Genomic DNA, 57671 nt, shown 5'->3' with positions numbered 1-57671 from the left:
TGGTGAGCTTGTCGAATTGGCTGTTGGTTGCTTAAAACCTGGTGTATATCAACCGCGTAAGGATATTGCGCCGGAAGCGCTAGAAGAGCTGGCAGCATCAATCCAATCTCAAGGTATTATTCAACCAATCGTTGTACGGCCCTTGGCACTCGACCAGTTTGAGATTATTGCTGGCGAACGTCGTTGGAGAGCCGCTCGTCAAGCAGGCCTTAAGCAAGTGCCATGTCTAATTAAGAGAGTCGAAGACAAGGCCGCGATTGCGATGGCATTGATCGAGAACATTCAGCGTGAAGACTTGAATGCTATCGAAGAAGCACAAGCGTTAGAGCGCTTGCAGAACGAATTTGCGCTGACACATCAACAAGTTGCTGAAGTGATCGGTAAATCGAGAGCAACGGTTAGTAACTTATTACGTCTAAATCAGCTCGAAAATGAAGTAAAAGGTTTAGTTTCCAACAAACTCCTGGAAATGGGGCATGCTAGAGCATTGCTTGCGCTCGAAGGCGATACCCAGGTTGAGGCAGCAAACACTGCGGCAACCAAAAAAATGACCGTGCGTCAAACTGAGCAGCTTGTTAAAAAGTGCTTAAAGCCAGACGTTGAATCAGAATCAAAGCAAGAAGACACTGAAGCTATCGAACTCTCACGAAGACTCACGGAAAAATTGCAAGCAAACGTTTCAGTTACTCGTTCTGTTAGTGGGAAGTCAAAAGTGACAATTACTCTTGATGAGCCTCACAAATTAGATCAACTTATTGCTAAATTAGAGTACTAAGTGAGATAATTGATTTAGGTCAATTATGTAATGAACAAGTGATTTCGTACAAAAGTTGTCGTTTTGTATACAAAAATGTAAATGATTGCTGCATTCTTATTGCAATCAATTTGGCTGAACGTATAATTTTCGCCAATTTATCAGCACGCTTTTAAGCGAGTATCAAAGTAGGCTTAAAAGAGGAACGAATACATGGTAGCGGCGTTAGCAAGACCAGGACGAGTGCTTGCAAAGCAAATGTTATTGATCGAGCTTAGCGCGGTTATATTAGTGGCGATAGGGTTAGGTTTAGCTGTTAATCCTGATTGGGGTTTTGCTGCATTAATCGGTGGCGGTATTTTTGTCATCGCGAATGTAGTTTTTTGTGTGTGTGCTTTTCTATTTTGTGGAGCTCGCGCAACTAAGTTAGTTGCGGCGTCGTTCTATGCAGGTGAAGCGCTAAAAATCTTAATCACAGTTCTACTATTCTCTATCGTCTACATGTATATGCAGGTGGAATTAATTCCCCTCAAACTGACCTATTTACTGGTTCTAGGTATTAATATCTTTGCGCCAGTGCTTTTCATTAACAATAAAAAATAGGATGAGTTATGGCTGCGCCAACAGCATCCGGATACATTGAACACCATTTACAAAACCTTTCTTTAGCTAAGTTTGGTCTTGTAGAGGAGACAAGTTTCTGGAACGTACATATAGACAGTCTGTTTTTTTCGGTGTTGACAGGGATGTTATTCCTTTGGGTTTTTCGCTCAGTCGCTAAGAAAGCAACAGTAGGTGTACCTGGTAAGCTTCAGTGTTTTGTTGAAATGGTAGTGGAATTCGTTGGTGACAACGTTAAAGAAACTTTCCATGGCCGCAACCCTCTGATTGCCCCACTAGCACTGACTATATTCTGCTGGATTATCATTATGAACTTGATGGACTTAGTGCCTATCGATTTCTTACCATATCCTGCAGAGCATTGGCTAGGTATCCCTTACTTGAAAGTGGTTCCTACAGCTGATGTTAATATAACAATGGCAATGGCTTTAGGTGTTTTTGCTCTGATGATCTACTACAGCATCAAAGTGAAAGGTCTAGGCGGATTTGCTAAAGAATTGGCACTGCATCCATTTAATCACCCAATCATGATTCCATTTAACTTGGTACTTGAGGTAATTTCGTTATTAGCGAAGCCACTATCTCTAGGTATGCGTTTATTTGGTAATATGTTTGCGGGTGAGGTGGTGTTTATTCTTATCGCGGCAATGCTACCGTGGTACTTACAATGGGTAGGTGCACTACCTTGGGCTATCTTCCATATCTTGGTTATTTTGATTCAAGCGTTTGTTTTCATGATGTTGACAATCGTTTACTTATCAATGGCTCATGAAGATAGTGATCACTAAAAAATTTTTAAGCTTTATTCTAACTATTAATGTTAATCGGAGAACGTAAATGGAAACTGTACTAAGTTTTTCAGCAATCGCTGTTGCTATCATTGTTGGTCTTTGTGCCGTAGGTACTGCAATTGGTTTTGCTATTCTTGGTGGTAAATTCCTAGAAGGCGCTGCGCGTCAACCTGAAATGGCTCCAATGCTACAAGTTAAGATGTTCATCATCGCTGGTCTATTGGATGCTGTTCCAATGATCGGTATCGTAATCGCACTACTATTCACGTTTGCTAACCCATTTGTTGGTCAACTAGCAGGCTAATTAACTTCTAAATAGTTAATTAAATTTTTGTAGTTGATTCTTAACGAGGGGTAGCTGTTGTGAATATGAACGCAACTCTGCTAGGTCAAGCAATTGCTTTTTCACTGTTTGTTTGGTTCTGCATGAAATATGTATGGCCACCAATCATGCAAGCAATTGAAGAACGTCAGAAAAAAATTGCTGACGGTCTAGTAGCCGCTGAACGCGCTGCTAAAGACTTGAACCTGGCACAAGCCAACGCTTCTGAGCAAATGAAAGAAGCAAAGCGCACTGCAACTGAGGTTATTGATCAGGCAAATAAACGTAAAGCTCAAATTATTGATGAAGCACGCGAAGAGGCTCAGGCAGAACGCCAGAAGATCTTAGCGCAAGCTGAAGCAGAAATTGAAGCAGAGCGTACACGTGCCCGTGATGACCTGCGCAAACAAGTCGCAACTCTGGCTATAGCTGGTGCTGAGAAAATCCTTGAACGTACAATCGATAAAGATGTACACGATGATCTTCTTAACAACATTACTGCAAAACTTTAAAGCAAGGGGCTGTATATGTCTGATTTGACTACAATCGCACGCCCCTATGCTAAAGCAGCGTTTGACTTTGCGGTAGATAAAGGTGAGCTAGACCAATGGGGTCAAATGCTTACTTTTGCTGCCGAAGTGGCACAAAATGATGATGTTCACAATTTATTAAGCGGTTCTATGACTGCTGAAAAATTAGCTGAAGTATTCATTGTAATTTGTGGCGAACAATTTGATGAATTCGGTCAGAACTTAATTAAAGTGATGGCAGAGAATGGCCGCTTAATGGCTTTTCCTGATGTTTGTAAAGAGTTCTTTATACTCAAAAAAGAGTATGAGAAAGAGATCGACGTTGAAGTAACTTCAGCGGTAGAACTTTCTGAAGAACAACGTGCAGAGATCAGCAGCAAATTGGAACAGCGCTTAGCGCGCAAAGTTCAGCTGAATTGCAGTATAGATGAGACTCTACTTAGTGGAGTTATTATTCGAGCCGGAGACCTAGTCATCGATAACTCAGCGCGCAGTCGTTTAGACCGCCTGAGCGATGCATTGCAGTCTTAATGGGGATTGGAGCATGCAACTTAATTCCACTGAAATTAGCGATCTAATTAAACAACGTATTGAATCTTTCGACGTTGTTAGTGAAGCTCGCAATGAAGGTACTATCGTTTCTGTAAGCGATGGCATCCTTAGCATCCACGGCCTAGCGGACGTGATGCAAGGTGAAATGATCGAACTACCGGGTGGCCGTTACGCGCTAGCACTAAACTTGAACCGTGATTCGGTTGGTGCTGTTGTAATGGGCCCGTATGCTGACCTACAGGAAGGCATGAAAGTTACAGGTACTGGTCGTATTCTTGAAGTACCAGTAGGTCCTGAAATGCTTGGTCGTGTTGTAAACACGCTAGGTGAGCCAATTGATGGTAAAGGTCCTATCGAAGCGAAACTAACTTCGCCTGTAGAAATTATCGCACCAGGTGTAATCGACCGTAAATCGGTAGATCAACCTGTTCAAACTGGTTACAAGTCAGTTGACTCAATGATCCCTATCGGTCGTGGTCAACGTGAACTAGTAATCGGTGACCGTCAGACTGGTAAAACAGCAATGGCGATCGATGCGATTATCAACCAGAAAGATTCTGGTATTTTCTCTATCTACGTAGCTATCGGCCAAAAAGCGTCGACTATTGCTAACGTAGTTCGCAAACTAGAAGAGCACGGCGCACTAGCAAACACTGTTGTTGTTGTTGCATCTGCTTCTGAATCTGCAGCGCTGCAATACCTTGCACCGTATGCAGGTTGTGCGATGGGCGAATACTTCCGTGATCGCGGTGAAGATGCACTGATTGTTTATGATGATCTATCTAAGCAAGCTGTCGCTTACCGTCAAATATCGCTACTACTTAAGCGTCCACCAGGTCGTGAAGCGTTCCCAGGTGATGTTTTCTACCTTCACTCTCGTCTACTAGAGCGTGCAGCTCGTGTAAGCGAAGCATACGTAGAAAAATTCACTAACGGCGAAGTGACAGGCAAGACTGGTTCTTTAACAGCTCTTCCTATCATCGAAACGCAAGCTGGTGACGTATCTGCATTCGTACCAACGAACGTAATCTCGATTACTGATGGTCAGATCTTCCTACAAACTGAGCTATTCAACGCGGGCGTACGTCCAGCTGTTGACCCAGGTATCTCAGTTTCTCGTGTAGGTGGTTCGGCGCAGACTAAAATCATCAAGAAGCTATCTGGCGGTATCCGTACTGCTCTAGCTCAATACCGTGAACTTGCTGCATTTGCTCAGTTCTCTTCGGATCTTGATGAAGCGACTAAGAAGCAGCTAGACCACGGTCAAAAAGTTACAGAACTGATGAAGCAGAAGCAATACGCTCCTATGTCTGTATTTGACCAAGCTCTAGTAATCTTTGCTGCAGAGCGTGGATACCTTCAAGACGTTGAACTTTCTAAAGTTCTAGACTTTGAAGCTGCTTTACTGTCGTTTGCTCGTGGTCAATACGCTGATCTAGCAACACAGATCGACGCAACGGGTGCTTTCAACAAAGAAATCGAAGCTGAGCTGAAGAAGCTTGTTGACGATTTCAAGGCAACCCAGACCTGGTAATTGGTAGGTGGTCTTAGGGCCACCTCATACCATTAACGGAGAGTAACGATGGCCGGCGCAAAAGAGATACGTAATAAAATCGGTAGTGTTAAAAGCACACAGAAGATTACGAAAGCAATGGAAATGGTAGCAGCTTCAAAAATGCGTCGTTCTCAAGACGCAATGGAAGCTACTCGTCCATATGCAGAAACAATGCGTAAAGTGATCGGTCATTTGGCTAATGGTAGCCTCGAGTATAAGCATCCTTATCTTGAGGAACGTGAAGCCAAACGTGTTGGTTACATCATCGTTTCTACAGACCGTGGTCTTTGTGGTGGTTTGAACATTAACTTGTTCAAGAAAGCCATGAACGACATGAAAGATTGGTCTGAGAAAGGTGCTGACGTTGAGCTTGCAATTGTAGGTTCAAAAGCGACAGCATTTTTCAACAACAGCGGCGCGAAAGTAGCAGCTCAAGTTTCTGGTCTGGGCGATCGTCCAAGCCTTGAAGACTTGATTGGCTCTGTGAGCGTTATGCTGAAGAAATATGATGAAGGCGAGCTAGATCGCCTGTTCGTAGTGTTCAACAAGTTTGAAAACACTATGGTTCAAGAACCAACGATCGATCAATTACTTCCTTTGCCTAAATCAGACAGCGAAGAAATGAAACGCAGTCATTCTTGGGACTACATTTATGAGCCCGAGCCAAAACCACTACTAGATGCACTATTGGTTCGCTATGTCGAATCTCAAGTGTACCAAGGTGTGGTCGAGAACCTTGCTTGTGAGCAAGCGGCTCGAATGATTGCAATGAAATCAGCAACAGATAATGCTGGTGACATTATTGATGACTTAGAACTCGTGTATAACAAAGCCCGTCAATCGGCGATTACACAAGAACTTTCTGAGATCGTTTCAGGCGCAGCTGCGGTTTAAGCTTAGGTAAAACTAAATAGTTAGAGGATTAACGATGGCTACAGGTAAGATCGTACAGATCATCGGTGCGGTAGTCGACGTAGAGTTCCCACAGGGCAAAGTACCTCGTGTATACGATGCTCTGAATGTTAATGAAGTGAAAGAGCGTCTAGTTCTTGAAGTTCAGCAACAACTTGGCGGTGGCGTAGTTCGCGCAATCGTAATGGGTAGCTCTGATGGTTTACGTCGTGGTTTGACAGTTGAAAATACTGGCGCTCCAATCTCAGTACCAGTAGGTACTAAGACATTGGGTCGTATCATGAATGTCCTAGGTGACGCGATTGATGAGTGTGGCGAGATTGGTGCTGAAGAGCATTACGCCATTCACCGTGAAGCTCCAAGCTACGAAGAGCAGTCTAACGAGACAGCTCTTCTAGAAACTGGTGTTAAAGTAATCGACTTGATTTGTCCATTCGCTAAGGGTGGTAAAATCGGTCTATTCGGTGGTGCTGGTGTAGGTAAGACCGTTAACATGATGGAACTTATCAACAACATCGCACTTCAACACTCAGGCCTATCTGTATTTGCAGGTGTAGGTGAGCGTACTCGTGAAGGTAACGATTTCTACTTTGAGATGCAGGAAGCAGGTGTTGTAAACATCGAAAAACCTGAAGAATCAAAAGTAGCGATGGTTTACGGCCAGATGAACGAGCCACCAGGTAACCGTTTACGTGTTGCACTGACTGGTCTAACAATGGCAGAGCGCTTCCGTGACGAAGGTCGTGACGTTCTACTGTTCGTTGATAACATCTACCGTTACACGCTAGCAGGTACTGAAGTATCAGCACTTCTAGGTCGTATGCCTTCTGCGGTAGGTTACCAACCTACACTAGCTGAAGAAATGGGTGTTCTACAAGAGCGTATCACGTCAACTAAAGCTGGTTCTATCACGTCTGTACAGGCGGTATACGTACCTGCGGATGACTTGACTGACCCGTCTCCAGCAACAACGTTCGCTCACTTGGATGCAACGGTTGTACTTAACCGTAATATCGCATCTATGGGTCTATACCCAGCGATCGACCCACTAGATTCTACTTCACGTCAACTGGATCCATTGGTTGTTGGACAAGAGCACTACGACATCGCTCGTGGCGTTCAGTCTACTCTTCAGCGCTATAAAGAGCTGAAAGATATCATTGCTATCCTAGGTATGGACGAGCTATCTGAAGAAGATAAGCAAGTTGTATCTCGTGCTCGTAAGATTGAGAAGTTCCTAACTCAGCCTTACCACGTAGCGGAAGTATTTACAGGTGACCCAGGCGTTTACGTACCTCTTAAAGAGACTCTACGTGGCTTCCAAGGTCTTCTATCTGGTGAATACGATGACATTCCAGAGCAAGCGTTCATGTACTGTGGTGCAATTGACGAAGCTATCGAGAATGCTAAGAAGCTATAAGGCTAACTAGGAGGCGATATGGCAGCAATAACCTTTCACCTAGACGTTGTAAGTGCCGAGAAACAAATTTTCTCTGGTCTTGTTGAGACGTTTCAGGTGACCGGTAGTGAGGGTGAGCTTGGTATTTTCCATGGTCACACTCCACTGCTGACCGCTATCAAGCCTGGTATGGTGCGTATTGTTAAGCAGCATGGCCACGAAGAAATTATTTATGTTTCTGGTGGTATGGTAGAAGTTCAGCCTGGTACAGCGACTGTACTGGCTGATACAGCTATCCGTGGTGAAGAGCTAGACGCAGCAAAGGCGGAAGAAGCTAAACGCAAGGCTGTGGAGAATATCCAAAATCAGCATGGCGATATAGACTTCGCACAAGCGGCCGGTGAACTGGCTAAAGCCATTGCTCAGTTACGAGTTATCGAACTGACAAAGCAGCGTCGTTAATCTTTTTAAGATTATAGACTCTGAGATAAAGGCGACCTAAGGGTCGCCTTTTTGCATTTTTGATGTTCTCAAAAATGCTTCTTTTACCCAAAACGGTTACAATACAGACTTAACAAAAATAATGTTGGATAGGTTTACAATGAAGTTTAGCGCAGTAATTCTCGCGGCGGGCAAAGGCACTCGCATGTATTCAAACATGCCAAAGGTTCTGCACACGCTTGCGGGTAAGCCAATGGTGAAGCATGTTATCGATACATGTAATGGTTTAGGCGCTCAAAACATCAACCTGGTTTACGGCCACGGTGGTGATCAGATGAAGGCTACTCTAGCGGAAGAATCTGTAAATTGGGCACTGCAAGCTGAGCAGCTAGGTACTGGTCACGCTGTAGATCAAGCATCTGCACATTTCGCTGATGATGAAAAAGTATTGGTGCTATACGGTGATGTTCCACTAATCTCTCCTGAAACCATTGAAAACCTATTAGACGCTCAACCAAACGGTGGTATCGCGCTACTAACGGTCGTGTTAGACAACCCGATGGGCTACGGTCGTATCATTCGTCGCAATGGCCCGGTTGTCGCTATCGTTGAGCAAAAAGATGCAACCGATGAGCAGAAGCTTATCAAAGAGATTAATACTGGCGTTATGGTGGCTACTGGTGGCGATCTGAAGCGTTGGTTGTCTGGCTTAAGCAACGATAACGCACAAGGTGAATACTACCTGACAGACGTTATTGCAGCGGCTCACGATGAAGGTCGTGCGGTTGAGGCTGTGCATCCAGTAAGCCCAATTGAAGTGGAAGGCGTGAACGACCGCTCTCAACTGGCTCGTCTAGAGCGCGCTTACCAAGCTGAGCAAGCAGACAAGCTATTGAAGCAAGGCGTAATGTTACGCGATCCAAGCCGCTTTGATCTGCGTGGTGAATTGCAGTGTGGTATGGATGTTGAGATTGATACTAACGTTATCATCGAAGGCAGTGTAAGCATCGGCGACAACGTGGTTATCGGCACCGGTTGTGTATTGAAAGACTGTGAGATTGATGACAATACTATCGTTCGCCCATACAGTGTAATCGAAGGTGCGACAATTGGTGAAGACTGTACGATTGGTCCTTTCACTCGCTTACGTCCTGGAGCTGACATGCGTAACAATTCGCATGTAGGTAATTTTGTTGAAGTGAAGAACACTCGTCTTGGTGAAGGTTCGAAAGCGAACCATCTGACTTACCTAGGTGATGCTGAGATTGGTCAGCGTGTAAATGTGGGTGCGGGTGCTATCACTTGTAACTACGATGGCGCGAACAAGTTTAAGACCATCATTGGTGATGACGTATTTGTTGGCTCAGACAGCCAATTAATCGCACCTGTTACGATTGGTAATGGTGCGACTGTTGGTGCGGGCTCTACAGTAACGCGCGATGTTGCTGAAAATGAGTTAGTTATCAGCCGAGCTAAAGAGCGCAAGATTGCCAACTGGCAGCGCCCCGCTAAGAAAAAATAATATCGTAATAAACAAGATGATTTAGATAGACCAGTAGCAATGCTACTGACTTCTTTCTAAATAATTCTAGATATAAAAAGAGCGAGTAATTTCGCTCTTTTTTTGTTTTCTTAAGCTAGAAGCTAGAAGCTAGAAGCTAGAAACTAGTCTTGTTTCTCGTCTGCTACCACTCGAGAGTTGTCTGGCGTAGCGAAGTGTTCAGAAAGCTCTTTGTTTGAAACAATGTAGCCAACCCACAGAGCACCTAAACAAATCACCACTGCAATACCTGTAGCGCTTAGTGCTTGGCTAGCCATTGCTGCGACCAATGCACTTGATAGGCCACTGATACTGATTTGCAGGCTGTTTTGTAGGCCAGCAGCTGTTGCAGGGCTTTGTTTGGCACTTGATAGAGCACGGTTTACTACTATTGGGTAAAGTGCACCGTTTGCTACAGCAATCAAACAGAAAGGTGCAAGTAGAGGCCAGATTGACGTCAGTTCCCACTGTGATGCAATGAAGATAAGCATCGCTGCTACGCTGAACAAACCGATAAGATTTCTTAGTACAACGCCATCGCCATATTTCTTCACCGCTTGCTTACCGAAATAACCACCCGCCATGAACGCGATTGTCTGTGGGATAAAGCTCAAACCGATGTCTTTTGCTTCATAACCTAGCTGAGCCATTATCTCTGGCATACCCGTTAGGTAAGCGAAGAACGCTGCAGATGCCGAAGCAAACATTAAAACATTACCCATGTATGGCTTAGACTTAAGTAGCGTCTTAATATCAGTTTTGATCGATGTTTGTTTTACTTCCGGTGCTTCTTTTGGTTGAGCCATTGTCGTTGCGATCAACAATGCGCCCATTAGCGTCAATGTGATAAAGATACTGTGCCAACCAAAGCTGTCTGCTAGCAATACACCCAGTTGAGGTGCTAAGGCTGGAGATAGTGCTACTAGAGGCATGATAGTAGCAAAAATTTGCTGGCTACTGCTCTGAGAGTAACGCTTGATAACCATTGCTTGCCAAATTACTGCAGGCGCACATACACCGATCGCTTGAATGAAGCGCAGTGTTAATAGGTGCCAAACTTCGGTACTGAATGCTAAGCCAAATGAAGCGGCAGTAAATATAACTAGACCGACTGCCAGCGTATTGCGGTGACCATATTTGTCACTTGCTAGTCCCCAAAGAAGCTGACCCAGTGCCATACCGCCAAGGAATACGGTTAGAGACAAGGCGATCTGCTCTGGACCGGTTGCAAAGTCGACTTCCATTGCTTTAAATGCAGGAAGGTACATATCAGTCGCGATGAAACCAAGCATTGAAAGCACTGCAAGGTAGACTAATTGAAATTTAGAAATATTCATAAGATGCCATTAAGCTAAAAGTAGTGATGTTTTTATCATCAAAAAAATTGTTAGGTAATCAGGAGTGAAAGTCCCTGTTTATTGGTGTTGACATTCTATTTGTCAGAGCTGATAAAATAAAACGCTAAAATATGTAGTTATCAATCAAAAAATTTGAAGGCTTATGTTCTCTAAATCCTCGTTAGAAATGCTTGATACCGTTGCTCGCTTGGGCAGCTTTACTGCGGCTGCTGAACAATTACACAAAGTGCCATCGGCGATCAGCTATGGGGTTAGGCAGGTGGAGCAAGAGCTTGATGTTTTACTTTTCAAACGTTTACCAAGAAAAGTAGAGCTGACGCCCGCTGGGGAGTTGTTTATTGAAGAGGCTCGTCAACTACTGAGACAGATGGAAGAGCTCAGTGCGCAAACTCGCCGAGCCGCGCGTGGTTGGAAGAAAACCCTACGTCTAACCCTTGATAACGTGGTTAAACTCGACAAGATGAAGCCAATGATAGAAGAGTTTTATCAAACCTTTGAGTTCGCTGAGTTACAGATCAACATGGAAGTGTTCAATGGTTCTTGGGAAGCCATTGCACAGGGTAGGGCGGATGTCGTGATTGGCGCCACTTCGGCGATTCCGGTTGGCGGTGACTTTGAAGTAAAGGATATGGGGCGGTTAGATTGGGCATTTGTCATGTCACCCAGTCACCCTTGTGTGCGAGAACAAAACCTCAATGAAGCCTTTGTCAGTCAATATCCAGCGATCTGTTTGGATGATACCTCTAGTGTGCTGCCTAAGCGTCACACAGGGCATTACTCTAATCAAAGACGCCTATTGTTACCTAACTGGTATAGCGCCATAGAGTGTCTTAAGAATGGAGTAGGGGTGGGTTACATGCCAAGGCATATTGCCGCACCTATTATCGAACAGGGTTTGCTGGTGGAAAAAATATTGCCCGAGCCAAGCCCGCAGAGTCATTGCTGCTTAGTGTGGCGCAAAGATGACAACCATAAGTTGATCGAGTGGATGGTTAAGTATTTAGGACCGAGTGAACAGCTTCACCAAGATTGGCTTGATCATCGCAAGGCGATCTAATGATCTCTTTATAAGAAGATCCTTTTAAAGTTTGATCTGAACCTGCATCAATAAAAAGAGCGAGTAAATACTCGCTCTTTTTGGTTCGGTCGTTAACTCTTAAGACAAGAAGAACTTGTAGGAAGGGTTATCGGTTTCATCTTTACACTGATAACCAAGCTCTCGTAGATGTGTTGAGAACTGAGCCAAATTATCATCACCAAGTTCGAAGCCACACAATACACGACCGTAGTCGGCACCGTGGTTACGATAGTTGAACAGGCTGATGTTCCAATGGGTACCTAAGGTATCAAGGAATTTAATCAATGCGCCTGGGTATTCTGGAAACTCGAAGCTGTATAGACGCTCTTTCAGCGGTTTCGATGGTTTACCGCCAATCATGTAACGAATGTGCAGTTTTGCCATCTCATCATCAGAGAGGTCGACAACCGGGTAGCCACCCTCACGTAGGTCATTGATGATGTGCTCGAGTTCTTCTTGACCACCTTGTAGACGTACACCAACGAAGATATTCGCCAGACTTTCGTCATTGTGGCGGTAATTAAACTCAGTCACCGCACGACCACCAATAATATTACAGAACTCTAGGAATGCCCCTTGTCGCTCTGGAATCGTAACCGCAAGCAAGCCTTCTCGCTTCTCACCTAGCTCACAACGTTCAGAGACATAGCGCAGACCGTGGAAGTTGGTGTTAGCACCAGACAATACCGTTGCCAATTGTTTGTCTTGTAGTTGGTTCTGCTCAGCAAACTTCTTGAGACCAGCTAGAGCAAGCGCTCCTGAAGGTTCAGCAATTGCGCGAGTGTCTTCAAAGATGTCTTTCACCGCAGAGCAGATCTCATCACTAGACACGGCAATGTGACCATCGATGTACTGCTGACATAGGCGGAATGTTTCTTCACCAATGCGTTTAACCGCAACACCATCAGCAAACATGCTGACCTGATCCAGTACCACTGGCTCACCAGCATCCAGTGCCGCCTTCAAGCAAGCCGAATCTTCTGGTTCCACTGCAATGACTTTAATATCTGGCATCAGTTGTTTAACCAGCACTGCAACACCTGCCGCTAAGCCACCACCACCAACCGGCACAAAGATATAATCCATGTGACCGTTTTGCTGAAGCATTTCCATCCCCATGGTGCCTTGCCCTGCAATCACCAGTGGGTGATCGAAAGGAGGAACAAAGGTAAAGCCATGTTCAGCCGACAGACGTTCCGCTTCCGCTTTCGCTTCATCGAAATTACTGCCGTGTAAAACGACGTTACCGCCAAATCCGCGTACCGCATCGACCTTGATATCCGGCGTCGTTTTTGGCATCACGATTGTGGTTTGAATACCTAGCTTAGAGCCAGATAGCGCCATACCTTGTGCGTGGTTTCCTGCTGATGCAGCAATTACACCTGCGGCTTTCTGTTGTTCAGAAAGGCTTGATACCATGTTGTAGGCACCACGCAGCTTAAACGAGTGTACCGGCTGACGGTCTTCTCGTTTTAGCTGAACCTGATTACCGATACGAGCGCTTAAGCGTGGCATATCTTGCAGAGGTGTCACGAGTGCCGCTTCGTAAACCGGTGCTCTCAGGATCTGGCGCAGATAATCTGCGCCACTTTGTTTTTTGGGACTGGAGGTGTCATCACTCATAGTTAGCCCTCAAGCTTAGACTTATCACGCACAGCGCCTTTGTCGGCACTTGTCGCCATACTTGCGTAAGCTTTCAGTGCGAAAGACACTTCACGTTGACGGTTTTCTGGTTTCCAGCCTAGAGCATCTTGCTTAACACGACGTGCTTCTAGTTCTGCTTCAGGAACATCAAGCGTGATTGAGCGGCTAGGGATATCGATAGTGATGATATCGCCTGTGTTCACTAGACCAATTACACCACCGCTTGCTGCTTCTGGAGAAGCGTGACCGATAGACAGACCTGATGTACCACCAGAGAAACGACCATCGGTTAGAAGAGCACAAGACTTGCCTAGACCCATCGATTTTAGGTAAGTCGTTGGGTAGAGCATTTCTTGCATACCCGGGCCGCCTTTAGGACCTTCGTAACGAATGACAACCACTTCGCCTGCTTTTACTTTACCCGCTAAGATGCCTTCTACTGCCGTATCTTGGCTTTCGAATACGATTGCAGGACCTTGGAATTTAAGGTTTTCTTCATCAACACCCGCGGTCTTAACGATACAACCATCAACGGCGATGTTACCTGAAAGTACCGCTAGGCCACCTTCTTGGCTGAATGCGTTCTCTTTAGTACGAATACAACCTTCTTTGCGGTCGTCATCAAGACGATCCCAACGACAATCTTGTGAGAAAGCTTTGGTGGTACGGATACCAGCAGGGCCAGCGCGGAAGAACTTAAGCACGGCTTCATCTTCTGTCTGCATGATGTCGTACTGTGCAAGTTGCTCTTGCATGCTTAAACCAAGCACGGTGCGAGTTTGATTGTTCAGTAGACCTGCACGGTCAAGCTCACCAAGGATAGCCATTACACCACCAGCACGGTGAACGTCTTCCATGTGGTATTTAGGCGTTGAAGGTGCCACTTTACATAGGTGTGGAACGCGGCGAGACATCTCGTCGATATCATCCATATCAAAGTCAATTTCACCTTCTTGAGCTGCCGCTAAAAGGTGAAGAACGGTGTTACTTGAACCACCCATCGCGATATCTAACGCCATTGCATTATCAAAGGCTGCGCGATTTGCGATGTTACGTGGCAGTGCTGACTCGTCGTCTTGCTCGTAGTAACGCTTGGTTAGATCAACGATGCGCTTACCGGCATTGATGAACAGTTCTTCGCGGTCTGCGTGTGTCGCCAGCATAGAACCGTTACCAGGCTGAGATAGACCCAGAGCTTCTGTTAGACAGTTCATTGAGTTGGCAGTAAACATACCTGAACATGAACCACATGTCGGACATGCAGAACGCTCTACTTGCTCACTTTGCTCATCAGAAATAGTTGGATCGGCACCCTGAATCATTGCGTCAACAAGGTCGAGCTTGATGATTTGATCTGAAAGCTTGGTTTTACCTGCTTCCATTGGGCCGCCTGATACAAAGATCACAGGGATGTTAAGGCGCATTGCTGCCATCATCATTCCCGGAGTTATTTTGTCACAGTTAGAGATACACACCATCGCATCTGCACAGTGTGCATTGACCATGTATTCTACTGAGTCTGCGATAAGCTCACGTGATGGCAGTGAGTACAGCATGCCGCCATGACCCATTGCGATACCATCATCGACTGCGATAGTGTTGAATTCTTTAGCTATACCGCCTGCTTTCTCGATTTCACCCGCAACCAGTTGACCCATATCTTTAAGGTGAACGTGACCTGGTACGAATTGAGTGAAAGAGTTTACAACTGCGATGATTGGCTTACCGAAGTCATCATCTTTAACGCCAGTTGCACGCCATAAAGCGCGCGCACCAGCCATGTTGCGTCCGTGGGTAGTCGTTGCTGAACGATAGATTGGCATTCTTAAATCCTTATAAAATATTTGGCTGTTGCTTACTTAGTGGTTTGCGTTTGGCTTGCTGAAACGTTGCCTGCTGGATAAACGTAATCTAACCAGCCCCACTTATCTTCAGTGGTTCCATTGAATAGACCAAAGTAAGCCGCTTGAACTTTTTCAGTGATAGGACCGCGTTTGCCTTCACCTACTGTAATTTTGTCTACGCTGCGAACCGGAACGATTTCGGCAGCTGTGCCTGTCATGAATACTTCATCGGCAAGGTATAGCGCTTCACGAGCAATGTTCTCTTCACGGATCTCATAACCCATGTCTTTTGCTAGTGTCATTATCGAATCACGAGTGATACCCGGCAGAATTGCGCTGGTCGCTGGTGGCGTTGATAGGACGCCGTTACGTACCACAAAGATGTTCTCACCTGCACCTTCAGAAAGGTAACCATCAACACTCAATGCGATACCTTCATCGTAACCATGACGACGAGCTTCACCACCAACTAGTAGCGATGATAGGTAGTTACCACCGGCTTTTGCTGCGGTTGGGATCGTGTTTGGCGCTGCACGGTTCCAGCTTGAGATCATCGCATCTACGCCATTTTCTAGCGCTTCTTCGCCTAGGTAAGAACCCCATGGGAAAGCGGCGATGATCAGATCCATTTCTGTGTTTTCAGGAGGGCAAACACCCAAACCAACGTTACCCACAAAGCCGAGAGGGCGAATGTAGGCTGACTCTAGCTTATTTTGGCGTAACGTTTCGCGAGTCGCTTCCATAATTTCTTCCTCAGTAAAAGGAATTGGGAAGCGGTAGATTTTCGCTGAGTCTTTTAGGCGTCTTGCATGCTCTGGGTGACGGAAGATAACCGGACCCTTTGGCGTGTTGTAGCAACGAACGCCTTCAAATACAGAAGTACCGTAGTGCATTGCGTGAGTCAGGACGTGAACGTTCGCCTCTGCCCAAGGAACCATTTCACCGTTAAACCAGATATAGTCTGCTGTTTTAGCTGTCATGTTTGCGGTTCCTTATGCACTTATTTTTTGTTGTAAGTTATTGTTTGGCAATTCATTACGACTAATAGATATAACGTCAACGGTACGTACATCCCACAGCTTTTCGATCTGATTAACTAAGAAAGAAATCGGGCGGTCACTGTCGACAATGATCTCAACGCTCGCGACTTTGCTTTCGTGGTTTTGGGTGCCAGCCACTTGCTTAACGATGAAGCCACGGTGACGGATTACACGAAGAACACGTTCTAACAGTACTGGTTTATCATCGGCTTTGATGTCTAATAAGTATCTTTTCATGTTATGTGTTCTCCAACATTTCGCTGTTTGAAGCACCTGGCGGTACTAGTGGCCAGACGTTTTCTTCTTCATCGATAAGGACGTGAAGTAGGTAAGCAGTTTTGCTCTCAAGCATCTCTTTCAATGCTGGCTCTACTTCTTCTTTACGCGTGATGGTTTTGCCTGGGATATCGAACGCTTTTGCTAGCATGACGAAATCTGGGTTGTCATCCAAGATAGTTTCACTGTGTCGACCATCAAAGAACAGAGATTGCCATTGGCGAACCATGCCTAAACGAGAGTTGTTAAGCAGCACCATCTTCACTGGGATTTGGCGACGCTTCAGCGTACCAAGCTCTTGCACGTTCATCATGAATGAGCCGTCACCAGAGATAAGAATGGATTGGTCATCAGGACGACCAACCGATGCACCCATAGCCGCTGGTAAGCCAAAGCCCATGGTGCCTAATCCAGCAGATGTGATGAAGTTCTGTGGATCTCGTGGTTGAATATGCTGAGCTGCCCACATCTGATGTTGGCCTACATCTGTCGAAACTATAGAGCTTGCAGGCATCATGTCAGATAGTTGCTTCAGGAGTAGTGGAGCAAAGATAAGATCGCCTGGGTGGTCGTAGCGCCATTTAAACGAAGTACGTAGCCCTTCAGAGTGGTGAACCCAAGATGAGATGTCTTGGCTCAGCTCCAGTTGAGGCATGATCTTGTTGATGTCACCACGAATTGGCGCATCGGCCAGACGTAGTTTGCTGAACTCAGCTGCATCGATATCGATATGGATAACTTTCGCGTGTGGTGCGAAGGTATCAAGCTTGCCGGTGACTCGGTCATCAAAACGAGCGCCAACAACAATCAACAGGTCACTCTCTTGAACCACTAGGTTAGCGGCTTTAGTACCGTGCATGCCCAGCATACCAAGGTAATGTGGGTCGTCACGCTCAATGGTGCCTAAGCCTTTCAGTGTACTAACAGCAGGCATTGGGTTCAGGCGTAAAAACTCGCGAACTGCGTCGGTGGCTTTAGCCAGTTGAACGCCACCACCTACGTATAGAACAGGACGAGTCGCTTGAGATAGGAAGTGTTGTGCTTGTTCAATCGCGTCAGTTGTCGCGACAGGAATGGCTGGTGGCGTAAATTCAGGAAGAATTTTAACTGGGGACTCTGCTAGTTGAACATCTTTGGCGATGTCGACAATAACCGGACCTGGACGACCTGATTTTGCAACGATAAATGCTTCAGCGAGTGTTGGAGCAAGATCTTCAATATCGGTAACTAGGTAGCTGTGTTTCGTACATGATAGAGACATACCAATCACATCCATTTCTTGGAATGCGTCGGTACCGATGTGGGAGCTCGCAACTTGGCCAGTGATGGCAACCAGTGGGATGGAATCCATAAAAGCATCAGCAAGGCCTGTGACTAGGTTAGTTGCACCTGGACCTGAGGTTGCCATACAAACCGCCACGTCTTGCGTTGCTCGAGCCATACCGATAGCGGCCATTGCAGCGCCTTGCTCATGGCGGCATAGGATATGCTCAACCCCGCCGTCATAGAGTGCATCGTAGATTGGCATGATGGCACCGCCTGGGTAACCAAATACGGTCTCAATGCCTTGTTGCTTGAGTGCGGATACGACCAGTTCTGCGCCTTTCATCGTAATTCCTCCGTATTACCTTTATTTTGGTAATTGTTTCCATTGTCTCTGCACATCTTGTGCTCCCATTCTTCCTGTAAATCGGCAAAGCCGAAAATGTTTCAAAATATAAAATCGAATGTCTAAATTAGAAAAAACCCCCGGACTTTTCAGTGCGGGGGTTTTTTCTAATTCGTGGTTACTTTTTTCCCACTCGCCCCCGCGCAGTCTCAATAATGACTACGATAATCAGGTTAATCAGTGCGTAAATGCGAGCGTTAAATGTCATAAAGTTCGAGTTTTCTCGTTTATTGTCTTAAGTAAATGTCTACATCTCTAGTGTTATCACACAAATCTGCTGCATGACAAGGAAAATGTCATTCTTTTTTCACATTAAAACACCATTTCACCACGCTATATAACAACCTTATCGCTTTGGTGAACAATGAATATCCAGAGCGAATACTTTTAAATCAAAGACAAAGGAAAGTTATGGGACTCGCGATAATTCATAGCCGAGCTAGTGTGGGTGTAGAGGCGCCAGAAGTAACCGTGGAAGTGCATATAAGCAACGGAATGCCCGGTTTTACGCTGGTGGGTCTACCTGAAACGACGGTCAAGGAATCTAAAGATCGAGTAAGGAGTGCGATCATCAATTCTCGCTTTGAATTTCCATCGAAAAGAATCACGGTCAACCTTGCACCTGCAGATTTACCCAAAGAGGGAGGACGTTTCGATCTGCCAATCGCGCTTGGGATTTTGTTGGCGTCAGATCAGCTTCCTACATCAAAAATAGCTCAACATGAATTTATCGGTGAGTTGGCATTGTCAGGAGAATTACGCTCGGTAAAGGGCGTTCTGCCTGCGACGTTAGCCGCCGATAGCGTTGAACGATGCTTAGTGGTTCCGCACCATAATGGTGATCAGGCTGCGCTGGTTGGCAAGGGGGCGCATAAATCTGCTCAAACCTTGTTGGAGGTTTGCGCTGACATGTGTGGACAGGCTCAGCTTGGTTTATATCGAACCGAGCATCATCATGTCGATGTATCTGATAATCGTGACTTACAAGATATTATTGGCCAGCAGCAAGGTAAGCGAGCACTGGAGATCGCCGCAGCCGGCAATCATAACTTATTATTCCTTGGCCCGCCCGGAACTGGCAAGACTATGTTGGCGTCTCGATTGCGCGATTTGTTGCCCGAAATGAGTGACGACGAGGCGATGGAAACCGCTTCGGTGGCTTCTTTAACGCAACAAGAGATAAATCAATACAACTGGAAACAAAGGCCTTTTCGATCTCCTCATCATTCCAGTTCGATGGCAGCATTGGTCGGTGGTGGCTCGATACCTCGCCCCGGAGAGATATCTTTAGCGCATAATGGATTATTGTTTCTCGATGAGATGCCAGAATTTGAGCGTAAGGTACTTGATTCATTACGAGAGCCACTAGAGTCGGGTGAAATCATTATCTCACGTGTCGCGGGTAAGACGCGTTTCCCTGCGCGCTTTCAATTGGTGGGCGCGTTGAACCCTAGCCCAACAGGTTATTACGAAGGCAATCAAGCGCGAGCTAACCCGCAGATTATCCTTCGTTACCTCAATCGCTTATCTGGGCCATTACTGGATAGGTTCGATATGTCATTAGAGATCCCTCTGTTGCCTAAAGGGATGTTGGCCGAAGGTGGTGACCGTGGTGAAACCACTCAAGTCGTGAAGCAACGGGTTAAGCAGGCTCGCGAGTTGATGTTATCTCGAAACCATAAATCGAATGCACTGTTAGGTAGCCGAGAAATTGAAAAGTACTGCCCACTGAGGCGTGAGGATGCAGAATTTCTGGAAACGGCGCTGCATCGATTAGGTTTATCAATTCGTGCCTATCATCGAATCATCAAGGTAGCGCGAACCATTGCAGACCTAGACGGTAACGAACAGATTGAAAAGAAGCATTTATCGGAAGCGCTTGGCTACCGAGCAATGGATCGATTGTTGAAGCAACTTACGGCTCAAGCTGTGTAGTCATACCAATCACAGTAAACAATTTGCCATTTATTTATTGTGATTGGTATACGCCCAAAAAGCCTGCTTTTTGCGCAGGCTTTCGTCGTTATGAACTAATGGTTATTAGCGAGCTGTGATTCCGAACTAGAACTTGTAGTTCAGGCCGACTGATACGATGTATTGCGACTCATCGTAGAAAGTAATGTTCGAATCGCTGACACCATAACCGGCTAGAGAAATAAACGACCAGTTTTCCCAATCCATGAATTGCTCATACTCATAGGCGGCAAACAGGTTGATATTATCGTCGCTGCGTTTCTTATTATAGATTGGGTTGCTTGCGTCGTAAGAACGTTGATTATAACCCGCTGTCAGAGCGTACTGGTGGCGGCCTATGTCACCAAATAGACTCACTTCACCACCAAACTGTTCGTAAGACTCAGCGTTACCGTCGGCATCCCTTGATTGGTAAATTAATGATGGCACTAACATCATGGTGCGATTGATTGGTTGACGGTACTGACCTTTCAGGTAGAAAGTATCGGCATCACGCTGTAGTTCTTCTCTAACTCGATCATCTTCTACATCTTTGGTGGCGTAGGCCATGTCTAACGAGAAAGCTGAGCCCGCAATACTACTTAGTTTCAAACGAAAGGCATTGCCTGTTTCATCCGTTTTGGTGCGACCTGAAGCGGTGTTGTATGGATCGGCCCAAGTCTCACCAGACATGATAGTAGGCAAAAGTGAAGCGTCGATGGTCATGCCTGACTCTAGTTGGTATTTATAACCAACCTCAAGCACGACAGTACCTGTTGCTACGTCATCACGAGTGGTACCTGTGTATACCTGGTGATTTAATTTTTCGCCAAAGGTGTAAGCAATACTACCCAAAGGTGCGACAAGAAATGAGCTCTCAGATGAGGCTTTTTGGTTAATGGACGAAATGGTGCTATCAGCATCGGTATTAAAGTTTGAGGTGGAAGAGGTAACCCCTGTATTAATAGATATTTCACCACTGAAACCTTGTTCGTCTGCAAGCTTGGCAAAAGCAGGAGAGGCTGCAATGCTCAGTGCCAAAAGCGTTATTTTCATTTTCATTCAAAGGCTCCTTGCCTACCAGTTCTTAGGACTGGATATTGATATCAGTAAAGTACAACGTTTTCAGGATGATTGTTTATCTATGAGTATTTTTGAACTAGTGCAAAAAAGGAAGCCGAAGCTTCCTTTAATCAATACGTTACTTCTTAAGTAGGAAGTTAACGAGCTCGAAGTACTCATCGAGAGAGCTAATACCTTGAGCGTCTACTAGGTAGCGGTTGTTAACTACGACAGCCGGTACGCCTGAAAGGCCGCTGTCTTTGAATGCTTTGTCGAAGCGACGAACCATAGAATCGACTGCAAAGCCGTTGTATGCCGCATCGAATTTCTTAGCATCAACGCCTTCGTCTAGGAAGATTTGACGCAGTTCTTCTTCATCACGTGGTGGCTTGTTCATTGTGTGGATGCGGTTAAACATCACTGGCACTATTTTGTCTTCAACTTTCAGCGCAATCATGGTCGCGTAAGCTTTGCTCATTGGCAGGCCCATGTTGCCACCCATGAATGAAACATGGTTCTTCTGTAGCTTAGCGTCTTTAGGTAGCTGTTGTTTTAGCTGCTGGATGATTGGCTCAAAGCTATTACAGTGTGGGCAGTAAAAAGAGAAGAACTCTGTCACCATTGGTTTTTTTGATGCTTCTAGGTCAAGAACTTTGTAGTGTTCACCTTCGTTAAATTTCGCAGCGTGAGCTGAAAGGCTCAACATGATCAATGAGAAAAATGCGAATAGCTTTTTCATTTATCCAATCTCCATTATGTTTGAATTTTTATCTAGTTGTGTTGCGATTGCTGTTACCACTGAGGCATTAACGAAAGTGGTGGCTCTTGCAGGGTAGCAATTTGCTCTTTACAAGCAAGTACTTGTTGCTCCCAATACTTCGGATCATTAAACCATGGGAAGGCCAGAGGAAACGCAGGATCGCGCCATCGTTTCGCCAACCATGCCATGTAATGCACCATACGTAGACCGCGTAGTGGTTCGATTAGTTTCAGTTGTGCGGTATTAAAATCGCAAAACTCTTGGTAACTCTCTAGCAAAATATCCAGTTGCATCAGCTTATCTTGGCGCTCGCCATTCAGCAGCATCCACAGATCTTGTATCGCAGGGCCGTTACGTGCGTCATCAAGATCGACGAACATTGGCCCATCGCGCCACAAAATATTGCCTGGGTGGCAGTCACCGTGCAGGCGGATATTCTCAATGTTGCTCGGCCACTGGCTCTCTAGCTCTTTTATCAGAAGGTCAACGTCATTGAAGAACGCGTTTTCTAGGTGCGTCGGGATAAACTGAGAATTCTCTAGAATTTTACGTGGCTGATAAAGGTATTCATCCAGGCTGATAGTAGGGCGATGCTGGAATGTTCTTCCTGCACTGGCTTTATGAATACGCCCAAGAAAACGCCCAACGCCTTCCAATTGGTCTAGATTATCGACTTCGTACTGTCTGCCACCAACACTTTCAAATAAGGAAAATAGGTAGCCTTGATATTCATGTAAGGTTGCGCCGTTGACTCGCATGGGGGGAGCGACTGGCATTTCTTGTTCGATTAACTCTAACGCGAAGTCGTGCTCTTCTTGGATCTGTGCTTTGTTCCAGCGCTGTGGACGATAAAATTTAACGACGTAGCGTTTACGGTCTTCATCGGTGAATTGATACACTCGATTTTCGTAACTGTTGAGAGCGAGAAGCCCCGATTCGGCACGAACTCCAATGCTCTCCAGTGCGTACCACATGAAGTCAGGAGTCAGGTTATCAAAGTTAAAGGCTTGCATCGTCATAGAATAAAAAAGGCTCATTACTGAGCCTCTTTCCATTTATTAGGGTGTTATACCAAGCACTAAGGTGGTTGGTATCAGAGCTTCTTGATAAAGCGGCTTTCGACTTCCATCGTAAACTCTTCATTATCCGAGAGTATAAACTGAATTGTCGAAACTGGTGAGCTGAGTTTTTCTGGATCGACGCCCAAACTGATAGGAAGGTTTAAAACCTCACCAGGCTCTACGGTAATGGTTTGCTTACCGTACCAGATAGAATCCGGCAGCCCGCTGACGTCAAGCTTGTACTCTTGCTCTTGCTGAGTTTTGTTGATTACTTTCAAGTTGTAAGTATTTTCGACAAGCCCTTGGCTATTGATTCTAAATAGCTGGTTTCTATCTCGTAGAACACTTAAGCCGGCAGGATCAACACTCGCTATCTGTGCGAAGAACAAACCCAGCATGACGATCAATATAGCGCCATAACCTAGCAGCTTAGGACGCATCACCTTGGTTGTGTGACCATCTAGCCTGTGTTCGGTGGTGTAGTTGATCAGGCCTTTGTCATAACCCATACGTTCCATGGTGTTGTCGCAGGCATCAATACACGCGCCACAGTTAATACACTCGTATTGTAGGCCGTCACGGATATCGATACCCGTTGGGCACACTTGAACACATAAATTACAGTCAATACAGTCGCCTAGACCAAGTTCTTTTGGATCGGCTTTACGAGAGCGAGGGCCGCGGCTTTCACCTCGTTCAGTGTCGTAACCCACGATGAAGGTATCTTTATCGAACATTGCAGATTGGAAACGCGCGTAAGGACACATGTGCAGACAAACAATAGAACGCATCCATCCGGCATTCGCATAAGTACACCCAGCAAAGAACAATACCCAAAACACCGGCCAGAAAGTCGAGTTAAAGGTAAAGAAGCCAACCACCAGCTCTTTAATTGGGATGAAATAACCGACAAAGGTTAAGCCCGTCGCAATCGCAATCGCCCACCACGCGATGTGTTTGATGGTTTTTCTGAGAATTAAATTGCTCGTCAGTTTGCCTGAGTCTTGTTTTCTTCGCTTATTGGCAGCACCTTCCAGTTTCTCTTCGAACCAGATGTACATGAAGGTCCAGACGGTTTGTGGGCATAAATAACCACACCAGACTCGCCCTAAGAAGGTGGTTATGAAGAACAAGCCAAACGCAGCAATCATAAATAGGATGGCGAGTAGAGTCAGATCTTGAGGGTATAATGTGGTGCCAAAGAAGTTGAACTGCTGGCTACCGATATCGAGCAAGATCGCTTGTCGTTCACCAAATGGAATCCATGGGATAAGCGCAAAAAGTAAAAGTAAGAACCAACCGCCGTAACGACGAAGTTGTTGGAATTTACCTTTGCTTTCTCGAACATAGATTCGGTTACTTGGGTTAAATCGATCTCCATTACCTTTATGTGTTTTTGGGTTAAAGGTTTTAGGAGTCACATCTTTGATATCGATTTTATCCTGACTCATGGACTATCCTTTTTGTGGCTTGTTTGCCCGGTTAAGTCGGGCATGACGACATTACTTGAAAGTATGGTTTAGAGAACCTGTAGAAATTGAGTTTGGTGCATTTATTGGTATCGCACTCACTCTTATTATTTTAGAAGATTCTTATGGATGGCGATTATAGCGACAATCTTGTTCTCATTTCTTTAACGCTATCAACCTTTAACAACAAAAGTCATAACAGTTGTGACGAAAAAATAGCGAACAGAAACAAAAAAGCGACCGAGTGGTCGCTTTTAAACATTGAGTGTTTTATCTATACGGCAATTGAGCTCTAAATAAATAGGTGACTAAAGAAGGCCACGCGCTTTTAGAATTGCGGTTTTGAAATCATCTTCTTGGTCTTTTTTAAGACCCGGGATCATTTCATTTTTTCCGCTATTACGCATTTTTAGATGGTAGATAAGAACATCATCAGTCAACTCTTCAAGCTTACCTTGGTAGCCCGCTTCTTTTGATAGCTTAATGATGAACTCTAAAAGGTTAAGCTCTTGATCTTTTTGCCACTCAGGCTCCATCAGTTCAAGCAGTTCTTCAATGCGGTGACATTTCATACTTTATTTCTCCACAAATTTTATAATGATTTGTGGCTAAGGTATCAAATCGGGTAGGGAATACCAATGTGTAAACACATTTCAAGGCGGGAGCGGGCAAGAAAAAAGCGCAGTAAAAACTGCGCTTTTTGTTAAGCGGCTTTAATAACTTTTGTTGTAGCCGGTGCTAATAAAGCAGCCTTCTCAACGAGAGTCATTGTAGGAGCCAATTTCTTAGCCGTTGGAGCAGCAACAAAGCCACTACGACGACGCATCGCACTACGGTTGGTGTGCGAGAACCTGACAGCTGTTGGGCGCATTAATTTACCTAACGGTCAGGCATATCCATTGCCAATCTAATGGCCTGATTTATCATGAGATCCTCCTCAATTGCTTGAAGAGTCACTCGTCTGGCTTTCGCCAATCCGAAAAATAAATCAGGATAATGATATGCATGCATATCAAGGGTTAGATTATCACTATCTAAGTTATCGATCGACGCCTGAGTGATAATTAAACGATATTAGAGCTAAAATAGTGTGAGCAGTATATTTGAGTTTGAACCTCTTTCAGGCTTAAGATGATGCTTTAAAGGAGGTGCATATGTCGTTCTTAAAGAAAACGTTAGCAAGTTTTGGAATTGGATCTGCCAAGGTGGATTCTGTATTGCAACAGGAAGTGCTTTATCCAGGTAAGAAGGCGAGCATTATTGTACATGTCTACGGAGGCGCTCAGCCTCAGGAGATCGATAATATTGATCTCAACTTATGCTGTCGCTACGTCAAAGAAGTTACCGCGAACTCGCAAGGGCAAGAGGGCGGTCATAAACGTCGAATGCACCAGACGTACTCGCTTGCAAAATGGAGCTTGCCGTATGCCTTTGTGATTCAGCCGGGTGAAACCCGTGACTTTGAATGTGAGTTTGATGTACCACTGAACACACCGGTTACGATTGGTGATTCAAAGGTGTGGCTAGAAACCGGGTTGGATATTGCGATGGCGATTGACCCATCGGATAAAGACACCTTAACGGTTCGTCCCGACCCACTGCTCGATGGTATTTTTAACGAGCTTGAAGCTCAAGGCCTGCGCATTCGTCAAGTGGAATGTGAAGCGGTCAAAGGCTTTGAACTGCCGTTTGTACAAGAGTTTGAGTTTGTGCCGACGACGGGTCCTTATCATGGCCGTTGGCGTGAATTGGAAGTGGTGGCTCATCGTGATGAAGCAGAGCTGAAGTTGTGGTTCGAGATTGATAGAAATCGCGATGGTGCAAAAGGCATGTTAGCTAGCTTGCTAGGCGTTGGTAAGCTACAGCGTCAATTGAGTGTGCCACTGGATACCTCACCACAAGATGCTGGCAAGATGGTACTTGAATATCTAGATAACGCCTCTTAGTTCCTATAATCCTTTATTTAACTCTTTGGTTATTTAGTTTTGGATCTTTTAGCCTCATTACATATTTCAGGCGTCATTGGTGTCATAAAAATTTAAGCTTACACGTGTAAGCTTAATGTGCAATACTGGGTCAATCGAACATTTACTCTAGTAGGATACTCATGTCTGCATCATCAGCTAGCGAATACAGTGACATTGAAGAACGCGCTAATGCGATAACCCATGGCTTGGGCGTCGTACTTGGCGTGGTTGGCTTGATCTTGTTGCTGATTCGCGCGTTTGATTACCAAGCCGACATGCTAACTGTTGCTAGTATGACGGTGTATGGCAGCAGTATTATTCTGCTCTTTCTCGCCTCCACGTTGTACCACTCGATCACCACTGAGAAAACCAAGCGCTTACTCAAAACCCTTGATCACTGTGCGATTTATTTGTTGATCGCGGGCAGTTACACGCCGTTTCTCTTAGTGGGCTTAAGAACCCCATTAGCTATGGGTTTGATGGCGGTTATCTGGGGGATTGCGTTGGTGGGCATCATCATGAAGATAGCCTTCGTTTATCGATTCAAGCGTTTATCGCTGTTCATTTACCTAGCGATGGGTTGGCTATCTTTGATTGTTGTTTATCAATTAGCGATGAATATCGATATAGGTGGTTTGGTGTTACTGGCAGTTGGCGGAGTAATTTACTCGCTGGGTGTGATTTTCTATGTGGCAAAACGCATCCCTTATAACCATGCCATCTGGCACTTGTTTGTATTGGCGGGCTGCGCTTGCCATTTCTTCGCTATTTATTTGTACGTGACCCCGGTTTAGCGAGCCAGTACTTCAGTAATCTCAGCTTTAATCTGATATTCAGGGTGTTGTTCTAGGTCGATCTTGATTAGCTTGCCTTCTTCACCCGTCTTTGGTCGCAGGTATGTGTCGGCCATTCGTTTGATTGATTTCCAAACAGCAACTTCTTCTTCTGCCAACAACTCACCTTCTGCAGTAAATACGCTGATGTTAAGTGATACCAAAATGACAGCTTGAGTGCCTTGGTTGGTGATGGCTGTCGGAATGATAAGCTCACCATCTTCATAGCGACTTGCACCCAGCACAACATCCACTCCTGATTGAGACAGCTGTAAGCTTGGCTTCTTACTATTAACCACAATCGTAGTGCCACGCGTGTTCGTTACGACAGGTACGGCTACGACAGGGGTTGCTGCAACGGGCACGGCGACCTTTGATGTTGTCGCTGCTGCTTCCGTTTGCTGTGGTGCCACGTATAGCCAAGTAAAATCGTCTTTTAGTAACACTTGCTTACCATCAGACAATGTGACCATTTGATCAGCAAAGGCAGAACTTACGAATACTGAGTTTGCGAGCAATGCGCTAGCGAGAAGTACGTATGATTTCATCTGTGTTTCCTTGATTTTTTGCTTGGTTAGCGTCGCCAAAAGGCTGGGAAAAATAGAACAATGAGCGTCAGTATCTCTAGTCGTCCCATTAGCATTCCTAAACTTAGCAACCATTTAGCGGCGTCTGGCAGTGGAGCAAAGTTCCCGGTTGGACCGATCACGCTCCCCATTCCCGGGCCCACGTTGGCAACGGCTGTGATAGCGCCAGATATACTGGTCACAGGATCAAGACCCATCGCGCTCAAGCCACCAGCAATTAAGATAATAGTAATAAAGAACATCAAACCAAATGCGACGAGTGAACGCACAATGTCGTCATTCACTGGTCGTTGGTTATAGCGTTGAACAAAAACACCCGACGGGTGAATCAGCTTCATCATTTGTTTGTGGAGCATGGTCATCGCGATCTGGAAACGGAAGATTTTAATACCGCCAGAGGTTGAACCCGAGCAAGCTCCCGCCATCATTAGGAATGCAAACAAGGTAGTTGGTAGTGCACCCCACGCGGTGAAGTCTTCTAAGCCAAAACCGGTTGTGGTGACGACTGATACAATGTTGAACATCGAAACACGCATCGCATCCATAACTGTGTAGCCATCTCTAACCACCAGCCATGTCGATATTACGGCACTGGTGACCAAAAATAGATATGTGAAGCCTCTCACTTGCGCGTCTTTATAGAGGATTGAGAGCTTTCTACCACGCAGTGTGCTAACGAACAGTAAGAACGGCAGACCACCAAGGAACATGAACAGTGTTCCTACCCAGTGAGCACTGTTGGAGAAGTGATTCATTGATCCATCTGATGTTGAGTAACCACCCGTCGACAGTGTTGTGAACGCGTGGTTGATCGCATCAAAGATTCCCATGCCTGCAAACAGATAGCTAATGATACACAAGCCAGTCAGAACCAAATAAACCGCCACGATGTTTTTCGCGACTGTTTTTGCTCGTGGGCTACTTTTATCTGACCAATCGGATGATTCAGTTTGGAACAGGCGCATACCGCCGACGTTGAGCATTGGTAGAACCGCTACCGCCATAACGATAAAGCCGATGCCGCCTAACCATTGCAGTATAGAACGCCACAATAGAATGCTTGGTGCCATGCTGTCTAAGCCGCTTAATACCGTTGAGCCTGTTGTGGTGATACCAGACATGGTTTCAAAATAGGCGTCAGTGAAGCTGATGTGGTTAATGAATACAAATGGCAGGGCGGCAAAGGCGCTGGCAATTGTCCAAACCAAAGAGGTAATCAGGAACATGTCCCGCACCCCTAATCGGAACTTAGCTGAACGGCCTAAACTCAAGCAGATGAACGCTACTATGTGCGTGATCACTACTGATTGACCAAACTCGAGGAAGCCACCGGTGCCTGTGAAAAAGGCAACCAATGTAGGGATGTACATGAAAAGGGCGAGTTTTGATAACACTAACCCTATCACTAATAATATCGGACGAAAGTTGACCATAGCTTAATAGACCATAGCTTAAATAGATTACAGCTTTGTGCTGGAGCGTCGTTCTCACAAAAAGAAAGTTGCGAGAAGAAGCTTACGAGAACAAGGCTATAAGAAGAACGGGCTCGGTTGGAATAGAGACTCAACATCAGGTACGTATTTCTTGTCCACTAGGAACATCACTACGTGGTCATCCTGTTCGATCACGGTTCTATCGTGCGCGATAAGCACCTCTTCTCCGCGAACAATCGCACCAATAGTGGTACCCGGTGGCAGTTTGATGTCGCCAATCGCTCGGCCAACCACTTTAGAGGTGGTTTCGTCACCATGAGCAATCGCTTCGATCGCTTCAGCAGCGCCGCGACGTAGAGATGATACGTTTACAATATCAGCACGACGAACATGAGTAAGCAGCGCAGAAATGGTCGCTTGTTGTGGAGATATCGCAATATCAATCACACCACCCTGAACAAGGTCTACGTAAGCACCGCGCTGAATCAGTACCATTACCTTCTTGGCACCCATTCGCTTCGCCAGCATCGCTGACATGATGTTGGTTTCATCTTCATTGGTTAGTGCAATAAACACATCCACCTGATCGATGTTCTCTTCGGTTAACAGTTCTTGGTCGGCTGCATCACCACAGAATACGATGGTGTTTTCTAACTCTTCAGATAGTTTCTCGGCGCGAGTGTAGCTGCGCTCAATAAGCTTGATGCTGTAGCTCTGCTCTAGGCGTTTTGCCAAGCTTGCACCAATGTTACCACCACCGACAATCATGATGCGACGGTACGGTTTCTCTAAGCGTTGCAGCTCACTCATTACTGAGCGGATGTGGTTACTTGCTGCGACGAAGAAAACCTCATCATCGGCTTCAATGATGGTAGTACCTTGTGGGCGAATTGGGCGACCTTGACGGAAGATAGCGGCTACACGAGTATCAATGTGCGGCATGTGCTCACGCAAAGCAGACAGTGCGTTACCAACCAGTGGCCCACCGTAGTAGGCTTTTACTGCGACTAGGCTAACTTTCTGTTCAGCAAAGCTCACAACCTGTAGTGCACCTGGGTATTGAATCAGGCGCTCGATGTAGCTGGTTACCAGCTCTTCGGGTGCAATCAGGTGATCTACTGGGATTGCACCTGATTTGAATAGCGCTTCTTTCTCTTCTAAATACTGTGGAGAGCGGATACGGGCAATTCGGTTTGGCGTATTAAACAGAGAGAAGGCAACCTGACATGCGGCCATGTTGGTTTCATCCATGTTGGTTACGGCAACCAACATGTCGGCATCTTGCGCGCCCGCTTCACGTAGTGTATTCGGGTGGCTGGCATAACCGTTTACAACCCTAAGGTCATATTTGTCTTGAAGTTCACGCAGTCGGTCGGCATTACGGTCGACGATCGTGATGTCATTGTTTTCACCCACTAGGTTTTCAGCAAGGGTACCGCCAACTTGTCCAGCACCTAGAATAATGATCTTCATAGCCTTTCTCTTATTTTTTGCCGTTGTAATTCTAGTGAACTCATTTCGCTTTGATAATGCACTAGAAAGAAACAGCGGCTAAGAAATAAATTCTTAGCCGCTGTTAGTGTTATGCCTGTTTTACTAGAACTGCGTAGTAGAAGCCATCCATATCTTCTTCACCAGGCAGTATTTGACGACCCGGTTTTTCGACATCAGACCCAACCAGCGTTGCGTTCTCGGTACGCTCTAAGAATGCTTTCACTTGCAGCACGTTTTCTTGCGGCGTGATAGAACATGTCGCATAAACCATGGTGCCGCCTTCTTTTAGCTGGCGCCACATTGCATCCAAGATTTCGCTTTGTAGTTCTGCTAGTGCATCGATATCAGAGGCACGGCGTAGCCACTTAATGTCAGGGTGACGGCGAATTACACCCGTCGCTGAACATGGAGCATCAAGTAGGATGCGGTCGAACTGACTGCCAGTCCACCACTCTTCAGGGTAGCGAGCATCACCACAGATTACGTCGGCACGTAGTTGTAGGCGTTCAAGGTTATCGTAAACGCGGTCTAGGCGTTTAATATCACTGTCAATCGCAACCACTTCAGTGTCTTGAGTATGTTCAAGAATGTGCGCAGTTTTACCGCCAGGAGCAGCACAGCAATCAAGGATTAGCTCACCATCTTTTGGTGTTAGGTAATCAACCGAAAGTTGAGCTGCAGCGTCTTGTACTGATACCCAGCCTCGGTCAAAACCAGGAAGCAAGGTAACATCACAAGGTGATGCTAATTTTATGGCATCAGCCGCTTCTGGGTGCAGTGTGTATTCAATGTTTTCGTTTTTAAGCAGTTCAACATACTCGTCACGAGTGTGGTGTTGGCGGTTTACGCGTAGCCACATTGGTGCTTTGCTGTTGTTTGCTTCAACCAATTGCTCCCACTGATCTGGGTAGCTTTCTTGAAGCATTTTCAGAATCCAGCTTGGATGGCTGTATTTGCCAGCATTGTGGCTAACGGCTTTCTCATCTAGCTCTTCTTGATCGCGCAGATAGCTGCGAAGCACTGCATTGATCAAACCACTGAGACTTGGGCCGCGCAGGGTTTTGGTTGCTTCAACGGTTTCAGCAACGGCAGCATGCGAAGGAATGCGCATAAAGCTCAACTGGTAAATGCCTACTAAGATCAGGTGGTGGAATACGCGCTTTTTACCTTTAAGCGAGTTTTCCATCAGTTCGTTAGCGATTGACTCTAAGCGAGGCAGGTAACGAAGTGCGCCGTAGCAAATCTCTTGCAGTAGAGCATGGTCTCGCGGACGGATCGTTTTTTGAGCCGCAGGGAGAGCGTGTGAAAGAGAGTGGCCTTTATCGACAACTTGGAATAGGACATTTGCAGCAGCAGCGCGAACATTCATGAGGGGTACCGAATATTTATTTGAATACATGAGGGCATCTCTGCCCTCGTAAAGGTTTTCTAAATAGTGTTTTTACAAGCTACACGTTTTTAAGTACATATTGAGTAGCTTTAAAGCGGTTAAGAAAGTTGAGTACCAACTTCAAACCAGCTTGCACGTGAGTTCAAGATGTCCTGAACTGACATAGCTTTTTTACCTGGAACTTGTAGCTGCTCCAAGACTAGTACTTTGTTGCCAGTCGCAACATAAATACCAGTCTTATCTGCTTTGATGATTGAGCCAGCTGGCGCAGATGTCGATTCTTCATCAACACGTGTCTGCCAAACCTTAATGCTTTTTTCATCATTAGAGCTGCTATCAACAATCGCAAAGTGACTCATTGGCCACGGGTTGAAAGCGCGCACACAACGTTCGATGTGTTCTGCACTGTCATTCCAATCAATTTTTGCTTCTTCTTTGCTCAGCTTCTTCGCGTAGTTAGCAAGTTCGTCGTCTTGTTTCTCAGCGACAGCCTTACCAGAAGCGATGTCTGCTAAACACTCAACAAGAGCATCAGGACCAAGGCCAGCCAACTTCTCGTACATTGACGCGCTAGTATCTGTTGCTTCGATTGGTAGCGTCGCGATGCTGAGCATGTCACCAGTATCTAGGCCGATATCCATCTGCATGATCGTCACGCCAGTCTCTTTATCGCCCGCCCAGATAGAGCGTTGAATCGGAGCAGCACCACGCCAGCGCGGCAGGATAGAGCCATGCACATTGATACAACCTAAGCGAGGTGTATCTAATACAGCTTGTGGTAACAGCATACCGTAAGCGACAACAACCATGATGTCAGCATTCAAATCTGTTAGCTCTTGTTTAGCTTCATCTGACTTGAAATTTTCTGGCTGGTAAACTGGAATGCCGTGCTCTAATGCAAGTTGCTTTACTGGTGGCGCAGACAGTTTTTTCCCTCGACCTGCTGGGCGATCTGGGTTGGTGTAAACTGCAATAACTTCATGCTCCGAAGACAACAACGCCGCCAAGTGACGGGCGGCGAAATCCGGAGTACCTGCGAAGACAATTCTTAAAGATTGACCCAAGGTAGACTTCCTTCTTAATTTAGTAATAGCAGCGGTTATTAACCTTGTTTCTCGTTGAAACGTTTAATCTTCGCTAGCTTATCTTGAATACGTTTGCGCTTTAGTGGCGATAGGTAATCAACAAACAACTTGCCTTCTAGGTGGTCAAGTTCGTGCTGAACACAGATAGCCAGAAGGTCGTCAGCGTCGAATGTGAATTCGTTGCCTTCACGATCTAATGCTTTAACCGTTACTTCTGCAGCGCGAGGTACTAGAGCTCGAGCGCCTGGTACAGATAGACAGCCTTCTTCGATACCATCTTCGCCACGTTTGTCGGTAATTTCAGGGTTGATCAGAACCATAGGTTCATCACGCGTCTCTGAAATATCGATAACAACGATGCGCTGGTGGAAATCTACTTGCGTTGCCGCAAGGCCGATACCTTCTTCGTCGTACATGGTTTCAATCATGTCATCAACGAACTTTTGAATCTCTGGGGTAACTTCTTTTACCGGTTTCGCCACGGTACGTAGACGATCATCTGGTAATGTTAATACTTGTAATACAGACATATACACTCGAAATATTGAACTGTGCCGAAACAGCTTAAACCTTGTTGGCTCAATTCTAGACATTTTAGAGGCCAAATGACAGCATCCTGAAGGTAATTCTCCAATCAGATGTCATATATTCAGACCAAGGAACCTAGGTCATGCGTCATTTATTCCCTGCTTTATCTCTTGTTTGTGCCTCGATTTCGTTCGCCGCTACGGCGGAAAATAGTGAACAACCTTTAACCATTAAACAGGGCGCACCCGAGGCGTATGTGGTGGTTAAGGGCGATACTTTGTGGGATATCTCTGCGATGTATCTCGATAGTCCATGGTTGTGGCCAAGGTTATGGCAGGTGAATCCAGAGATAGAAAACCCTCATCTTATTTATCCCGGAGATAAACTGTCTTTGGTTTGGATTAATGGTGAGCCTGTATTGAGCCTCAAGCCTGTTATCAAGCTTAGCCCTAAGATTCGTGTCTCTGAGAAAAAAGCAGTACCTACCGTCAATGAGGGGTTGGTTTTGCCATATTTACAGTCTGATCGCTTGGTAGAGCTGCAAGATATCGAATCGGCGCAACGAGTATTAGGGACCAGTGATGGTAAACGCTTCTTATCGGGTGTAGACCGGTTATTTATATCAGGTAACCAGCAACATCAAAAATGGGGTATCTACCGTGCCGTTGAAACCTACCAACGACAGCAACCTCACGCGAGTATGACCTCGTTGCGTTTGGTCGCCACTGCGCGCTTAAAAGAGGTGGATGCTGAGTTCAGTAGCTTGCAGATAGAGACTCAACTGCAAGAAGTACTACTCAACGACCTTGTGTTACCGGAACTTGGTGTTGATCAGGTGAAGCTCTCTACCACGTTTTATCCTGCACCTAGTGTGGCGGGTCAGTTTGCTAATATCTTGGGCTCATTAGATGGCAGCCAGTACAGCGCGAAGAATCAGGTAGTAGTGATCAATAAAGGTTCACAGGATAACCTCCGCCAAGGCTCCATGTTTACCCTCAGCGAAAGCGGCGCGGTGGTGTTTGGTAAGCAAGGTGAATACAGTTATAAAGAGTCTGCGGCGAGCGATAAGGTGCAATTGCCAAGCACCTCTCTGGGTAGCTTGATGGTTATTCGCCCTTATGAGTATTTTAGCCTCGCATTGATCACTCAGAGCTCTAAGCCTGTTAGCAATGACATTCTGGCAGTATCGCCTTTGGATCTTGCTTTGACGGAAGAGATTAAGGGCACCGAGTGAATGAGCAACAACTGAGTGCTTGGCTAACTCTAAGTTTTGTTCCGCAATTGGGTGGCAAACGCCTTTCTCGCCTGCTGAGTATCGATTCCCCTTCGAACATTGTTGGCAACTCAAGTCAGCAGCTACAAGCGATGGGTTTGTCAGCCAAGCAAATTTCTTATCTAAGAGAGCAAGCCCCAAGAGAAGTGGAGGCTTGCTTAGCGTGGCAAGCAAGGCAGCCCAACCATCACATCATTACCCCTAACTGCCCACACTACCCCAAACTGCTGAACGAGACAGCCTCTGCGCCCAGTGTTCTTTTCGTTAAGGGTCATGTTGGAAAACTGATTGAGCCTCAAATCGCTATGGTTGGTAGTCGTAATGCCAGTATCGAAGGACTACAAACCGCGAAGGCCTTCGCCAAAGAGTTTGTCCAAAACGGCTTGATCGTCACCAGTGGTTTAGCCTTAGGCATTGATGGCTATGCTCATGATGGTGCTTTGGATAAAGGAGGGGAGACCTTCGCAGTGTTGGGCTCTGGCTTAGATTCCATTTACCCTGCGCGGCACAGAAATCTAGCGGATAGAATTTGTGATAATGGTGCGCTGATTTCAGAGTTTCGGCCAAGTGCTAAACCACGACCTGAACATTTCCCCCGACGTAATCGTATTATTAGTGGCTTGTCGCTAGGAACCTTAGTGGTTGAAGCGGCTGAGAAGAGTGGCTCTTTGATTACGGCTCGCTATGCCATGGAGCAAGGCCGAGAGGTGTTTGCGCTTCCAGGCTCAATTCATAGTCCAACCAGCCGCGGAGGTAACAGCTTAATTAAAGCTGGAGCATGTTTAGTACAAAATGCTCAAGATGTTCTGATTGAAATAAAGAGTCTGTTAGACTGGTCTATAGATCAGCAGCCCAGTTTGTTCGAGCCTACGCCGAATGAGGGTGAAAATGAGCAATTGCCATTTCCACAGCTGTTAGCTAACGTAGGATTAGAGGCGACACCCGTTGATATTTTGGCACAGAGAACCCATATACCTGTGCATGAGGTCATGATGCAGCTTTTAGAGCTTGAGCTCTCAGGGCATGTTGTTGCAGTTTCCGGTGGCTATATTCGAAAGGGGAGAGGCTAAGCTATGATGATGGACATACTGATGTACTTGTTTGAAACCTACATCCATAGCGATTCTGAATTGCAGGTGGATCAAGATGAGCTGGAAGATGAGCTTCTTCGAGCAGGGTTTCACCAAGATGATATTTATAAGGCCCTCCATTGGTTAGAAGATCTTGCGGCATTGCAAGATACCGACAACCAAGCGGCGATTAGTGTGTGTTCCAATACCTCAATGCGTATTTATACCAGTCGAGAGATTTCACGTATTAATATGGAGTGTCGAGGTTTCTTACTGTTCCTAGAGCAGATCAACGTACTCACGACAGAGATTCGTGAAATGGTGATTGATCGTGTGATGGGGCTTGAGACCAACGAATTTGAATTAGATGATCTGAAATGGATTATCTTAATGGTGCTATTTAATGTGCCGGGTAATGAAAGTGCTTACACGCAAATGGAAGAGCTGTTGTACACCAAAGAGCAAGGTATCTTGCATTAACACAGGCTTGTCATGAGTAGTAAGATTGATAATCAGCTTTTTTCAGCACATGAACATGCATTAGAGCATGAACCATGTCCACAGTGTGGTGGAGAGCTTCAGCTTCGCCATGGTAAGCACGGTCCATTTTTAGGCTGTAAGCAGTACCCGAGCTGTGATTACATCAAGCCGTTGCATCAAAACGATGGACACGTGGTGAAAGAGCTGGGTGTGCCGTGTCCTAAATGCCAAAACGAGTTGGTATTAAGGCAGGGCCGGTTTGGGATGTTTATTGGTTGCAGTAGTTACCCTACGTGTAATCACATCGAATCTTTGGATCAACCGAAAGAACAACCTGAAGAGCAGCCACTTGTTGCGTGCCCTGAGTGTGGCAGAGGCCATTTGGTTGAGCGTAAATCTCGCTATGGCAAAACCTTCTATGCTTGTGATAACTACCCTAAGTGTAAGTTCGCCGTTAACCAGCCACCTGTTATAGGTCGTTGTGAAGAGTGCCAGTTCCCGTTGTTACTTGAGAAGAAAACTGCCAGTGGCACCAAGAAGCAATGTGCTGATCGCAAGTGTCATCATATTCAATCACAGTAAGTGAATGATCAGAAATAAAAAACGGCGCTCATTGAGCGCCGTTTCTATATCCAATAAACGTTCTATATTCATCAAGCAATATAGACTTACTTCATCTGCTCAGCAAACTCATGCACAGCAGGGTAGGCTTGTTTGTCGAGAATTTCTGCCAATGAGCATAACGTTCTTTGCAGTTCTGCGTTGTAGTCAGCACTCACGTTAATGTGACCCATCTTACGACCCGCACGCTTCTCTTTGCCATACCAATGAACATGACAGCCACCTTGAGCAAGAATTGCTTCAGGTAGGGTATCTTCCCCAAGGATGTTGATCATTGCGGTTGGACGAATCAGTTTAGTGCTGCCTAGTGGCATGCCACATACGGCACGTAGATGATTCTCAAACTGACAAGTCTCAGCGCCTTGTTGCGTCCAGTGGCCTGAGTTATGAACACGTGGTGCAATCTCATTAACCAGTAGTGAACCTTGAACATCAAAGAACTCAAGTGCTAGCACACCAACGTAATCTAAGCGATCAGCAATGGCAGTGAACATGGTTTTCGCTTGCTCTTGCAGTTCAATGTCATCAATCGCTGTCGATAAGCTCAACACGCCGTCGGTGTGAACATTCTCAGCCAGTGGGTATACTTGAATCTCGCCATTGGTACCGCGAGCACCAATCAGTGATACTTCTCGGTCAAACGGAACAAACTCTTCAGCTACAATGGCTTGATTGTCTGTCGCAGCGATGCACTCGGCCATTTCTGCCCAAGTTGCTTCAACGTTATCTAATGTCTTTAAACGCCACTGGCCCTTGCCGTCGTAGCCGCCAAGTGTGCTCTTCAGTACCATTGGTAGGCCAACGTGAGCGATCGCAGCGTCAAAGTCTTCGCGAGAGTTAATCACATAGTACTTAGCGTTTTTCACGTTCGCTTCGTCTAACAGCGCTTTTTCAAGACGACGGTCACCGCCAGCTTTGATTGCTTCAGTAGTCGGTAAGAACTTACTGCTGCGCTCACATACCTCAAGTACATCGTGAGGGATATGTTCGAACTCTGCAGTAATGACGTCCGCACGCTCAATCGCATTTTCTAAGCCGTTGCCTAGAATCGCTTGCGTTAATGGGTGAACAATATTTTTGCTGCCAACATCAAAAGCAGAAATTTCAATATTCAGCGGTGCCCCAGCTAGGGACATCATGCGAGCAAGTTGGCCCGCGCCTAACACAAGAACATGCATGGGAATTAGTCCTCAGCAGGGTTTGGATTAGCAAGAACCGTTTCTGTTTGCTCAGAGCGGAACGCTTCTACTCTCGCCATCACTTCTTCATTGTGTGTACCAATGATTTGAGCGGCTAGGATACCAGCGTTAGCAGCACCTGCTTCACCGATAGCCAGAGTACCTACCGCAATACCTTTTGGCATCTGTACGATAGAAAGTAGAGAGTCCATGCCTTTCAGTGCTTTAGACTGAACAGGAACACCAAGAACTGGGACGCTTGTGAAAGCAGCCGCCATGCCCGGAAGGTGAGCTGCACCGCCAGCACCCGCAATTATCACTTTAATACCGCGCTCTTTCGCACTGGTTGCGTAGTCTGCTAGCAACTGAGGTGTACGGTGAGCAGAAACCACTTTTGTTTCGTACGCCACGCCAAACTGATCCAACATTTCTGCAGCTAGCTTCATTGTTGGCCAATCAGATTTAGAACCCATGATAATACCGACAGTCATCTCAAACTCCTTCAGGTACGATTTAATTAGTGATTAGATATTTTGCGCGCATTATACGGGTAAAATTGCTTAAGGAAAACGTTTGCGTCAGTCTGAGTTGTTAATTGATACATTTTATAAACAAATAGCTTTAGTCACAGTGAATGATAATTTGTACACTTAGCGAATTCGATAACAGAATTAATGAGGCAACCCGTGGATAACTTTCAACATACATTGCAGGCATTACAGCAAGGTGAAGTCATTGCTTACCCGACCGAAGGCGTTTTTGGGGTCGGTTGTGATCCCGATAATCCACAAGCCATCAAGAAACTGCTCGACTTAAAACAACGACCGATGGAAAAAGGGTTGATCCTAATAGCCGCAAGTTACGATCAGTTGTTGCCTTATATTGACGAAAGCCAACTGACTGAAGCGCAGTTAGCGACAGTGAAAGCAACATGGCCGGGCCCGGTTACTTGGATCATGCCAACCAGCGCCAAAGTAACAGACTGGGTCAGAGGCCAGTTCGATTCCATTGCGGTACGAGTGACGGATCACCCTTTGGTTCAAAGAATGTGTAATGAATTTGGTAAGCCGTTAACCTCTACCAGTGCCAACCTGACTGGCGAGCCGCCTTGTATGACGACTGAAGAAGTTCAACAGCAATTGGGCCAACACTTAGTCGCGATTTTAGAAGGTCAAACGGGTGGACGTGAGAAGCCAAGCGAAATTAGAGATGCAAAAACGTCGAAAATATTAAGACAGGGTTAAACCCTGCAAAGGAAAGTAAAATGTCAGCCATTGATAAAGAAGCAGTAAAGCAGTTTTTACTGAGACTACAAGATTCGATTTGCCAGCAGCTTGAGCAAGCTGATGGCACTGCACTGTTTGAAGAAGATGCATGGCAGCGTGAACCTGGCGAGCGTCTTGGTGGCGGTGGTCGAACTCGTGTTATGACCAACGGTGCGGTATTTGAGCAAGGTGGGGTTAACTTCTCTCACGTAGCGGGTAAGGCAATGCCTGCCTCAGCCACTGCTCATCGCCCTGAATTAGCCGGGCGTAAGTTTGAGGCGATGGGTGTCTCATTGGTTATCCATCCTAAAAACCCTTATATCCCAACCTCACACGCGAACGTTCGATTCTTCATTGCGGAAAAAGAAGGGGAAGACCCTATTTGGTGGTTCGGTGGTGGTTTTGATTTAACGCCATTCTATCCTTTCGACGAAGACTGCCAATCTTGGCATCAAACAGCCAAAGATCTTTGTGCGCCGTTTGGTGATGATGTTTATCAAGAACATAAAGAGTGGTGTGATAAGTATTTCTATCTGCCTCACCGAGATGAAACACGCGGTGTGGGTGGTCTGTTCTTTGATGATCTTAACGAGTGGGGCTTTGAAAAGAGCTTTGCTTATATGCAGGCGGTCGGTGAAGGCTTTGCAGTCGCATATCTACCGATTGTAGAACGACGCAAAGAGACGTCTTACGGTGAGCGCGAGCGTGACTTCCAACTTTATCGTCGTGGTCGCTATGTTGAATTTAACTTAGTGTATGACCGTGGCACCCTATTTGGCCTGCAAAGTGGCGGGCGTACAGAATCAATATTGATGTCTATGCCGCCGTTGGCTCGTTGGGAATATCGCTATGAACCACAAGCGGGCTCACCAGAAGCTCTGCTTTATAGCGACTACCTAAAACCTCGAGTTTGGTAGTTCTTTCTTCCTTATAGGGATAGTGATAGGGTCATCTATATAGATGACCCTTTTTTATTTCTGTTAGGTAAGGATATGACACAGCAAGTAGATCGTTATGCCGTTTTCGGTAACCCTATTGGGCAAAGCAAATCGCCATTCATTCACACATTATTTGCTCGCCAAACCAGCCAACAACTTACCTATACAGCACTCCAGCCAGAACAAGGTGAATTCATCACTGCTGCTCAAGATTTTTTTAATGAAGGTGGTAGAGGGTGTAATGTCACAGCGCCATTTAAAGAAGATGCTTATCAGTTCGCTAATCGCCTGACTGAAAGAGCTGAACTAGCAGGTGCTGTAAACACACTTAAGAAACTCGATGATGGAGAGATCATTGGTGATAACACCGATGGTGAGGGTTTAGTTCAAGACCTTCTTCAACATCAAGTTATGCTAGAAGGGGCTCGCGTTCTTCTGCTTGGCGCTGGTGGTGCTGCTCGAGGAGTGATCCAACCTCTTCTCGACCAAAAGCTACAACAGCTGGTGGTCGCTAACCGAACCCGCTCAAAGGCAGAGCTATTGGCTGAGATGTTTTCGTCGCATGGCAGCATCAAAGGTATGGGGCTAAGTGATGTTAATGGAGGCTTTGATGTCATTATTAACTCGACCTCATCTGGTCTAAGTGGTCAGCTGCCTGAAGTGTCTGACGTTATCTTCAATACTAACAGTGCCGTCTATGACATGGTCTACGGATCGGGAACCACGGTATTTAATCAATGGGCATTAGATAATGGTGTTCATGCTGCTTATGATGGCCTGGGTATGCTAGTGGGGCAGGCAGCAGAGAGCTTTATGCTTTGGCGTGGCCTTCGTCCGGGAACAAAACAGATTTTAAGAGAATTACGTAAAAACCTAGAGATGTAATGAGGTATTTATAAAAAATGAATCAATCAATTCTATTTCCTGATATCCAAGATTGGGATGAAGAAAATGAATCAATCATCTTCCCAGCACAGCAGTCGGGCGCACTGATTGAGTGTGTTATGTCTATTGAAGAGTTGTCTCGATTTGCAGGCAAAGATATAGAAGAGGGCGAGCAAGCTTTAGTTATCTTTTCAGAATTACGTTTTGATATTGAAGAGCTAGCGGAAGAACTAATAGAAGAAGAGGAGTATGACTCCTCTAATCGAATTCAGATCAAAGCGCTTTAGATTGGCAGCACGGAGTCTAAATAGTCGTTTTTATTCTGAACATAGTTGTCAGCTGACTTCTGTAAAAAGGCACGCTCTTTGTCATTTAATGGGCGTGCTTGTTTTACTGGGCTTCCTACATAGAGATAACCGCTTTCAAGTACCTTATTAGGCGGCACTAAGCTACCAGCACCAATCATCACTTCTTCTTTAATAATCACGCCATCAAGCACGATAGCTCCCATACCAACAAGTACACGATCTTCAATGGTGCAGCCATGCAGCATTACTTTATGTCCGATAGTGACATCATTACCTATTAGTAGAGGATAACCTTCAGGGTTGTCAGCATTCTTATGGGTGACGTGCAAAATGCTGCCGTCTTGGATATTCGTTCTATCTCCAATATGAATGTGGTTCACATCTCCTCGAGCTGCAACCAAAGGCCACACGCTAGAGTCATCACCGATTTTGATATCACCAACTAGTACCGAACTTGTATCGATATAGACACCTTGTCCAATCTGAGGGGATATTCCTTTATAACTGCGCATTGAACTCATAAATCCTCCTTTATATAGGCACCTTAAGCCCTTAATTAAGGGGAATACTAGTGAAAATGGGGTGTTTTGAACAAAAAACGCTCGAACAATCAAAAAAGTAAGAAAAACTTCAAAAAGGGCTTGCCAGTGTGATCGAAATCTCTATAATGCCACCTCGCTGACACGGGATGGCTTCGAAGCTTAGGTTTCAAAAGCGAAAACGAATCAGCAGGTCAAATTAGCCAAGCTAAGCGCTTGAAAAAAGTTTTGAAAATAGTGGTTGACACTAAAACTTAAATCGCTAAAATGGCCGTCCGATTTGAGCGAAGCTCAAAAAGGAAAAGCTCTTTAACAATTTAAACCTATCAATCTGTGTGGGCACTCGTTGATGAATATCAAAACGTTTTATCGTTAGATAAAACAGATTCTTCGGAATCAAAATTGATTTCAATGAACTGAGTGACCAATACGAAATTAAGTTTACTTAATTTTGGCACAGTCAATTCATTACCATTCTGTTGGGGTGGTAATAGCTTTAAAATTACATAGTAGTTTTGAAGTCAGTATTCGTTGAGTCACAAAATCTTAAATTGAAGAGTTTGATCATGGCTCAGATTGAACGCTGGCGGCAGGCCTAACACATGCAAGTCGAGCGGAAACGACACTAACAATCCTTCGGGTGCGTTAATGGGCGTCGAGCGGCGGACGGGTGAGTAATGCCTAGGAAATTGCCTTGATGTGGGGGATAACCATTGGAAACGATGGCTAATACCGCATAATGCCTACGGGCCAAAGAGGGGGATCTTCGGACCTCTCGCGTCAAGATATGCCTAGGTGGGATTAGCTAGTTGGTGAGGTAATGGCTCACCAAGGCGACGATCCCTAGCTGGTCTGAGAGGATGATCAGCCACACTGGAACTGAGACACGGTCCAGACTCCTACGGGAGGCAGCAGTGGGGAATATTGCACAATGGGCGAAAGCCTGATGCAGCCATGCCGCGTGTATGAAGAAGGCCTTCGGGTTGTAAAGTACTTTCAGTTGTGAGGAAGGGGGTAACGTTAATAGCGTTATCTCTTGACGTTAGCAACAGAAGAAGCACCGGCTAACTCCGTGCCAGCAGCCGCGGTAATACGGAGGGTGCGAGCGTTAATCGGAATTACTGGGCGTAAAGCGCATGCAGGTGGTTCATTAAGTCAGATGTGAAAGCCCGGGGCTCAACCTCGGAACTGCATTTGAAACTGGTGAACTAGAGTGCTGTAGAGGGGGGTAGAATTTCAGGTGTAGCGGTGAAATGCGTAGAGATCTGAAGGAATACCAGTGGCGAAGGCGGCCCCCTGGACAGACACTGACACTCAGATGCGAAAGCGTGGGGAGCAAACAGGATTAGATACCCTGGTAGTCCACGCCGTAAACGATGTCTACTTGGAGGTTGTGGCCTTGAGCCGTGGCTTTCGGAGCTAACGCGTTAAGTAGACCGCCTGGGGAGTACGGTCGCAAGATTAAAACTCAAATGAATTGACGGGGGCCCGCACAAGCGGTGGAGCATGTGGTTTAATTCGATGCAACGCGAAGAACCTTACCTACTCTTGACATCCAGAGAAGCCAGCGGAGACGCAGGTGTGCCTTCGGGAGCTCTGAGACAGGTGCTGCATGGCTGTCGTCAGCTCGTGTTGTGAAATGTTGGGTTAAGTCCCGCAACGAGCGCAACCCTTATCCTTGTTTGCCAGCGAGTAATGTCGGGAACTCCAGGGAGACTGCCGGTGATAAACCGGAGGAAGGTGGGGACGACGTCAAGTCATCATGGCCCTTACGAGTAGGGCTACACACGTGCTACAATGGCGCATACAGAGGGCAGCAAGCTAGCGATAGTGAGCGAATCCCAAAAAGTGCGTCGTAGTCCGGATTGGAGTCTGCAACTCGACTCCATGAAGTCGGAATCGCTAGTAATCGTGAATCAGAATGTCACGGTGAATACGTTCCCGGGCCTTGTACACACCGCCCGTCACACCATGGGAGTGGGCTGCAAAAGAAGTGGGTAGTTTAACCTTTCGGGGAGGACGCTCACCACTTTGTGGTTCATGACTGGGGTGAAGTCGTAACAAGGTAGCCCTAGGGGAACCTGGGGCTGGATCACCTCCTTATACGAAGATACTTACGATGAGTGTCCACACAGATTGATTAGGTTTAGAAAAGTAAAGAGACGAAGAACTCCCAAGTTCTTCAATATCCAGTGTCCCGTTCGTCTAGAGGCCTAGGACACCGCCCTTTCACGGCGGTAACAGGGGTTCGACTCCCCTACGGGATACCATTGGGTCGTTAGCTCAGTTGGTAGAGCAGTTGACTTTTAATCAATTGGTCGCAGGTTCGAATCCTGCACGACCCACCATTCTTTCTCCGCGTAAAGGATGGCTTTTATTTTCACTTTTATTAAAAGTGAAGACAAAAGAAACTATCGTGGGCGATTAGCTCAGTTGGGAGAGCACCTGCCTTACAAGCAGGGGGTCACTGGTTCGAGCCCGGTATCGCCCACCATTCTCTAAATATTCTTGGTTATAGTCATACCCAAACCACTTCTTTTGTCGTTGGTTGGTGTGTTTGACCCTAAGAGTATTTAGAAAATGCGAATTTTAGAACACTGGTTCTTAAAGTCTCATGCTCTTTAACAATTTGGAAAGCTGACTGATTGATTGCTTACGAGTAATTCAATCAAATTTAAAAGTTCTCAATGTTTATCTTTCATTAGATAAACACAACAAACACATTCAAGTGTCTTGTATTCGAATCAAACGTTAGTTTGATTCACAATTGAGTCCGGCAAACAGTCATCAATAATTAACCCTTCTTGATGACAACCAAAAACCTTGGTTAGTTGCCATACGCTAAGACCCTTTCGGGTTGTATGGTTAAGTGACTAAGCGTACACGGTGGATGCCTTGGCAGTCAGAGGCGATGAAAGACGTAATAACTTGCGATAAGCCCAGATTAGGTAGTAATAACCTTTTGAGTCTGGGATTTCTGAATGGGGAAACCCACGTGCATAAGCACGTATCCTGTTGTGAATACATAGCAACAGGAGGCAAACCGGGGGAACTGAAACATCTAAGTACCCCGAGGAAGAGAAATCAACCGAGATTCCGAAAGTAGCGGCGAGCGAAATTGGATTAGCCCTTAAGCTTTTAATGAGACAGATGAAGGCTCTGGAAAGTGCCGCAATAAAGGGTGATAGCCCCGTAATCGACATCTCATAATCAGTGAAAACGAGTAGGGCGGGACACGTGATATCCTGTCTGAATATGGGGGGACCATCCTCCAAGGCTAAATACTACTGACTGACCGATAGTGAACCAGTACCGTGAGGGAAAGGCGAAAAGAACCCCTGTGAGGGGAGTGAAATAGAACCTGAAACCGTGTACGTACAAGCAGTAGGAGCACCTTCGTGGTGTGACTGCGTACCTTTTGTATAATGGGTCAGCGACTTAATTTTAGTAGCAAGGTTAACCGTTTAGGGGAGCCGTAGGGAAACCGAGTCTTAACTGGGCGTACAGTTGCTAGGATTAGACCCGAAACCAGGTGATCTAGCCATGGGCAGGTTGAAGGTTGAGTAACATCAACTGGAGGACCGAACCGACTAATGTTGAAAAATTAGCGGATGACTTGTGGCTAGGGGTGAAAGGCCAATCAAACCTGGAGATAGCTGGTTCTCCCCGAAAGCTATTTAGGTAGCGCCTCGGACGAATACTACTGGGGGTAGAGCACTGTTAAGGCTAGGGGGTCATCCCGACTTACCAACCCTTTGCAAACTCCGAATACCAGTAAGTACTATCCGGGAGACACACGGCGGGTGCTAACGTCCGTCGTGGAGAGGGAAACAACCCAGACCGCCAGCTAAGGTCCCAAAGTATAGCTAAGTGGGAAACGATGTGGGAAGGCTCAGACAGCCAGGATGTTGGCTTAGAAGCAGCCATCATTTAAAGAAAGCGTAATAGCTCACTGGTCGAGTCGGCCTGCGCGGAAGATGTAACGGGGCTAAGCTATACACCGAAGCTGCGGCTACGTACCTTAGGGTATGTGGGGTAGGGGAGCGTTCTGTAAGCCGTTGAAGGTGTGCTGTAAGGCATGCTGGAGGTATCAGAAGTGCGAATGCTGACATGAGTAACGATAAAGGGAGTGAAAAACTCCCTCGCCGGAAGACCAAGGGTTCCTGTCCAACGTTAATCGGGGCAGGGTAAGTCGACTCCTAAGGCGAGGCCGAAAGGCGTAGTCGATGGGAAACGGGTTAATATTCCCGTACTTCTTACAATTGCGATGGGGGGACGGAGAAGGCTAGGTGGGCCTGGCGACGGTTGTCCAGGTTCAAGTATGTAGGCGGAAAGTTTAGGTAAATCCGGACTTTCTTAACGCTGAGATACGATGTCGAGCTACTACGGTAGTGAAGTCATTGATGCCATGCTTCCAGGAAAAGCCTCTAAGCTTCAGATTGTAAGGAATCGTACCCCAAACCGACACAGGTGGTCGGGTAGAGAATACCAAGGCGCTTGAGAGAACTCGGGTGAAGGAACTAGGCAAAATGGTACCGTAACTTCGGGAGAAGGTACGCTCTTATCAGTGAAGTCCCTTGCGGATGGAGCAGACGAGAGTCGCAGATACCAGGTGGCTGCAACTGTTTATTAAAAACACAGCACTGTGCAAAATCGTAAGATGACGTATACGGTGTGACGCCTGCCCGGTGCCGGAAGGTTAATTGATGGGGTTAGACTTCGGTCGAAGCTCTTGATCGAAGCCCCGGTAAACGGCGGCCGTAACTATAACGGTCCTAAGGTAGCGAAATTCCTTGTCGGGTAAGTTCCGACCTGCACGAATGGCGTAATGATGGCCACGCTGTCTCCACCCGAGACTCAGTGAAATTGAAATCGCTGTGAAGATGCAGTGTACCCGCGGCTAGACGGAAAGACCCCGTGAACCTTTACTACAGCTTGGCACTGAACATTGAACCTACATGTGTAGGATAGGTGGGAGACTATGAAACCGCGTCGCTAGATGTGGTGGAGTCGTCCTTGAAATACCACCCTTGTAGTTTTGATGTTCTAACGTTGGTCCCTGAATCGGGATTACGGACAGTGCCTGGTGGGTAGTTTGACTGGGGCGGTCTCCTCCCAAAGAGTAACGGAGGAGCACGAAGGTGGGCTAAACACGGTTGGACATCGTGTGGTTAGTGCAATGGCATAAGCCCGCTTGACTGCGAGAATGACAATTCGAGCAGGTGCGAAAGCAGGTCATAGTGATCCGGTGGTTCTGAATGGAAGGGCCATCGCTCAACGGATAAAAGGTACTCCGGGGATAACAGGCTGATACCGCCCAAGAGTTCATATCGACGGCGGTGTTTGGCACCTCGATGTCGGCTCATCACATCCTGGGGCTGAAGTCGGTCCCAAGGGTATGGCTGTTCGCCATTTAAAGTGGTACGCGAGCTGGGTTTAGAACGTCGTGAGACAGTTCGGTCCCTATCTGCCGTGGGCGTTGGAAAATTGAAAGGGGCTGCTCCTAGTACGAGAGGACCGGAGTGGACGAACCTCTGGTGTTCGGGTTGTCATGCCAATGGCATTGCCCGGTAGCTAAGTTCGGAATCGATAACCGCTGAAAGCATCTAAGCGGGAAGCGAGCCTTGAGATGAGTTTTCCCTGACGCTATAAGCGTCCTAAAGGGTTGTCGTAGACTACGACGTTGATAGGCAGGGTGTGTAAGTGCTGCGAGGCATTGAGCTAACCTGTACTAATTGCCCGTGAGGCTTAACCATACAACACCCAAGGGGTTTTGTGGACTCAAAGACAGACCTTGAATGAGTTTGAAGAGACTTTTAAATTAGCTTTCCGAATTTTAAAATTTGCTTGGCGACCATAGCATTGTGGACCCACCTGATTCCATGCCGAACTCAGAAGTGAAACACAATAGCGCCGATGGTAGTGTGGGGCTTCCCCATGTGAGAGTAGGACATCGCCAGGCTTCAAATTAAATCTTTAGGTTGACCGACCTGGAGATATGGACGCTCACTTAGTGAGTTGACCACTGCGGAGTGGTAGTTCAGTTGGTTAGAATACCGGCCTGTCACGCCGGGGGTCGCGGGTTCGAGTCCCGTCCACTCCGCCACTTATTCGATAACCTCGCCTAGTGCGAGGTTTTTTCGAATCTGAAGTAGTAAAAAGTTTTAGGGGTGTAGCTCCAATTGGCAGAGCAGCGGATTCCAAATCCGCGTGTTGGGAGTTCGAATCTCTCCACCCCTGCCATATTTAAAGCCTCAGCAGAAATGCTGGGGCTTTTTTACGTCTGTTGCTTCTGAAAAGTAATGTTGGGATAGCTAGGCGTTCCTGGCATATTTAAGGCTCCAGACTACGCGTCCCAGCAGAAATCTTGGAATCCTTTTGCTTTCTAATTATTCGATTTTTTAGTCGATAATTCCTATCTTCAACAGAATCTAGCCTTAAAAGTGTAAGTGCTTACTTATCTCAGCTTCTTTTATAAACAATCGACAGCACAAACCACACTTCTTTATGAGAATTATTCTCAATATTTTGTTACATTTTGGTCGTTATTACTAAAAGGCAACAAATATGGATATTTCCCGTCGTAAGTTTATTCAATCATCTCTCGCTATATCTGCACTAACCGTCCTGCCGGCTTGTTCAATGAAGCTGTCTGTTGATGAACAAGGAAAGTTCGTTTATGACTTAACTGCTGAGCCCTCAACTGCTGAGTTGGTAAAGGGGTTTAATACTAATGTTTTAGCCTTTAATGGACAGATTCCAGCGCCGATTATTCGCTGTCGACAAGGCGAAAAGGTAACGATCCGATTTACCAACAAGCTTTCAGAACCGACGACAATTCATTGGCATGGACTGAGAATTCCAATCGAAATGGACGGGGTTCCTTTCTTAAGTCAGCCTCCTATTATGCCCGGTGAAACGTTTGTCTATGAGTTTACGCCACCAGATGCGGGTACTTTTTGGTATCACCCACACATGAACAGCGTTAAACAACTGGGTATGGGCTTAGTCGGCCTTATTATTGTTGAAGAGAGCGCGCCAGTTCAGTTCGATGAAGAGCATGCTCTGATGCTTAAACATTGGCATATCGACAAACAAGGTCAGTGGAAAGACTTAATGATTCCCCGCCTCAGCGCTCGTATGGGCACGCCAGGAGAGTGGAGTAGCGTTAATGGAGTACATGAACCTATTTATCAATTGAAGCAACATGCAACGACTAGGCTCCGTATCGCTAATGTTGATAACACGATTACCTATCCGATTGCTATTGAAGGGGCAGAAGCATGGGTCATTGCCATTGATGGTAACCCTGTAAAGACACCTTATAAGCTGACTCAACATAAAATTGGCCCAGGTATGCGTGTCGACCTTGGGCTGATTGCTCCTAAGGTGGGCGAGCAAGTGAGTGTCCTTCAAATGAAGGGGCGTTTTCCATTCTCCTTGTGTGAGTTTGAGGTTGTAGATTCAACGTTAATAGAAGGCCAAACACTTCCTTCATTGCCTCTGAATCCCGTGCCTAACTTAGATCTCGCCAACGCAGAAGAAATCGATTTTGTGTTTGAGTGGGAAGGGGCGGTATCACCAGTATCTAAAGATGGTAAGTCCATGCCTAAGTTTTGGCTTACTAATAAGCGAGCATGGGAGGGAATGAGCAAAGACAATATTCCAGAGCCGTTGGTGACTTTAGAGTTAGGTAAGACTTACATATTCGATCTTAAGAACGTCACTCAATATCATCACCCGATTCATATTCACGGTCATACATTTACTGTATTGGAACTTGATGGTAAAAAAATTGAAGAACCCTTCCATACCGACACTGTGTTACTTGGGAAAAATGGTCGAGCGAAAGCTGCGTTTGTTGCAGACAACCCTGGACGTTGGATGTACCACTGTCATGTCATTGAGCACATGAAAACGGGACTAATGGGATATATTGAAGTTAAGTGACACCTGTAACGTTTAATTTTTGCGCATGCATTCTTAGTTCTACCCTCGCTTTTATCGGCGGTAAAGCTAGAATATAGGGACTGTTATTTGGGAGGATTCATGGGTCAGCTATCTATTTTAGGTTTTATTGCCATTGGTGGCGCATTTGGTGCTTGTTCGCGCTATTTGATTTCAGAGTTATGTGTAGTGATGTTAGGGCGTGGCTTTCCTTACGGTACGTTGACTGTTAACGTGATCGGCTCTTTGATTATGGGCTTGCTCATCGCCGCATTCGAAAATGAGATGGTTGCGACTGAACCATGGAGACAGATCATTGGCCTCGGTTTCCTTGGAGCACTGACTACGTTCTCTACATTTTCGATGGATAACGTGCTTCTTATGCAGCAGGGCGCTTTCTTTAAGATGGGGCTTAATGTGTTGCTCAACGTGGTTCTCAGTATTTCAGCAGCATGGATCGGCTTCCAACTTTTGATAAAGTCTTAAAACTTTCTTACGATTTGTTAACAACTCGGCTTGGTTTATCCAAGCCGTTTTTATATACTCGATCGAACTTGTCGGAGTGCCATATGGCTGAGACCGTTAACTCGGGATCCGTTGAACCTGATCAGGCTAATACCTGCGAAGGGAACAAGAGTAGATATCTAACTAGAATCCTTCTAGAGATCTATCTCCAGATCACAACTGTATTTCTTACCGTGATCCCTCTTGTAGCATCTAATCCGTCAAGCATTTTTATCCCTATAAATAATGGCTAAAAGCCAAGGAAAAATGCTATGTCGAGTCGTAAACAAGCAAGACTGGAAGCGAAGAATTTCATTGATTCTTTATCCGTACAACCTTATCCAAATTCAAAAAAAGCTTACATCCAAGGATCTCGAGAAGATATCCAAGTCCCTGTGCGAGAAATATCACTCGCAGATAGCCTTGTCGGTGGCACCAAAAAAGAGCCTGTATTCGAATCTAATGAGCCTATTCATGTCTACGATACCTCCGGTGTTTATACCGATCCTACGCATGAAATAGACCTTTATAGCGGCCTTCCTAAGTTGCGAGAGCAATGGATTGAAGAGCGTGGCGATACGGAATTGCTCGATGATGTAAGCTCTGTTTACACCAAAGAACGTTTAGAAGATGAAACCCTAGACGACCTTCGTTACGGAAACCTGCCTAGAATTCGTCGTGCTACTGGCGACCAATGTGTAACTCAACTGCATTATGCTCGTCAGGGTATTATCACTCCTGAGATGGAGTATATTGCGATACGTGAGAACATGGGACGTCAGAAGTTTGCTGACGAACAACTTAATCACCAACACCCTGGCCATAACTTTGGCGCCAACCTACCTAAAGAAATCACCCCTGAGTTCGTGCGTAAAGAGGTTGCTGAAGGTCGAGCTATTATCCCTTCAAACATCAACCACCCAGAATCAGAACCTATGATTATTGGTAGAAACTTCTTAGTGAAAGTGAACGCCAATATCGGTAACTCTTCAGTAAGCTCTTCAATTGAAGAAGAAGTTGAGAAGTTAGTATGGTCAACCCGCTGGGGTGGCGACACCGTAATGGACCTTTCTACTGGACGTAATATCCACGAGACTCGTGAATGGATCCTGCGTAACAGCCCTGTGCCTATTGGTACGGTTCCTATGTATCAAGCGCTTGAAAAAGTGAATGGCGTTGCAGAAGACCTAAACTGGGAAGTGATGCGCGATACCTTGATTGAACAAGCTGAGCAGGGTGTTGATTACTTCACTATCCACGCAGGTTTGCTGCTTCGTTACGTACCTATGACGGCTAAACGTGTGACTGGCATTGTCTCTCGTGGTGGATCTATTATCGCGAAATGGTGTCTTGCACATCATCAGGAAAGCTTCCTATACACACATTTCCGCGAGATCTGTGAGATCTGTGCGAAGTATGATGTTGCTCTTTCACTAGGTGATGGCTTGCGTCCAGGCTCTATTGCAGATGCTAACGATGAGGCTCAATTCTCGGAGTTACGCACTCTAGGTGAGTTGACTAAAGTGGCTTGGGAATATGACGTTCAGGTGATCATTGAAGGCCCTGGACATGTACCTATGCATCTTATTAAAGAGAACATGGACGAGCAGTTAGAGCACTGCCATGAAGCGCCTTTCTATACTTTAGGTCCACTGACTACAGATATTGCGCCGGGTTATGACCATATTACCTCTGGTATTGGTGCAGCCATGATCGGTTGGTACGGCTGTGCGATGCTTTGTTATGTAACTCCTAAAGAGCATTTAGGCTTGCCAAACAAAGAAGATGTGAAGACTGGCTTGATTACTTACAAGCTGGCAGCACATGCTGCAGACTTGGCAAAAGGGCACCCGGGCGCACAAATTCGAGATAATGCATTATCTAAAGCGCGTTTCGAATTCCGTTGGGAAGACCAATTTAATCTAGCTTTAGATCCGGAAACAGCACGTTCTTTCCACGATGAAACCTTGCCACAAGAGTCGGGCAAGGTTGCTCACTTCTGCTCTATGTGTGGTCCTAAGTTCTGCTCGATGAAGATTTCTCAAGAAGTTCGAGAGTACGCGAAAGACACAGAACAAGTAGCCGCTGATCAGGCTATTGAGATTAAGATGCTAGATAACCCGTTGGAGGGAATGCGTCAAAAATCACAAGAGTTCCGTGATACTGGCTCTGAACTTTATCACCCTGCAATAGGCGCAAAAGAAGCTCAACTAGAGGAATAATGACAGTGAAGATTCTCATCCCATCTCAATACATCGAGTTAACGGGAGAGGTTCAAAACTGTCTATTGGTTGCTAAACGACAAGGTTTAGCAACTGATGCAGTTGAGTTGGGTGTTAGCCCAACTCGATACTTCTCTATCGTTGATGCTCAACAGGCACCATCTATTGGCTTTGTTGATGATGTTGATTCCTTAGCAGAGTGTCAGTTAGCGGAACTGAACCATGTTGTTGATTACAGTAATTCAGCCGCGTTGACCGATGTTTGTGCTGCTTTGGCTCAAGCTTCGAACACCGTCTATATCGGAGTCTCCGATGATTCAGCTGTGTTAGATATCTGGTCACACTTAGGTGCTAATCGTGTTATCAAGAACGAAACTGCAGCTCATCAAGAGTTAGATAGTCGTGGTCACTTCGCTTGGTTACTTACATTATTGGCGTTAGAGTTTCCATGGGAAGACGCATTGGTCTTGGCTCGCGCTACATCGAATGTTTCACGTGGAACATGGCCAGCACATTATCAAGACTTTCCTATCCCCATCCTTGAAGATGAACGACTGAATATAAGCGTTGGTTGGGCTAACCAAGGGACATCACTTTCCTTCCCTGAGTTGAGCAAAAATAGCCTCGGTTTATACCCAGTAGTTGATGATGTTGCGTGGATAGAAAGGTTGCTCAAGCTTGGAATTAATACAGTTCAACTGCGTATTAAGAACCCTAAGCAAGCAGATTTGGAACAACAAGTCGCACGAGCAATCGAACTTGGTCGAGAACATAACGCTCAGGTTTTTATTAACGATTACTGGCAGCTTGCGCTCAAGCATGGTGCTTTTGGTGTACATCTTGGGCAAGAGGATATTGAAGAATCAAACCTTTCCCAACTGAGCCAAGCGGGTATTAAGATTGGTCTATCGACTCATGGTTATTATGAGTTGCTACGCATCGTCCAAATCAATCCAAGCTACATTGCACTAGGCCATATATTTCCGACCACGACGAAACAGATGCCATCGAAGCCTCAAGGTTTGGTGCGTTTATCTCTGTACCAACAGCTAATTGATACCATCCCATACACAGAAAAGCTTGTTGGTTATCCGACGGTGGCTATTGGCGGTATTGACCAATCGACAGCTGCGCAGGTTTGGGATTGTGGTGTATCGAGCTTAGCGGTTGTACGCGCAATTACATTAGCGGAAGACCCACAGAAAGTGATCGAATTCTTCGATAAGCTGATGGCTCCTAGGTCTTCAATGACTAGTAAAGAGGTTATGCGGGAGCCTAGCTATGCTGAGTGACTTTGAGTTCATCCGTTACCAACGACAAATTGCACTACCTGAGGTTGGTGAGCAAGGGCAACGAAACCTGTTAAACAGCCATGTGTTGGTGATGGGTTGCGGTGGTTTAGGTAATGCGGCTTCTCTCTATCTCGCAGCTTCTGGTGTTGGAAGAATCGTGTTGGTCGATGATGACTGTGTTGATTCGTCCAACCTGCAGAGACAGGTAGCGTTTAAGGAAAGCCAATTAGGTTTACCTAAGGTCGAAGCACTCAAACAACAACTGAATGAGCTTAATGGTCGAGGCCAAGTAAGAACTATCAATCAACGAATGAGTGAAAGCCAACTTAAATTAGAAGTCATGTTGGCTGATCTCGTATTGGATTGTACTGACAATTTCGCGTCACGCCAGCAGGTTAACCGAGCTTGTTTCAAAGCTAATACACCTTTGATATCGGGTTCTGCAATCGGCTGGAGAGGTCAATTTATTGTCTTTGATTATCAGAACCGGCAGGGGTGTTATCACTGTCTTTTCCCGTTTGAACATCATCCACAAACAACGCGTTGTAGTGATAGCGGCATTATTGGTCCAGTGGTTGGAACGATAGGTAACCTCCAAGCTCTTGCTGCTATTCAGCGTATTAGCGGTGGCGAGTTTAAAGTCGCAACGCATCAGTTAAAACTGTTCGATGGCCAGACCATGAACTGGCAAAACCTAATGGTCACGCAAGATAGCGAATGTCCGGTTTGCAATACAACTGCGATCCAACACCTACAAGAAGAAGCACAATGAGCCACATAACTATTTCTATAAACGAGCAACCAGAGCAGGTCGCGCAATCATCGTCTCTTTCAGACATCATCCAAGCACTATCGCTACCTGATTTAGGCTGTGTGTTTGCTATCAATAACGCTGTTGTACCACGCAGCCAATGGCAACAAACCATCGTCAACGAAGGCGATTCCATCTCTCTTTTCCAAGCTATTGCAGGGGGCTAACCATGTTAATCATCGCAGATAAAACGTTTCAATCACGTCTGTTCACGGGAACCGGCAAGTTTGCAAACAAGCATTTGATGGCGAGTGCTATTGAAGCTTCCGGTTCTCAACTGGCAACCATGGCACTAAAGAGAGTCGATATTCGTTCTGAGCAAGATGATATTTTACAGCCAATTATTGATGCTGGCGTTAATCTACTTCCGAATACCTCTGGTGCGAAGAACGCTAAGGATGCAATTTTCGCCGCACACTTGGCTCGTGAAGCATTAGGTACTAACTGGCTAAAGCTTGAGATTCACCCAGATCCAAAGTACTTGATGCCAGACCCAATCGAGACACTTAATGCTGCTGAGCAACTAGTGAAAGATGGCTTTGTTGTGTTGCCTTATTGCCACGCCGACCCTGTTTTGTGTAAACGCTTAGAAGAGGTAGGCTGCGCCGCTGTGATGCCATTAGGTGCTCCGATTGGTTCTAATAAGGGAATCGCGTCAGCAGACTTCCTAGAGATCATTATCGACCAAGCGAACGTTCCTGTGATTGTTGATGCTGGCATTGGTGCACCATCACATGCTGCTCGTGCAATGGAAATGGGCGCGGACGCTGTTCTAGTTAATACTGCGATTGCTGCTTCTCAACAGCCTGTTGATATGGCGATTGCCTTTAAGCTGGCAGTTGAAGCTGGTCGAATGGCTTACCTTGCTGGGCTAGCAGGTCAGGTATCTCACGCGGTTGCTTCAAGCCCGCTCACCTCATTCCTAGACGAGTAGTAGTGCTATGACGTTTGTTGATCGATTTAAACAGCTCAACTGGGATGACATTGGTATGTCTATCTTCAGCAAGACTGCAACGGATGTTGAACGTGCTCTGAGTAAACCCAAACGTGACTTAGAAGATTTTAAGGCTTTAATTTCTCCGGCTGCAGAACCTTACTTAGAGCAGATGGCACAACGATCGTTGGCACTAACACGTAAGCGGTTCGGTAATACGATGTCGCTGTATATTCCTTTGTACTTATCGAACTTGTGTGCGAATGCGTGTACCTATTGTGGCTTCTCAATGGAGAACCGCATTAAGCGTCGCACACTAACCTTGGATGAAATTGATGCCGAAAGCGCGGCCATCAAAAAGATGAAATTCGATAGTGTATTGTTGGTGACCGGCGAACACGAAACTAAGGTTGGAATGAAATACTTCCGTGAGGTGCTACCGAATATCAAAGCGCAATTTAACTATCTTGCGATGGAAGTGCAGCCGCTTGATCAAGACGACTACGCCGAGCTCAAAACGCTTGGCTTAGATGCTGTGATGGTTTACCAAGAAACATATAGCCCAAGTACCTACGCTGAGCACCACTTGCGTGGCAACAAAATGGATTTTGAATACCGGCTCGAAACGCCAGATCGTTTGGCAAAAGCGGGTATTGATAAGATAGGTATTGGTGCTTTGATTGGCCTGGAAGATTGGCGAACGGACTGCTTCTTCGTTGCAGCTCATTTAGACTACCTTGAACGTACGTATTGGCAAACGCGTTACTCGATTTCTTTCCCACGTCTTCGTCCTTGTGAGGGAGGCTTACAACCTAAGTCGATCATGAGTGACAAACAGCTAGTTCAACTTATCTGTGCTTATCGACTATTAAATCCTGAGGTTGAGTTGTCTCTTTCGACTCGTGAGTCAGCAACGTTCCGCGATAACGTGCTGCCTTTGGGTATCACGAGTATGTCGGCGGCTTCTAAAACCCAACCTGGCGGTTATGCTTCCGGTGAAGAAGAGCTTGAGCAGTTTGAGATAAGTGATGAGAGAAGTGCAGCTGATGTTGAGGCTATGATTCGTCAACGCGGGTTCGACCCGGTGTGGCGAGACTGGCACAGCGCTTACTCTGGTTAACCTGCATATTGGCTGATGTTCCACGTGAAACATCAATGATGTGAAACTGACAAACAAAAACGGCTACCTAAAGGTAGCCGTTTTCCTTTCATTAAGTTTGAATTAGCGAAGCATTAAGCATTAAGCATGAGCAAGTGGAGTTGTTGATTGGCGTAACCATTCCAATGTATCACCTTCAACCAATGGGCTAACGTCGTTCCAAACTTTCTGATGGTAGTCGTTCAGCCACGCCAGTTCAGGTCGTGTTAGCAAATCAACATTGATGTTGCGCTTATCGATAGGGCAACGTGTTAGCGACTCAAAGGTTAGTACAGAGAAATCACCTTGAGTTGGCAG

The 57671-nt window shown here is 46.0% G+C and carries 53 protein-coding genes, 5 tRNA genes, 3 rRNA genes and 1 riboswitch (2 of these 62 running past the window's edge); of the genes, 39 read left to right on the top strand and 22 right to left on the bottom strand.

Translation table 11 applies throughout. The annotated features are described in order from the left end of the window. From Q5H80_RS14410 to glmU, 11 genes are all read left to right on the top strand, one after another. A protein-coding gene (locus Q5H80_RS14410) for a ParB/RepB/Spo0J family partition protein (RefSeq protein WP_304566079.1) crosses the window boundary here: on the top strand, window positions 1-775 show its 3' portion. 107 nt of this gene lie to the left of the window's left edge; 775 of the gene's 882 nt are visible here — the last part of the coding sequence; the start codon falls outside the window, past its left edge; it ends in the stop codon at window positions 773-775. Window positions 776-967: 192 nt separating this feature from the next. Then, complete coding sequence (locus Q5H80_RS14405; protein WP_008221392.1) at window positions 968-1357, top strand: F0F1 ATP synthase subunit I; 390 nt, start codon at window positions 968-970, stop codon at window positions 1355-1357. Between the two features lie 8 nt (window positions 1358-1365). After that, a complete protein-coding gene (atpB, locus tag Q5H80_RS14400; protein ID WP_009848124.1) occupies window positions 1366-2163 on the top strand; it encodes a F0F1 ATP synthase subunit A in 798 nt (265 codons plus the stop codon). Between the two features lie 49 nt (window positions 2164-2212). Then, a complete protein-coding gene (gene atpE / locus Q5H80_RS14395; protein WP_004411110.1) occupies window positions 2213-2470 on the top strand; it encodes a F0F1 ATP synthase subunit C in 258 nt (85 codons plus the stop codon). A 59-nt stretch (window positions 2471-2529) separates the two neighbouring features. Further along, window positions 2530-3000: a F0F1 ATP synthase subunit B gene (atpF, locus tag Q5H80_RS14390; RefSeq protein ID WP_010433231.1), complete on the top strand. Its 471-nt coding sequence runs from the start codon at window positions 2530-2532 to the stop codon at window positions 2998-3000. 15 nt (window positions 3001-3015) lie between these two features. Continuing rightward, on the top strand, window positions 3016-3549 hold the full coding sequence (gene atpH, locus Q5H80_RS14385) for a F0F1 ATP synthase subunit delta (RefSeq protein ID WP_009848122.1): 534 nt from the start codon (window positions 3016-3018) through the stop codon (window positions 3547-3549). Window positions 3550-3562: 13 nt separating this feature from the next. Next, window positions 3563-5104 carry a F0F1 ATP synthase subunit alpha gene (gene atpA, locus Q5H80_RS14380; protein WP_004735737.1) on the top strand — a complete coding sequence of 514 codons (1542 nt, stop codon included), beginning with the start codon at window positions 3563-3565 and terminating at the stop codon, window positions 5102-5104. 48 nt (window positions 5105-5152) lie between these two features. Next, a complete protein-coding gene (atpG, locus tag Q5H80_RS14375; RefSeq protein ID WP_009848120.1) occupies window positions 5153-6019 on the top strand; it encodes a F0F1 ATP synthase subunit gamma in 867 nt (288 codons plus the stop codon). A gap of 34 nt (window positions 6020-6053) precedes the next feature. After that, complete coding sequence (gene atpD / locus Q5H80_RS14370; RefSeq protein ID WP_304566038.1) at window positions 6054-7457, top strand: F0F1 ATP synthase subunit beta; 1404 nt, start codon at window positions 6054-6056, stop codon at window positions 7455-7457. Window positions 7458-7475: 18 nt separating this feature from the next. After that, window positions 7476-7898: a F0F1 ATP synthase subunit epsilon gene (locus tag Q5H80_RS14365; RefSeq protein WP_004735742.1), complete on the top strand. Its 423-nt coding sequence runs from the start codon at window positions 7476-7478 to the stop codon at window positions 7896-7898. 139 nt (window positions 7899-8037) lie between these two features. Further along, entirely contained in the window at window positions 8038-9399 is a 1362-nt protein-coding gene (glmU, locus tag Q5H80_RS14360; RefSeq protein WP_304566029.1) for a bifunctional UDP-N-acetylglucosamine diphosphorylase/glucosamine-1-phosphate N-acetyltransferase GlmU, read from the top strand. Between the two features lie 143 nt (window positions 9400-9542). On the opposite strand, the gene punC is transcribed toward glmU, so the two are convergent. After that, window positions 9543-10754: a purine nucleoside transporter PunC gene (gene punC / locus Q5H80_RS14355; RefSeq protein WP_304566028.1), complete on the bottom strand. Its 1212-nt coding sequence runs from the start codon at window positions 10752-10754 to the stop codon at window positions 9543-9545. 163 nt (window positions 10755-10917) lie between these two features. On the opposite strand from punC, the gene punR reads away from it, so the two are divergent. Beyond that, window positions 10918-11832: a DNA-binding transcriptional activator PunR gene (gene punR / locus Q5H80_RS14350; RefSeq protein ID WP_304566026.1), complete on the top strand. Its 915-nt coding sequence runs from the start codon at window positions 10918-10920 to the stop codon at window positions 11830-11832. A gap of 99 nt (window positions 11833-11931) precedes the next feature. On the opposite strand, the gene ilvA is transcribed toward punR, so the two are convergent. Genes ilvA through ilvG form a run of 5 tightly spaced genes read right to left on the bottom strand, consistent with a single transcriptional unit; the run spans window position 11932 to window position 18266 of the window. Beyond that, on the bottom strand, window positions 11932-13476 hold the full coding sequence (gene ilvA, locus Q5H80_RS14345; RefSeq protein ID WP_304566024.1) for a threonine ammonia-lyase, biosynthetic: 1545 nt from the start codon (window positions 13474-13476) through the stop codon (window positions 11932-11934). Between the two features lie 2 nt (window positions 13477-13478). Continuing rightward, a complete protein-coding gene (gene ilvD, locus Q5H80_RS14340) occupies window positions 13479-15320 on the bottom strand; it encodes a dihydroxy-acid dehydratase (protein ID WP_304566022.1) in 1842 nt (613 codons plus the stop codon). 32 nt (window positions 15321-15352) lie between these two features. Continuing rightward, window positions 15353-16321: a branched-chain amino acid transaminase gene (locus tag Q5H80_RS14335; protein ID WP_304566020.1), complete on the bottom strand. Its 969-nt coding sequence runs from the start codon at window positions 16319-16321 to the stop codon at window positions 15353-15355. Window positions 16322-16333: 12 nt separating this feature from the next. Then, window positions 16334-16618, bottom strand: coding sequence for an acetolactate synthase 2 small subunit (gene ilvM / locus Q5H80_RS14330; protein WP_017111739.1), 285 nt, complete (start codon window positions 16616-16618; stop codon window positions 16334-16336). A 1-nt stretch (window position 16619) separates the two neighbouring features. Next, window positions 16620-18266, bottom strand: coding sequence for an acetolactate synthase 2 catalytic subunit (ilvG, locus tag Q5H80_RS14325; protein ID WP_304566018.1), 1647 nt, complete (start codon window positions 18264-18266; stop codon window positions 16620-16622). Between the two features lie 471 nt (window positions 18267-18737). Between ilvG and Q5H80_RS14320 the strand changes: the two genes are divergently transcribed. Then, on the top strand, window positions 18738-20261 hold the full coding sequence (locus tag Q5H80_RS14320; protein ID WP_304566016.1) for a YifB family Mg chelatase-like AAA ATPase: 1524 nt from the start codon (window positions 18738-18740) through the stop codon (window positions 20259-20261). A 126-nt stretch (window positions 20262-20387) separates the two neighbouring features. Here Q5H80_RS14320 and Q5H80_RS14315 read toward each other — a convergent pair whose 3' ends face one another. From Q5H80_RS14315 to Q5H80_RS14290, 6 genes are all read right to left on the bottom strand, one after another. Then, window positions 20388-21341, bottom strand: a complete 954-nt coding sequence (locus Q5H80_RS14315) for a DUF2860 domain-containing protein (protein WP_304566015.1) — start codon at window positions 21339-21341, stop codon at window positions 20388-20390. A gap of 139 nt (window positions 21342-21480) precedes the next feature. Continuing rightward, window positions 21481-22080, bottom strand: coding sequence for a thiol:disulfide interchange protein DsbA/DsbL (locus Q5H80_RS14310; RefSeq protein WP_304566013.1), 600 nt, complete (start codon window positions 22078-22080; stop codon window positions 21481-21483). A gap of 53 nt (window positions 22081-22133) precedes the next feature. Further along, complete coding sequence (locus tag Q5H80_RS14305) at window positions 22134-23120, bottom strand: serine/threonine protein kinase (protein WP_304569424.1); 987 nt, start codon at window positions 23118-23120, stop codon at window positions 22134-22136. Window positions 23121-23194: 74 nt separating this feature from the next. Further along, the gene (gene ccoG, locus Q5H80_RS14300) at window positions 23195-24613 is read right to left on the bottom strand and encodes a cytochrome c oxidase accessory protein CcoG (protein WP_304566011.1); all 1419 of its coding nucleotides are present in this window, start codon (window positions 24611-24613) and stop codon (window positions 23195-23197) included. A gap of 326 nt (window positions 24614-24939) precedes the next feature. Then, a complete protein-coding gene (locus tag Q5H80_RS14295; RefSeq protein ID WP_304566009.1) occupies window positions 24940-25203 on the bottom strand; it encodes a YihD family protein in 264 nt (87 codons plus the stop codon). A 131-nt stretch (window positions 25204-25334) separates the two neighbouring features. Beyond that, window positions 25335-25502, bottom strand: a complete 168-nt coding sequence (locus Q5H80_RS14290) for a hypothetical protein (RefSeq protein ID WP_012605092.1) — start codon at window positions 25500-25502, stop codon at window positions 25335-25337. Window positions 25503-25785: 283 nt separating this feature from the next. Here Q5H80_RS14290 and Q5H80_RS14285 point away from each other — a divergent pair, with 283 nt between their 5' ends. Further along, entirely contained in the window at window positions 25786-26577 is a 792-nt protein-coding gene (locus Q5H80_RS14285) for a sporulation protein (RefSeq protein ID WP_304566006.1), read from the top strand. Between the two features lie 161 nt (window positions 26578-26738). After that, a complete protein-coding gene (locus Q5H80_RS14280) occupies window positions 26739-27392 on the top strand; it encodes a hemolysin III family protein (protein WP_304566005.1) in 654 nt (217 codons plus the stop codon). On the opposite strand, the gene Q5H80_RS14275 is transcribed toward Q5H80_RS14280, so the two are convergent. From Q5H80_RS14275 to def, 6 genes are all read right to left on the bottom strand, one after another. Continuing rightward, window positions 27389-27979, bottom strand: coding sequence for a DUF3157 family protein (locus Q5H80_RS14275; protein WP_304566004.1), 591 nt, complete (start codon window positions 27977-27979; stop codon window positions 27389-27391). The genes Q5H80_RS14280 and Q5H80_RS14275 overlap by 4 nt on opposite strands. 26 nt (window positions 27980-28005) lie before the next feature. Further along, window positions 28006-29451: a TrkH family potassium uptake protein gene (locus tag Q5H80_RS14270; RefSeq protein WP_304566003.1), complete on the bottom strand. Its 1446-nt coding sequence runs from the start codon at window positions 29449-29451 to the stop codon at window positions 28006-28008. Between the two features lie 96 nt (window positions 29452-29547). Next, window positions 29548-30924 carry a Trk system potassium transporter TrkA gene (gene trkA, locus Q5H80_RS14265; RefSeq protein WP_004735766.1) on the bottom strand — a complete coding sequence of 459 codons (1377 nt, stop codon included), beginning with the start codon at window positions 30922-30924 and terminating at the stop codon, window positions 29548-29550. A 109-nt stretch (window positions 30925-31033) separates the two neighbouring features. Next, window positions 31034-32314, bottom strand: coding sequence for a 16S rRNA (cytosine(967)-C(5))-methyltransferase RsmB (rsmB, locus tag Q5H80_RS14260; protein WP_304565997.1), 1281 nt, complete (start codon window positions 32312-32314; stop codon window positions 31034-31036). 119 nt (window positions 32315-32433) lie between these two features. Next, window positions 32434-33399 carry a methionyl-tRNA formyltransferase gene (fmt, locus tag Q5H80_RS14255; protein ID WP_304565995.1) on the bottom strand — a complete coding sequence of 322 codons (966 nt, stop codon included), beginning with the start codon at window positions 33397-33399 and terminating at the stop codon, window positions 32434-32436. A 38-nt stretch (window positions 33400-33437) separates the two neighbouring features. Next, window positions 33438-33950, bottom strand: a complete 513-nt coding sequence (gene def, locus Q5H80_RS14250) for a peptide deformylase (RefSeq protein ID WP_004735769.1) — start codon at window positions 33948-33950, stop codon at window positions 33438-33440. A 140-nt stretch (window positions 33951-34090) separates the two neighbouring features. Between def and Q5H80_RS14245 the strand changes: the two genes are divergently transcribed. From Q5H80_RS14245 to Q5H80_RS14230, 4 genes are read left to right on the top strand one after another with little or no spacing between them, the layout of a single operon-like run. Further along, window positions 34091-35182: a LysM peptidoglycan-binding domain-containing protein gene (locus tag Q5H80_RS14245; protein WP_304565979.1), complete on the top strand. Its 1092-nt coding sequence runs from the start codon at window positions 34091-34093 to the stop codon at window positions 35180-35182. Then, window positions 35179-36291, top strand: coding sequence for a DNA-processing protein DprA (gene dprA / locus Q5H80_RS14240; protein ID WP_304565977.1), 1113 nt, complete (start codon window positions 35179-35181; stop codon window positions 36289-36291). The genes Q5H80_RS14245 and dprA overlap by 4 nt, the downstream gene beginning before the upstream one ends. A gap of 3 nt (window positions 36292-36294) precedes the next feature. After that, window positions 36295-36771, top strand: a complete 477-nt coding sequence (locus Q5H80_RS14235) for a DUF494 family protein (protein WP_019820292.1) — start codon at window positions 36295-36297, stop codon at window positions 36769-36771. A 12-nt stretch (window positions 36772-36783) separates the two neighbouring features. Beyond that, window positions 36784-37353 carry a type I DNA topoisomerase gene (locus tag Q5H80_RS14230; RefSeq protein WP_004735775.1) on the top strand — a complete coding sequence of 190 codons (570 nt, stop codon included), beginning with the start codon at window positions 36784-36786 and terminating at the stop codon, window positions 37351-37353. 86 nt (window positions 37354-37439) lie between these two features. Here the strand turns inward: Q5H80_RS14230 and Q5H80_RS14225 are convergent, their stop codons facing one another. Beyond that, window positions 37440-38570, bottom strand: coding sequence for a 5-(carboxyamino)imidazole ribonucleotide synthase (locus tag Q5H80_RS14225; protein WP_304565957.1), 1131 nt, complete (start codon window positions 38568-38570; stop codon window positions 37440-37442). 5 nt (window positions 38571-38575) lie between these two features. Continuing rightward, the gene (gene purE / locus Q5H80_RS14220) at window positions 38576-39061 is read right to left on the bottom strand and encodes a 5-(carboxyamino)imidazole ribonucleotide mutase (RefSeq protein ID WP_192889631.1); all 486 of its coding nucleotides are present in this window, start codon (window positions 39059-39061) and stop codon (window positions 38576-38578) included. A gap of 195 nt (window positions 39062-39256) precedes the next feature. On the opposite strand from purE, the gene Q5H80_RS14215 reads away from it, so the two are divergent. From Q5H80_RS14215 to Q5H80_RS14200, 4 genes are all read left to right on the top strand, one after another. Beyond that, a complete protein-coding gene (locus tag Q5H80_RS14215; RefSeq protein WP_304565954.1) occupies window positions 39257-39814 on the top strand; it encodes an L-threonylcarbamoyladenylate synthase in 558 nt (185 codons plus the stop codon). Window positions 39815-39834: 20 nt separating this feature from the next. Then, complete coding sequence (gene hemF, locus Q5H80_RS14210; protein ID WP_304565952.1) at window positions 39835-40752, top strand: oxygen-dependent coproporphyrinogen oxidase; 918 nt, start codon at window positions 39835-39837, stop codon at window positions 40750-40752. Between the two features lie 75 nt (window positions 40753-40827). Next, window positions 40828-41658, top strand: a complete 831-nt coding sequence (gene aroE / locus Q5H80_RS14205) for a shikimate dehydrogenase (RefSeq protein WP_304565950.1) — start codon at window positions 40828-40830, stop codon at window positions 41656-41658. Between the two features lie 17 nt (window positions 41659-41675). Then, entirely contained in the window at window positions 41676-41945 is a 270-nt protein-coding gene (locus Q5H80_RS14200) for a DUF1488 domain-containing protein (protein ID WP_304565949.1), read from the top strand. On the opposite strand, the gene Q5H80_RS14195 is transcribed toward Q5H80_RS14200, so the two are convergent. Continuing rightward, the gene (locus tag Q5H80_RS14195; protein WP_304565947.1) at window positions 41942-42487 is read right to left on the bottom strand and encodes a gamma carbonic anhydrase family protein; all 546 of its coding nucleotides are present in this window, start codon (window positions 42485-42487) and stop codon (window positions 41942-41944) included. The two genes, Q5H80_RS14200 and Q5H80_RS14195, sit on opposite strands and share 4 nt — an antisense overlap. A gap of 566 nt (window positions 42488-43053) precedes the next feature. On the opposite strand from Q5H80_RS14195, the gene Q5H80_RS14190 reads away from it, so the two are divergent. The 16 genes from Q5H80_RS14190 (at window position 43054) to thiH (ending at window position 57335) form a co-directional block, all read left to right on the top strand. After that, window positions 43054-44608 (top strand): 16S ribosomal RNA (locus tag Q5H80_RS14190). A gap of 91 nt (window positions 44609-44699) precedes the next feature. Then, window positions 44700-44775 (top strand) — tRNA-Glu (locus Q5H80_RS14185). Between the two features lie 2 nt (window positions 44776-44777). Next, a tRNA-Lys gene (locus Q5H80_RS14180) sits at window positions 44778-44853 on the top strand. 70 nt (window positions 44854-44923) lie between these two features. Next, window positions 44924-44999: transfer RNA gene (locus Q5H80_RS14175), tRNA-Val, on the top strand. Window positions 45000-45368: 369 nt separating this feature from the next. Continuing rightward, window positions 45369-48261 (top strand): 23S ribosomal RNA (locus Q5H80_RS14170). Window positions 48262-48351: 90 nt separating this feature from the next. Then, window positions 48352-48467, top strand: a 5S ribosomal RNA gene (gene rrf, locus Q5H80_RS14165). The 16S, 23S and 5S rRNA genes sit together here with 5 tRNA genes alongside, the layout of an rRNA operon. Window positions 48468-48534: 67 nt before the next feature. Continuing rightward, window positions 48535-48611: transfer RNA gene (locus Q5H80_RS14160), tRNA-Asp, on the top strand. A gap of 60 nt (window positions 48612-48671) precedes the next feature. Beyond that, window positions 48672-48748, top strand: a tRNA-Trp gene (locus Q5H80_RS14155). A gap of 324 nt (window positions 48749-49072) precedes the next feature. Next, window positions 49073-50455, top strand: coding sequence for a multicopper oxidase family protein (locus Q5H80_RS14150; protein WP_304565945.1), 1383 nt, complete (start codon window positions 49073-49075; stop codon window positions 50453-50455). A 99-nt stretch (window positions 50456-50554) separates the two neighbouring features. After that, window positions 50555-50938, top strand: coding sequence for a fluoride efflux transporter CrcB (gene crcB / locus Q5H80_RS14145; protein ID WP_004736665.1), 384 nt, complete (start codon window positions 50555-50557; stop codon window positions 50936-50938). A gap of 62 nt (window positions 50939-51000) precedes the next feature. Further along, window positions 51001-51099: riboswitch (TPP riboswitch) on the top strand. Window positions 51100-51228: 129 nt separating this feature from the next. Continuing rightward, window positions 51229-53178 (top strand): phosphomethylpyrimidine synthase ThiC, encoded by a 1950-nt coding sequence (gene thiC / locus Q5H80_RS14140; RefSeq protein ID WP_304565898.1) that lies wholly within the window; start codon window positions 51229-51231, stop codon window positions 53176-53178. Beyond that, on the top strand, window positions 53178-54470 hold the full coding sequence (locus Q5H80_RS14135) for a thiamine phosphate synthase (RefSeq protein ID WP_304565897.1): 1293 nt from the start codon (window positions 53178-53180) through the stop codon (window positions 54468-54470). Before thiC ends, Q5H80_RS14135 begins: the two co-directional genes overlap by 1 nt. Then, the gene (locus tag Q5H80_RS14130) at window positions 54460-55242 is read left to right on the top strand and encodes a HesA/MoeB/ThiF family protein (RefSeq protein WP_304565896.1); all 783 of its coding nucleotides are present in this window, start codon (window positions 54460-54462) and stop codon (window positions 55240-55242) included. The genes Q5H80_RS14135 and Q5H80_RS14130 overlap by 11 nt, the downstream gene beginning before the upstream one ends. Next, on the top strand, window positions 55239-55448 hold the full coding sequence (gene thiS, locus Q5H80_RS14125) for a sulfur carrier protein ThiS (RefSeq protein WP_019820040.1): 210 nt from the start codon (window positions 55239-55241) through the stop codon (window positions 55446-55448). The genes Q5H80_RS14130 and thiS overlap by 4 nt, the downstream gene beginning before the upstream one ends. Before the next feature lie 2 nt (window positions 55449-55450). Beyond that, on the top strand, window positions 55451-56215 hold the full coding sequence (locus tag Q5H80_RS14120; RefSeq protein WP_304565890.1) for a thiazole synthase: 765 nt from the start codon (window positions 55451-55453) through the stop codon (window positions 56213-56215). A 7-nt stretch (window positions 56216-56222) separates the two neighbouring features. Next, window positions 56223-57335, top strand: a complete 1113-nt coding sequence (gene thiH / locus Q5H80_RS14115; protein ID WP_304565888.1) for a 2-iminoacetate synthase ThiH — start codon at window positions 56223-56225, stop codon at window positions 57333-57335. 120 nt (window positions 57336-57455) lie between these two features. Here the strand turns inward: thiH and Q5H80_RS14110 are convergent, their stop codons facing one another. Beyond that, window positions 57456-57671 carry the end of an aminopeptidase P family protein gene (locus Q5H80_RS14110; RefSeq protein ID WP_304565886.1) on the bottom strand. 1575 nt of this gene lie beyond the right edge of the window, so the window shows 216 of its 1791 coding nt (coding positions 1576-1791); its start codon lies beyond the right edge, outside the window — the gene reads right to left on this strand; the stop codon is at window positions 57456-57458.

The sequence above is a fragment of the Vibrio sp. SNU_ST1 genome (assembly GCF_030563405.1).
GTDB lineage: Bacteria > Pseudomonadota > Gammaproteobacteria > Enterobacterales > Vibrionaceae > Vibrio.
Note: the sequence above shows the minus strand (reverse complement) of the source record. Positions and strands in the feature narration are given on the sequence as shown.

What these genes read in the sequence shown, in the direction of transcription:
- Q5H80_RS14405 (WP_008221392.1), top strand. Translation starts at nt 968, where the DNA reads ATGGTAGCGGCGTTAGCAAGACCAGGACGAGTGCTTGCAAAGCAAATG.
- atpB (WP_009848124.1), top strand. Translation starts at nt 1,366, where the DNA reads ATGGCTGCGCCAACAGCATCCGGATACATTGAACACCATTTACAAAAC.
- atpE (WP_004411110.1), top strand. Translation starts at nt 2,213, where the DNA reads ATGGAAACTGTACTAAGTTTTTCAGCAATCGCTGTTGCTATCATTGTT.
- atpH (WP_009848122.1), top strand. Translation starts at nt 3,016, where the DNA reads ATGTCTGATTTGACTACAATCGCACGCCCCTATGCTAAAGCAGCGTTT.
- atpA (WP_004735737.1), top strand. Translation starts at nt 3,563, where the DNA reads ATGCAACTTAATTCCACTGAAATTAGCGATCTAATTAAACAACGTATT.
- atpG (WP_009848120.1), top strand. Translation starts at nt 5,153, where the DNA reads ATGGCCGGCGCAAAAGAGATACGTAATAAAATCGGTAGTGTTAAAAGC.
- atpD (WP_304566038.1), top strand. Translation starts at nt 6,054, where the DNA reads ATGGCTACAGGTAAGATCGTACAGATCATCGGTGCGGTAGTCGACGTA.
- Q5H80_RS14365 (WP_004735742.1), top strand. Translation starts at nt 7,476, where the DNA reads ATGGCAGCAATAACCTTTCACCTAGACGTTGTAAGTGCCGAGAAACAA.
- glmU (WP_304566029.1), top strand. Translation starts at nt 8,038, where the DNA reads ATGAAGTTTAGCGCAGTAATTCTCGCGGCGGGCAAAGGCACTCGCATG.
- punC (WP_304566028.1), bottom strand. Translation starts at nt 10,754, where the DNA reads ATGAATATTTCTAAATTTCAATTAGTCTACCTTGCAGTGCTTTCAATG.
- punR (WP_304566026.1), top strand. Translation starts at nt 10,918, where the DNA reads ATGTTCTCTAAATCCTCGTTAGAAATGCTTGATACCGTTGCTCGCTTG.
- ilvA (WP_304566024.1), bottom strand. Translation starts at nt 13,476, where the DNA reads ATGAGTGATGACACCTCCAGTCCCAAAAAACAAAGTGGCGCAGATTAT.
- ilvD (WP_304566022.1), bottom strand. Translation starts at nt 15,320, where the DNA reads ATGCCAATCTATCGTTCAGCAACGACTACCCACGGACGCAACATGGCT.
- Q5H80_RS14335 (WP_304566020.1), bottom strand. Translation starts at nt 16,321, where the DNA reads ATGACAGCTAAAACAGCAGACTATATCTGGTTTAACGGTGAAATGGTT.
- ilvM (WP_017111739.1), bottom strand. Translation starts at nt 16,618, where the DNA reads ATGAAAAGATACTTATTAGACATCAAAGCCGATGATAAACCAGTACTG.
- ilvG (WP_304566018.1), bottom strand. Translation starts at nt 18,266, where the DNA reads ATGAAAGGCGCAGAACTGGTCGTATCCGCACTCAAGCAACAAGGCATT.
- Q5H80_RS14320 (WP_304566016.1), top strand. Translation starts at nt 18,738, where the DNA reads ATGGGACTCGCGATAATTCATAGCCGAGCTAGTGTGGGTGTAGAGGCG.
- Q5H80_RS14315 (WP_304566015.1), bottom strand. Translation starts at nt 21,341, where the DNA reads ATGAAAATGAAAATAACGCTTTTGGCACTGAGCATTGCAGCCTCTCCT.
- Q5H80_RS14310 (WP_304566013.1), bottom strand. Translation starts at nt 22,080, where the DNA reads ATGAAAAAGCTATTCGCATTTTTCTCATTGATCATGTTGAGCCTTTCA.
- Q5H80_RS14305 (WP_304569424.1), bottom strand. Translation starts at nt 23,120, where the DNA reads ATGACGATGCAAGCCTTTAACTTTGATAACCTGACTCCTGACTTCATG.
- ccoG (WP_304566011.1), bottom strand. Translation starts at nt 24,613, where the DNA reads ATGAGTCAGGATAAAATCGATATCAAAGATGTGACTCCTAAAACCTTT.
- Q5H80_RS14295 (WP_304566009.1), bottom strand. Translation starts at nt 25,203, where the DNA reads ATGAAATGTCACCGCATTGAAGAACTGCTTGAACTGATGGAGCCTGAG.
- Q5H80_RS14290 (WP_012605092.1), bottom strand. Translation starts at nt 25,502, where the DNA reads ATGCGCCCAACAGCTGTCAGGTTCTCGCACACCAACCGTAGTGCGATG.
- Q5H80_RS14285 (WP_304566006.1), top strand. Translation starts at nt 25,786, where the DNA reads ATGTCGTTCTTAAAGAAAACGTTAGCAAGTTTTGGAATTGGATCTGCC.
- Q5H80_RS14280 (WP_304566005.1), top strand. Translation starts at nt 26,739, where the DNA reads ATGTCTGCATCATCAGCTAGCGAATACAGTGACATTGAAGAACGCGCT.
- Q5H80_RS14275 (WP_304566004.1), bottom strand. Translation starts at nt 27,979, where the DNA reads ATGAAATCATACGTACTTCTCGCTAGCGCATTGCTCGCAAACTCAGTA.
- Q5H80_RS14270 (WP_304566003.1), bottom strand. Translation starts at nt 29,451, where the DNA reads ATGGTCAACTTTCGTCCGATATTATTAGTGATAGGGTTAGTGTTATCA.
- trkA (WP_004735766.1), bottom strand. Translation starts at nt 30,924, where the DNA reads ATGAAGATCATTATTCTAGGTGCTGGACAAGTTGGCGGTACCCTTGCT.
- rsmB (WP_304565997.1), bottom strand. Translation starts at nt 32,314, where the DNA reads ATGAATGTTCGCGCTGCTGCTGCAAATGTCCTATTCCAAGTTGTCGAT.
- def (WP_004735769.1), bottom strand. Translation starts at nt 33,950, where the DNA reads ATGTCTGTATTACAAGTATTAACATTACCAGATGATCGTCTACGTACC.
- Q5H80_RS14245 (WP_304565979.1), top strand. Translation starts at nt 34,091, where the DNA reads ATGCGTCATTTATTCCCTGCTTTATCTCTTGTTTGTGCCTCGATTTCG.
- Q5H80_RS14235 (WP_019820292.1), top strand. Translation starts at nt 36,295, where the DNA reads ATGATGATGGACATACTGATGTACTTGTTTGAAACCTACATCCATAGC.
- Q5H80_RS14230 (WP_004735775.1), top strand. Translation starts at nt 36,784, where the DNA reads ATGAGTAGTAAGATTGATAATCAGCTTTTTTCAGCACATGAACATGCA.
- Q5H80_RS14225 (WP_304565957.1), bottom strand. Translation starts at nt 38,570, where the DNA reads ATGCATGTTCTTGTGTTAGGCGCGGGCCAACTTGCTCGCATGATGTCC.
- purE (WP_192889631.1), bottom strand. Translation starts at nt 39,061, where the DNA reads ATGACTGTCGGTATTATCATGGGTTCTAAATCTGATTGGCCAACAATG.
- hemF (WP_304565952.1), top strand. Translation starts at nt 39,835, where the DNA reads ATGTCAGCCATTGATAAAGAAGCAGTAAAGCAGTTTTTACTGAGACTA.
- aroE (WP_304565950.1), top strand. Translation starts at nt 40,828, where the DNA reads ATGACACAGCAAGTAGATCGTTATGCCGTTTTCGGTAACCCTATTGGG.
- Q5H80_RS14200 (WP_304565949.1), top strand. Translation starts at nt 41,676, where the DNA reads ATGAATCAATCAATTCTATTTCCTGATATCCAAGATTGGGATGAAGAA.
- Q5H80_RS14195 (WP_304565947.1), bottom strand. Translation starts at nt 42,487, where the DNA reads ATGAGTTCAATGCGCAGTTATAAAGGAATATCCCCTCAGATTGGACAA.
- Q5H80_RS14150 (WP_304565945.1), top strand. Translation starts at nt 49,073, where the DNA reads ATGGATATTTCCCGTCGTAAGTTTATTCAATCATCTCTCGCTATATCT.
- crcB (WP_004736665.1), top strand. Translation starts at nt 50,555, where the DNA reads ATGGGTCAGCTATCTATTTTAGGTTTTATTGCCATTGGTGGCGCATTT.
- thiC (WP_304565898.1), top strand. Translation starts at nt 51,229, where the DNA reads ATGTCGAGTCGTAAACAAGCAAGACTGGAAGCGAAGAATTTCATTGAT.
- Q5H80_RS14135 (WP_304565897.1), top strand. Translation starts at nt 53,178, where the DNA reads ATGACAGTGAAGATTCTCATCCCATCTCAATACATCGAGTTAACGGGA.
- Q5H80_RS14130 (WP_304565896.1), top strand. Translation starts at nt 54,460, where the DNA reads ATGCTGAGTGACTTTGAGTTCATCCGTTACCAACGACAAATTGCACTA.
- thiS (WP_019820040.1), top strand. Translation starts at nt 55,239, where the DNA reads ATGAGCCACATAACTATTTCTATAAACGAGCAACCAGAGCAGGTCGCG.
- Q5H80_RS14120 (WP_304565890.1), top strand. Translation starts at nt 55,451, where the DNA reads ATGTTAATCATCGCAGATAAAACGTTTCAATCACGTCTGTTCACGGGA.
- thiH (WP_304565888.1), top strand. Translation starts at nt 56,223, where the DNA reads ATGACGTTTGTTGATCGATTTAAACAGCTCAACTGGGATGACATTGGT.